Genomic DNA, 55,732 nt, shown 5'->3' with positions numbered 1-55,732 from the left:
CTGGTCGCGGGGGCGCTCGGTCCGGTCTCGGCGTTGCTGATCGCCGCGGGGCTGCTCGCCTGTAGTGCGCTGAGCAGCGTCTGGTTGCCGATCCGGCACAATGCCGAGGAATTGGATCTGACGCCGTCGGCGTTCTGGCCGGAGCCGCAGGTGGTGGTGGAGCCGGATCCGGAAGACGGACCGATCCTGGTATTGCGCACCTACGAGGTGCCCGCCGAGACGGCCGAGGAATTCCTCGCCGCGATGGCCTTCGTCGGCCGGTCCCGCCAGCGCACCGGGGCGATGGAATGGCGGCTGTATCGCGATCTCGGCGCGCTGGATCGGTACGTGGAAGCGTTCGTCGTGCGCTCCTGGGCCGAGCATATGCACCAGCATCAGGTGCGGCTGACCGCGCAGGATCAGCTCAGGGAACGGGAGGTGCTGCGGTTCACGGTCGGCGAGGAGAAAACCACCCATCTGGTCGCCGTCGAGCCCTATCGGCCTCCGGGCCGGGGCCATTAGGCGCTGGGCAAACGCACCCCATAGACTGATCGGCATGCGGATGTTCCTGGATATCCTCCTGATCATCACCAGCGTGCTGCTGGTGCTGCTGGTGCTGCTGCACCGCGCCAAGGGCGGAGGCCTGTCCAGCCTGTTCGGTGGCGGTGTGCAGTCGAGCTTGTCGGGATCCACTGTCGTCGAGAAGAACCTCGACCGAATCACGATCTTCACCGGTCTGGTGTGGCTCATCGCCATCCTCGGCATCGGACTCGAGATCAAGTTCGCCTGATCCGGGCAACCGATCGGCCACCGAACCGGTCTCGCCCGTTACCTCATGATTCATTCCCGGTTATCCGTCGGCGTTACGGTGGCGAGGACGGGAAGGAGTCGGTATGGAGCTCCGGCATCTTGTTTCGTTCCTCGCGCTCGCCGAGGAGCTGCATTTCGGTCGTGCCGCGCAGCGGCTGCATCTGACCCAGCCGAGTCTGAGCGCGCAGCTGCGGAAGCTGGAACGTTCCCTCGATGTTCAGCTGGTGTCCCGCAATTCCCACGAGGTGCGGCTGACCCCGGCGGGACGGGAGTTCGAGGGGCAGGCCAAACTCATCGTCGCCCAATTGGATCGGGCCGCCGAGGTCGCCAAGGCCGTGGCCGCGGGACGGACCGGATCGCTCGATATCGGGTACAACCTACCCGCGAGCAGACATATCCTGCCGAACGCGCTGGCGAAGATGGCGTCGGATCATCCGGACGTCACGGTCTCGCTGTGGGAGAAACGCACGGGTCCGCAACTCGAGGGATTGCGTGAGGGCACCCTCGATATCGGCTTGATCTACGGACGTCCGACCACAGCGGAATTCCGCTACCGCCGACTATTGCGCCGCATACCGCTGGTCGCGGTGGTGGGGCGCACCCATCACTGGGCGGGACGGTCGGGGGTGCGGTTCGCGGAATTGGCCGACCAGCAATGTGTGCTGTTCGCCCGTGAGCAGTGCCCGGCCATGTACGACGCGATCTTCCGTGCCGCCGCCGATAATCGGATCGGTCTGGATGTGGTGCAGACCGCCGACGATCCCGGCGCCACCGCCCATGTGGTCTCGGTGCGGCCGTTCGTCGGGTTCGCGTCGCTGCCGAGGGCGCAGTCGATGCAGATGGGTGGACTGGAATCCGCCGCTGTCGCGGTGAAACTCCTCGATCCCGTACCCACCCTCGACCTCTTCGCCGTATGGCGAGCCGAGGAGACCAATCCCGCGGTCGGGCTGTTCCTCGACACCGTCGCGACGGTGGGCGAGGATACCGTCGCGGTGTGAGTCCCCGCCCCGGTGCGACGGCGTGACGGGGACAGCGCGGTGTGGCCGCTGCCGAGGTACGAGCTCACTTCAGACCTGAGCGCACGAACGCGTTGACGATGTGACGTTGCAGCAGCAGGTAGAGCATCAGGACCGGCAGGCAGGCCAGTCCGGCGAGGGCCATCATCGGACCCCAGTCCTCGCCCTCGGTGCCCATGAAACTGCGCAGCCCGAGTTGCAGAACTCCGTTGGAGTGGCGCAGAACCACGGCGGGCCAGAAATATTCGTTCCACGCGTTGATGAACAGCAGGATCGCGAGCGCGGCCAGTGCGGGCCGCAGATTCGGCACCACCACCGTCCACAGGATCGACCACGACGAGCGCCCGTCGATCTTCGCCGCCGCCACGAGTTCTTTGGGGAAGGCGGCCATATGCTGGCGCATCAGTAACACCGCCAGCGCCGAACACAGCGTCGGCAGGGCGACACCGACCAGCGTGTCGATCAATCCGAGTCGGTTGAGCAGCACATAGTTCGGCAGCATCGTGACCTGGAACGGCACCAGCCAGATGCCGACGAACGCGAGGTACAGCACCCGCTGTAAGGGGAAGGTGTACATGGCGAACGCGTAGGAGGCGAGCAGCGCGATGAGCAATTGCGCCGTCGCCGAGAGCAGTGCCACCGTGAAGGTGTTCGCGATCAGTCCCGCCACGTCGACCTTGCGGGCGGCATCGGTGTAATTGTCCACCGACAGCGGCCAGGGGATCGGCGACAGCGACATCACATCCGACGGCCTGCGCAGCGAGGTCGCGAACAACCAGTAGACCGGAAAGGCGCACAGCAGCGCGGTGCTCGCGAGCAGCAGGTGGCTCCCGAGACCGCGCAGTCGTTCAATCGTCATGGAAGGAAAGCCTTTCCGAGATCCACACGAGCAGCCCCGCGACCGCGCCGAAACCGAGGAAGAGCAGCACGCCCGCCGCGGCGCTGAGTCCGGCGTCGAAACTGTGGAAGGCGTAATCCCACAGCAGGTAGTAGATATTGGTGGTGGATTGGGACGGGCCGCCCTGGGTCATCGAATCGATGAGCGGGAAAGTCACCGTTGGCGTGAGCAATACGGTGGTCAGAATCAGGAACATCAGGGTCGGCGCGAGTAGCGGCATGGTGATCCAGCGCCGAATCTGACCGGGGGAGGCGCCGTCGACGCGGGCCGCTTCGTCGTAGTCGGGACTGATCCCGGCCAGACCCGCCCACACCACGAGCACCGCGAATCCCAGCAACTGCCAGCCGGCGATCGCGATGATCACGCCGTGGGCCGTATCGGTGTCGTAGACCCAGTTGCGATCCGAGCCGAGTACCCGGTCCACCGCGCCGCCGCCCGGATGGAGCAGCCAGCGCCATACCGCGGCGGCGGCGACGGGCGCGACCAGGAACGGGGTGAAGATGAACGCCTGGTAGATGGTCCTGGCGCGGGGCGCGACCCGGCGCCCGGCCAGGGCGAGCGCCGCGGGCAGCAGCACCGTGAACGGGAGCAGGCCGACGATCAGGACGACCGTCCGCCACAGCGAGTCACGGAAGGCCGGAAGTTCCAGTAGCCGTTCGTAGTTCCCGGTGCCAACGGGTTTCATGGGTGAGCTCGGGAGCAGATTCCAGGAATAGGTGGACAGTTCGACCGCCTGGATCAGCGGGCGATAGGTGAATATCACGAGCAGGACGAGTGCGGGAGCCAGGTACAGATAGGGGACGATCGAGCGCCCGCCGCGGCGCGCGAGCGCCCGCCACCGGCCGGGTCGGGGCGCACGCACCGCGCTCCCGACCGCGACCGATTCGACAGCGTCCGAGTACTTCTCGGCGTCGCGCTGTTCGTGACCTACGCCGCGTGCACGGTCCTGCGACGGCCCGACCGGCGCGAGCGAGGACTCGATGACGAACACCGGATCACCGCCGCTCGGCCAGTGCCGCGAGCTGGTCGAGTACCTCCTGCTCGGGGCGGTCGTAGACCATCGCCGCCGCAGTGGCCTCCACCGCGGTGGCTACCATTCCCGAACCCAGCACGTCGATGCGGGTGAATCCGAATCCGACGACGCCGCGGTGCCTGCCCTCGGGGGCGAAGGTATCGATCCGATAGGACAGCGCGGGCGCGATCCACACCGGTATCCCCGCCAGCGCGGCGGCTCCGCTCAGATGGTTGTGACCGCAGACGATCATGCCGACATCGGAGCCGGCCAGCACCGTCGCCAGGAGATCAGGATGTTCCAGTCGCAGGAAATCCGGCCCGGGAATGGGGGACGGCACCGGCGGGTGGTGCAGCGCGAGCAGTGTGCCGCGCGGTGCGGGAGTGCTCAACTCCGCGGTGAGCCAGGCCAGTTGGCTCTCGGAGAGCCGTCCGTGATGATGTCCGGGAATCGTGCTGTCCAGCGCGATGATGCGCAGGCCCGCGACCTCGACGACGCTGTCCTGTGGTTCGTCGGGATCGACCGCGCGCCCCAGCAATTCGGCGCCGAACGCGCCGCGCTCGTCGTGATTGCCCATGACGTAGACGATCTCGGCGCCCAGCTGCGCCGCCACCGGTTCCACCGCCGCGCGCAGTCGCCGGTAGGCCTGCGGCGCGCCGTTGTCGGCGAGATCGCCCGACAAGACGAAGGCGTCGACGGGGCGTCGCGCCACGACAAGCCGATCGAGCACCTCGAGCAGGTTGGCGTGGGTATCGATCGCGCCGTGCACCAGTTCACCCTCGACCCGCAGGTGGGTGTCGGTCAGCTGGATGACGGTGATCGGGTCGGTGTGCCCGAGATGTCCGGCCTGTCCGCCGTTGCGCGTACTCATGCGGCCGGAAGAAGTTTGCGGCCCTGATCCTGTGCGGTGGTCAGGGTGGACTTCGGATCCTTGCCTTGGAAGACGACCGCTTCGACCGCGTCCATCATGCCGTCGCGGATCTGCAGGTAATTGGTGCCAGGCATGGAGATCCACGGCTCCATATTCGCCAGCTGCGCGACATTGGGGGTCAGCAGCGGATTGCGGCGCGACCATTCCTGCAGGCCGTTCGGATCGGTCAGCAGTCCGGTGCGCAGCGGCAGATAGCCGATGCCCTGGGAGATCTTCACGTAGGCCTGTTCGCTGGTGAGGAATCGGATCAGTTCCCAGGAGGCGCGCTGTTTGGCCGGATCGTTGGACAGAATGTAGAGCGAGGCACCGGAATTCGTGGGGACCGTCGCCTTGTTCCCGAAACTCGGCATCGGCGCGGAACGCAGATCCCATTTGTCCTGCGCGCCCTTGACGAATTGTCCCTGGATCGCGCTGGTCTCCAGGATCATGCCCACCTCACCGCGCCCGAACGCCTCGTAGCCTTGTTTCTGATTGAGCGAGGGCATGCCACCGGTGCGCACCAGATCCTGGGCCATCCTGGTGACCTCGACCGAGGCGTCGTCGGCGTAGGTGAGGGTGCGGCGATCCTCGGAGATCACCCGGCCGCCGTTGGAGCGGACCATGGACTGGAAGCACCAGTCCTTGGCGGTTTTGGTGAGGCAGTCGATGTAGACGCCGCCCTTACCGGTTTTCGCGGTGATCGCGGCGGCTGCCTGCGCGACCTCCTGCCAGGTGCTCGGCGGCTTGGCCGGATCGAGTCCGGCCTCGGTGAACAGCGAGGCGTTGAAGTACAGCACCGGCGTCGAGAAGACGAACGGCACGCCGTAGGTGGCGCCGTTCCAGTCCGCCAGGGTGCGGGCTCGCGGCGCGAACGCGTGTGCGGCGCCGTCGAAATTGCGCTGCACCTCGGTCTTGCCGACCAGCGCGTCGAGGGATTTGGCCTGCAACTGGTTGACGGTGAAATCCAGATCGCTGAAACCGAGCTGCGCGACATCGGGCGGGGTGCCCGCCACCATCTGGTTCTGAATGCTGGAGATGGTGTCGGTGGCCGGATTCGGGCTGTTGCCCTGCGGCTTCTGCGCGGTCACCGTGATATTCGGATGCTTCGCGCGGAATTCGGTGAGCAGGGCGTCGAAGGTGTCGGTCCAGGCGCCCGCCAGACCGTAGTTGTAGGACTCGAAGACGATCGATACCTTCTGGTCGGCGCCGAGTTCGGGGATGGTGGCGGTCGGTCCGGCGGAATCGTTGGCGGTGCTGCCCAATCCGCCGCACGCGCTGAGCGCGAGGGCGGTGGTCAGCGCCAGACTGGCGATGGCCGAAATACGTTTCACGACGGTGCTCCTGAGAGTTGTTCGAGCGAGGGGGGTCACGCGACGGGAAGTTCGTCGCGCACGTCTGGTACCGGATCCTGTGCCGTGGCCTGCCATACCAGGCGAAGTCCGGAATCCGGGTGGAAGAGATGGATATCGTCCGGGTCGACGTCCAGCGCGATCTCCGCGCCGATGGACACACGCGCGGGACGGGGGACGCGGGCGCAGATCTCGTGCTCGCCGACGGCGATGTGCACGACCTCCTCGCTACCGAGGTTCTCGACCATCCGCACCCGGCCGCGCAGTGCGCCGGGCGCGGTCGTCACGCGCAGCCGTTCCGGACGGATACCCACGGTGACAGTGGTGTCACCGTGGGTATCCGCGATACCGAGCGCGGCGTCGAGTCCCTCCGCCATCACATGCAGTCGTCCGGCGCGCTCGGTGATTGTGGCGGGCAACAGGTTCATCGGTGGGGCGCCGAGGAATCCGGCGACGAAGGTGGAACGCGGGCGGTCGTACAGTTCGGTCGGCGCGCCGACCTGTTCCACCCGTCCGTCGTTGAGCAGCGCGATGCGCGAGGCCATGGTCATCGCCTCGACCTGATCGTGGGTCACGTACAGGAACGTCGACCCGAGTCTGCGGTGCAGCCCGATCAATTCGGCCCTGGTCGCGCTGCGCAGCCTGGCATCGAGATTCGACAGCGGCTCATCCATCAGGAAGGCGCCGGGATCGCGAACCATGGCGCGCGCCAGCGCGACTCGCTGTCGTTGCCCGCCCGACAGCGCCGCCGGTCTGCGATCGAGCAGCGGCGTCAACGCCAGCGTGGCGGCGACCTCGGCGACCCGTTCGGCGATCCGCGCCCGCGGAACTCGCCGCGATTTCAAGGGGAATCCGATATTGCGCGCCACGGTCAGATGCGGATACAGCGCGTAACTCTGGAACACCATGGCCAGATCTCGTTGCTGCGGCGCGAGTTCGGTGATGTCGCGGCCGTCGAGCAGGATCCGGCCCGCGCTCGGCAGTTCCAAACCGGCGATCATGCGCAGCAGCGTGGATTTGCCGCATCCGCTCGGGCCGAGCAGCACCATGAATTCGCCGTCGGCGATGTCGAGGCTCACCTCGCGCACCGCGTCGGTCGCACCGAATCGCTTCGACACCGCTTCGATCTGCAGCCGGGCCACTCGGATCCTCCTTCTCTCGGTCCGCCGTAGTGACCTGGACAGTTTCGGCTGGACGCGCGTGCGCGGGTGGGTGCGATAGGCAACGCCGATCGCGCGAATCGAGGGTTTCGCGTGCGAGCGCCGGGGATGCCGCGGTCGGTCAGGGTGTTGTCGCTGACACAGCCGGGTTCGCCCGAATTTCCAGAGATGAGGAACCAATTGATGAAGGTCAAGCTGACCGTCACGTCCGCATTACTGATCGCCGCACTCGGCGCCGCCGCGGGCAGCGCCGGTGCCGCGCCGGAGCCCGCCGCCGTGGGTTTCTCCGCTGTCGCCGAGAACAATTCGACCGTGATCACCACCGACGCCGGCTCCCTGGCCGCCGACAACGGTGTGTTCACCATCAAGGCCGCCGACGGCACCGTGGTCGCGGGAACCGAACTGGCTTTCCGGGTAGACGAATTCCTCTTCCCGATCGCGGCGGATATCAGCGGTCGCACCGCCACCCTCACCCCGCAGCTCGATATGGCCCACGCCACCTATAAGCCCGTCGCCCTGCCCTACGAGGACCAGGCGCCGTGGAAGACCGAATACGAGCGTGAGCAGGCGGCCTGGAGCCGCATGACCACCACCATCGCCATGGGCGCCACCATCGGCACCCTCGTCGGCGGCCTCGGCGGCGCCGCCGTCGGCTGCGTCCTCGGCGGCGTTCTCGGCGCGGGCGTGGCCTCGGCCACCATCGCGGGTCTGTTCGGTCCGTTCATCCCCGCCGCCGCCCTCGGCTGCGTCGGCGGCATCGCCACCATCGGTTTCCTCGGCACCGTGGTCGGCCAGATCCTGGTCACCGCACCGGTCGCCATCGGCGCCGCCGCGCAGTATTTCGCCACCATCAACCAGCCCGCTCCGAAGCCGGCCAAGTAGTTTTCGCACGAAAAGCCGCGTCTCCCAGGGGGCGCGGCTTTTTCGTCTGTGCGGCATCTATCGGCCGAGGGCGATCGCGTCGCCAGCTCGGCCGAGGGCGATCGCGTCGCCCGTGACGGGCACTGGTCGTGAGCGGCCTGCCGCACGCTCGCCGGAACCCGCACACAATTCGGGGGTTTCCCTGATGTGCGGGTTCGTGGTCGGCTGGTTGGGTTGGTCTATGTCTGCGGATGCGATGCCAGGTGAGTTGGGCCGAGTGGAGCGGGTGTTCGATCGGCTCGCCGCTGGTTATGACCGGCAGATCGGTTGGTCGGAGCGGGCGTTGCTCGGCAATGCGCGACGGTGGGCGGTCGATCAGGCGCGAGGCGTGGTGGTGGAGATCGGGGTGGGCAGTGGTTTGAATCTGCCGTTGTACGGGCCGGCGGTGGAGCGGGTGGTCGGGGTCGATCTGTCGGAGCGGATGCTCGATCTGGCACGGATGCGGTTGCCCGCGGCGGTACCGGTCGAGCTGATACATGGCGATGTGCAGCGGCTGGATTTGCCCGACGCGTCGGCGGACACGGTCGTCTCGACCTATACGTTCTGCACGATCCCGGACCCACTGGCCGCGGCGCGGGCCGCGTGGCGGGTGTTGCGTCCCGGTGGGGTGTTCGTCGCGGTCGAGCACGGTCCGGCGCGGGCTCGGGCAGTGGCGAGGGTGATGCGGTGGGTGGAGCCGTTGGCGGTGCGGATGGCGGCGGACTATCTGACCCGTGAGCCGATCGGCTACCTCACCGACGCCGGGTACACGATCGAGTACTTCGATCGCACCGGCCGGGGCGGTGTCGTGTTCCGGGTGCTCGGCCGTAAACCTATCGAGGTGGTGCGGTAGCCCCGTCCGGCTGTGGTGTGGTGCGGCAATCGCAGTCGTGTTGGTCCCCACCGGCACCGTGCGCGCCGAGCGCGGCGGTGGGTGTGGAGCAGCAGGTGTCGCCTCTCCAGGCGTTGCGGCCCTCTTCGACCGCGAGTGCGGCGATGACCAAGGCCGCGACGGGATCGGCCCACCACCAGCCGAACAGGCTGTTGAGCAGCAGACCGACCAGCAGCACCGCCGAGAGGTAGGTACACAACAGGGTCTGTTTGGAATCGGCGACCGCCGAGGCCGACCCGAGCTCGCGCCCGGCGCGTCGTTGCGCGCCCGAGAGCAACGGCATGATCATCAGACTCGCGGCGGCCACACCGATCCCGACGGCGGTGTGTTCGGCCCGGTCGGCGCCGAACAGGGAGTGGACCGAGTCGACGCTCACGTAGGCCGCGAGGGCGAAGAAGGAGAACGCGATCACCCGCAGCGCGACCTTCTCGCGCGCGGCGGGGTCGCGTCCGGCGAACTGCCAAGCCACCGCGGCCGCGGAGGAGACCTCGATGACCGAGTCCAGACCGAATCCGATCAGCGCGGTCGAGGACACCCTGGCGCCCTCGGTGAGCGCGACGACGCCCTCGAGCACGTTGTAGGAGATCGTGGCGGCGACGAACCACCGAATCCGCCGCGCCAGCACCGCGCGACGATCCGGCGTCGGCGCCACAGCCGCCGACGGTATCCCGAGCGAGGCCATCAGCAGCACCCGTCGGTGTCGGCGGCCGGGCAGCACGCTGGGTCCACCGCCAGGACCAGCCCGAGCAGATCCTCCAGCGCTCGCCCGATCCTGGCGTCGGCGAGCTCGTAGCGGGAGCGGCGACCATCCGGGACCGCGACGACCAGACCGCATCCACGCAGGCACGCCAGATGGTTGGACAGGATCTGGCGCGATACCCCGATCTGCTCGGCCAGCTGCGAGGGATACCCTGGCGCGGCGCGCAGGCTCAACAGGATCTGGGTTCGGGTCGGATCCGACAGCGCGTGCCCGAACCGGGCCAGCGCGTCACGATGCATCACGACTTCCATACTCGTACAATACAGCTGAGTCTGTATTCAGAAAATACTGAACCAATCCGGTGTCGCGGTGTGCGTGACACGCTGTGTGGCCTTGATACGCATAACGCTTCGCTCGTCGAGGGCGCGGGCGGAGGTCCTGATCTCGGCGCCCAGCGGCGGCTCGCCGCGGCGAGCCCGCGAACTCGAGCAGCCGAACGGAATGTAGGTCGCCCGACGCTGAAAGCACCGGGGCGAGGGGATCAGGGTGCTCGGGGAAAGCTCCCCCGCCCCGGTGCGATTCCAGAGCTTCGGTGGTCGACCAGGTACGTCGACCACCGGTGGGTTCCGATCCTGGCGGAACGCATTCGAGTGTACGAAGGCGTCGGTTGATTTGCCTGAAGTTTGCCGGATAGTTAGCGAAGGGTGGCTCGATCGCTCGCGCCGCCCGGTGGCTGCGTCGCGAGGCAACTATCATCCCGGGGAAGTGGGTGAGTGCTCGTCTGTGCCGAGAGGTGGCACTGGTTCGCGGCGACCGTCCGCCCGCCCGATTTGTCCGATCCTGATAGTCGGCTGTGAAGGTGGTCGCGCGGACACTTCGATATGGGCGGACCCGTTGATTCGGTAGGACGGCCGGTTCGGCCGGCACATAAGGAGTTGGTCATGAGCCTCATCGGGACGGTGCTCGGTTACGCCCTGACGCTGTTTATCGTCGTGCTGATCGCACGGATGATCCTGGACTGGGTGGTTCTGCTCGGCAACACCAGGTCGCCGTGGGTGTTGCGCGCCCGCGACTTCGCCCAATCCGTGACCGAACCGGTGATCGCGCCGGTGCGCAAGGTGCTGCCGCCCGTGCGGGCGGGCGGACTGTCGATCGATCTGGCGTTCACGATCGTATTCATCGTGGCGCTGGTGCTGCGGGCGATCTTCTTCAGCCTGTAGTGCGCGGGGCGTGCTCGGCTATCGGGCGAGCACGCCCTTCGTCGCCAGCGGTTCGCCGACGAGGAGTTCCGCGCCGGCGATGAGATCGCCGAGCGCCGGGGTGGTCGCTGTCATCGCCGCGCTGTCGCGGTCGGCGGTGAAGGCGTCGTCGTCGGCATGCCCCATTCCCGGCCATCGAAATCAGTCGTTGCGGGGAATGCGCCCGTCGATGTCGGTGAATCCGTACTGTTCGGCGAGATCGGCGACGCGCCAGGCGGATCCGGTGCGTCCGCGCCGGGCCGTGTCGGTGGCGAGGGCGACCACGGCGCGACCGGTGAAGCGCGGTGACTCCGCGGCGTCCAGATCGAAGGCGCCTTCACCCGGCAGGGTGACGACCCTGCGGCCATCGGCGTCGCGGGGCGCCATCTGCAGCAGTTCGGTGTCCACGATGCCCGGCCACAGCGATACCGCCGTCACCTCGGTGTCGATCAGATTCTGCGCGAGATCGGCGGTGAGACGGTCCAGCGCGGCTTTCGCCACCCCGTAGACGGCGTTGTGCATATACCGTTCGGCGCCGGGCGAGGAGATATTGACGATAAGGCCGCTCGATTCGATCAGCAGCGGAGCCGCGAATACCGCTGCCACGTAATGGGATCGGACGCCGACGTCGAAGGTCTCGTCCCACGCCGCCGGGGGCACCTCCCAGAACGGCTTGCCCAGCCAGCGGGCCGCGGCAGGCGCGTTGTAGACGTTGTTCACCAGGATATCCAGGTGGCCGTATTCGTCGCGCACGCGCTGGAACAGTCGCTGCACCGCGTCGTCGTCGCGGTGGTCGCAGACGAAGGGGATGCCGACCCCGCCCAATTCGTCGATTTCGGCGGCCGTGCCGTGCACGGTGCCGGGTAGGTGTCCGGGCGTGGCCGATCTTCCGGTCACGAACACGGTGGCGCCCGCCGCGCCCAATTCCAGTGCGATGCCCTTTCCGATGCCGCGACTCGCGCCGGTGACGACGGCGACGCTGCCGCCGAGTTTCTGTGGTATTCCGCTCACGACTTCGGGACATTACCGTGAAATAGGAACACGTTCTAAGTTTTGGAGGCGGTAGTGGAGTTGTCGCATCGGTTCGTGACAATCGAGGGCGGGCGGATGCACGTCGCCGAACAGGGCCGGGGGCATCCGGTGATCTTCTGTCACGGCTTCCCGCACACCTGGTACATGTGGCATCGCCAGCTCCCCGCAGTGGCGGCGGCCGGTTACCATGCCATAGCCCCCGACCTGCGCGGATACGGCCGCACGGAGGTAAAGGCCGATATCGATTCCTATACCGATCGCGCCGTCATCGGCGATCTGCTCGCGCTGCTCGACGATATCGGCGCGGATAAGGCCGTATTCGTCGGCTTGGATTTCGGCGCGGCCCTCGTGTGGGAATTGACGCTGCGCGCTCCGGAGCGGGTCAGCGGTGTCATTGTCCTCAACAATCCTTTCGCGCCGCGCCCGCCCCGGCCGCCGTCGCAACTGTGGGCCAAGGCCGCCGCGCGACACTTCCTGCATCTCGACTACTTCCAGAAGCCGGGGGTCGCCGATGTCGAACTCGGCGCGAGCCCCCGTGAATTCCTCGCGCGGGTCTACTACTCGCTCAGCGCCGATTACCACTACCTCGACACGTGGCGCCATCCGGCCGAGGGCACCGGCTACCTCGATGTCCTGCCCAAGGCTCCGCCGCTGCCGTGGCGATGGCTCTCACAGGAGGATCTCGATATCCTCGCCAAGGATTTCGAGAACACCGGATTCACCGGCGGGCTCAATTGGTACCGGGCACTGGACCGCAACTGGGAACTCACGGCCGACTACGCGGACGCCGACGTCACCGTCCCCGCGTACTTCCTCTACGGCGACCGCGACACCGATATGGAGGGGTTCAGTGGCCGCGATCCGCTGGGCGTCATGCGCGCCCACGTTCCCGACCTGCGCGCCGTCACCGAAATCGCCGACGCGGGTCATCTCGTCCAGTTGGAACGGAGCGAGGAGGTCAACGCGCTGATCGTCGAGCATCTGCGCGACCTCGCCCCCTAGGCGCCGCTAGCGGTACTCCTCGGCCAGTTCCGGGTAGTCGGCCCAGCGCGGCAGCGGGCGGGATTCGAGGTGGGCGCCCAGGCGATCGAGCAGATACTGCCAACGGGGGCCGATGGCCTCGGCTTCGGTGGGACCCAGGTGGCGGCGGACCAGTTCGACGGTGGTGACCACGCCGACCTGGGTCAGGCGCAGTTCGAGCGCGCGGCCGTCGACACGGACGGCCAATTCACGCGGCGCGACGCAGCGCTCGACCCGGACGGCGAGGGGACCCGAGACCGGGCCGTCGAGGGGGAGGAGGGTGAGGTCGCCCTCCTCGCCGGAGACGGTGCCGAGCCAACGCCGCAATCGGTCGCGGGAGGTGCACGCGGTCCAGACGTCGATGACGGGCCGCGGGAACGAGCGCAGGAAGTGCAGCAGCACCCGGTCGCCGTCAGCGGGTCGATCGTGCTCGGGTCGAACCTCGCCGAGCGTGGACATCGTGGTCATGACCGCATCCTTCCGCTGCTGGTCGGGGGTTACTTATCCACTGTATTTCCACGCGGGGCGATTCGAATCGGATTCACCGCGATCGAGTCGGCGACCGGAACCTCCGCTTCAGCGTGACGCCGCGGCGATTCGCCGAGCCCAGGATCGTGTCGGCGGCGGCCTCTATCCGGGCCTCGTCCAGTAGGACGGTGTCGGCGGCGGGGCCGAGTGGCACGAAACTGTCCTCGCTGGTCACGCGCGCGATTCGACCGTCGAATCCCGCGTCGAGCAGTGCGGTGACGACCGATTCCGAAACACCACCGCTGCGGCGCGTTTCATCGGCGACGAGGACGCGGCCGGTGGCACGGGCGTGGTGGAGCAGGTCCTGCACCGGGAGCGGATTGAGCCAGCGCAGATCGAGTACGCGCACCCGGATACCGCGCTCGGCGAGGCGATGGGCGACGCGCAGACTCATCGGGACACCGTTGGCGAAGGTCACGATCGTGAGATCGGTTCCGTCGCCGTGGATTCGAGCGCGTCCGATATCGACCGTATCGGTGGGGGAGACGGGGGCAAGCCAACCGCGGTCGCCCGCACGGAGGTCGCGGGTGTGGTAGAGGGCGATCGGTTCGAGAAAGACGCAGACCCGGCCGTCGACGCGGGCGGCCGAGACGCAGGTGCGCAACATGGCCGCGGCATCGTCGGCTCGCGCCGGAACGGCGACGACCAGACCCGGTATATCGCGCAGTGCCGCCACCGAGTTGTCGTTGTGGAAGTGACCGCCGAAACCATTCTGGTACGCCAATCCGGCGATGCGGACCACCAGGGGGTTTCGGTAGCGGCCGTCCGAGAAGTACGACAGCGTGGCGGCCTCGCCGCGCAACTGGTCGAGAGCACTGTGGATGTAGGCCAGATACTGGATTTCCGGGATCGGCACGAATCCGGCGAGCCCGGCGCCGAGGGCGGTGCCGAGCACACTCTGCTCGTCGAGCAGGGTGTCGAAGACCCGTCGCGCGCCGAACCGTTTCCGCAAACCCTTGGTGACCCCGTAGACGCCGCCCTTGCGTCCGACGTCCTCGCCGAAGACCAGCACGTCCTGGTCGTGGGCGAGGAGTTCGGCGAGGGTGTGATTGATCGACTGCGCGAGCGTCATCGAGTCGGCCGAGGACGCCGAACCATTCGCCGACTCCGCCGGATCCGCCGGCGCGGTCGTCCGGAGCACATCGGCGCGCACGGCGTCCGGGTTGTCCGCGGCGATCGGGGCGGTCACGGCGGCGGCCGACTCCAATTTCGGTTTGCTCCACACCATTTGAGCTGTCACCGAGACCAGGTGCGTGATGATGTCGTAGCGGTCGAGGATCTCCTGCGGTGTCGCCGTTCCCGAGGTGACGAGCACTCGCGCGGTCGCCAGAACCGGATCCCGCTCCAGGTCGGCGGCGATATCGCCGGGGCTGCGGTAGGCCGATTCGACATCGGATCCGGCATGGCCGAGCAGTCGGACGGTGCGCAGGCGGAAGAAGGCGGGCGCGCGATGCGTGCGCACCCACTCGACGGCGGCCGCGGCGGTCGTCATGGCGTCGACCGGATCGCAGCCGTCCGCGTCGAAATAGCGCAGGCCGGGGCGGGACCCGTAGGCGGATTCGATCCAGTTCGGTGGTGTCGGGACGCTGATCCCGATGCCGTTGTCCTCGCACAGGAACAGCACGGGCACCGCGACGCCCTGGTGTGCGGTGTGGACGGCGGCATTGATCGCGCCGGTGGCGGTGGAGTGGTTGGCCGAGGCGTCACCGAAACTGCACAACACCACCGAATCCGCGGGCCATTCGCTCGAAACCCCCAGCCGCGCGGCGCGTTCGAGGGAGAACGCGAGTCCGACCGCGCGCGGCAGATGGGAGGCGATGGTCGAGGTCTGCGGGATCACATTGGCGGGCTTGCTGCCGAAAACCTTATGCCTGCCACCGGAGATGGGGTCGGCGGCGGCCGCGACGACGCCCAGGAGCACATCGCGGATCGGGTCGAGATCGGGCACACGGCGCGCGCGGTGGACGAAGAACGCGCCGGACCGGTAGTGCAGCAGCGCCGGATCGGTCGTTCGCAACGCCGCCGATACCGCCGCATTACCTTCGTGCCCGGACGAGCCGATGCTGTAGTAGCCGCGTCGCGCGTTGCCCAGTCGCCGGGCCGCCAGATCGAGTTGCCTGCTGGTGGCCTGTGCTTCGAACAGGTCCAGCAACGCCTGGCCCGTAATTCCGGGAGCGACCGGACGGTCCGAGGACGGTGCCGTCGGCACGGTCAGCGCGGAGATGCCGGCGCGCAACCGCTGCTCGAGATCTTCCTCGGGAGCGCTCACCGGATAGCCGCGCTCGACGCGGTCCGCGTCCGGCCGCGATATCCGGGGCCGGGGAGAATACGCCGACCACCGAACGCGCGGCGGTCGAGGATCGTCGAACACGCGCCGGACGGATCCATGGTGATCCGGTCCCCGCGATGAAGACCTTCATCGAAATTGCTGGTCGGCAACCCCGACCCCTCCTATCTGAAAGTTGCGCTAGCGCAGCGCCGCTGAGGCCTCGTCGTCCAGCAACCAGGTCGTCGATTCGGTACCGATGGCACCCGCGGAGGGGATGTCGACCGGATCGGCCCCGCCGATGGCCGCCGCGACCGCCTCGGCCTTCGCCGCGCCGCCCACCACGAGCACCACGTGCCGGGTGCGACGCACCGCGGGCAGGGTCAGTGTCACTCGGACGGGCGGCGGCTTCGGCGAATCCGTCACCGCGACAACGAGTTCGTGCTTCTCGCGCACCGCGTCGGTATGCGGGAACAGGGAGTTCACATGTCCTTCGCCGCCCATGCCGAGCAGGTGCAGATCGAAGGCGCCGTAGACGGCCAGATGCGCGTGCACCGTCGTAGAGTACTCGGCCGCGGCCTCGATCGGATCGGGGTACTCCCCGTCGGAGGTCGCGACCGGGTGAACGCGCGCCGGATCCACCGGCACGTGATCGAGCAGCGCCCGGCGCGCCTGCAATTCATTGCGCTCCGGATCGCCCGCGGGCACGAAACGTTCGTCGCCCCAGAAGATGTCGAGTTTCGACCAGTCGATGTCACCGGGACTCTTACGGACCAGTTCCAGCAGACCGATACCGGTGCCGCCGCCGGTCAGCACCACCGAGGCCGATCCGCGCTCGGCCTGGGCCGCGACGACGATCTCGACGAATCTGGCAGCCGCCGCGGCGACCAGCGCCCCGGTATCGGCGTGCACCTCCACGATATCGGCGGGAAACTCCCGGGCGATGTGCTTGCCCTGGTCGGCGTGCTCCTGCCCCGGTGTCTCACTCATAGCTCACCCTCTCGATTCCGGCGAGCGCCTCGGCGTAGATCTCGTCGGCGTCGAGGCGCCGCAGTTCCTCGGCAAGGCAGTCGCGGGTCTCCCTGCGCGCCAGCGCGATGCGCTGGTCCGGATCTCCGGTGCGGGTCAATGTGGCGGTGCGCCCGGTCTGCGGGCGTTCGATGGCGATCGACACGGTGGGCCGATGCAACCGGACCTCGAGCGCGCCGGTCCGGCGATGCACGGGACAATCGAGCCGGTTCGCGAGCCAGCCCGCCAGCATGTCCAGCGCGGGTTCGTTGCGCAGCCCCGACACCGTCACCGATTCGATCGGCTCGTAGGGCGGTTCGTCCATGGCGGCGGCCAGCAGTGCCCGCCAATAGGTGATCCGGCTCCACGCCAGATCGGTATCGCCCGGTGCGTAGGAATCGCGCCGTTTCTTGATCGTCACCTGCGGATCGGCGGCGAAGGTGGCATCGGTGATGCGCCGGGTTGCCAGGCGGCCCACCGAATCCTTGGACGGGAATTCCGGCGCACCGCGCGGCCACCAGGCCACCACGGGGGTGTCGGGCAGCAGGAACGGGATGACGACGCTGCTCTCGTGCACGATCAACTCGCCCTGCAGGCGCAGCACGATCACTTCCGCCGCACCCGCGTCGCCCCCGACTCGGATCTGGGCGTCCAGCTTGGTCTCGGCATCGCGATCTCCGCGCGCCAGAACCACGACGCGACACGGGTGTTCGCGGCTGGCGTCGTTGGCCGCGTCGATGGCGTCCTCGGCCTCGGAACTGTCCAGCGTGCACACCACCAGGGTGAGCACCCGGCCCATGGTGATGACGCCGTTGTTCTCGCGCAACCGGATCAGGCGTTTGGTGACCGCGCCCGTCGTCGTCGCGGGCATGTCGACGATCATGGGCGCCGCCATTCGCGGCCGGTGCGCTCGAGCATCTCATCGGCCGAGGGCGGACCCCACGTCCCCGCCTCGTACGACTCCGGCCTGCCCTCGGCCGACCAGTGTTCCAGCACCGGATCCAGGATGCTCCAGGACAATTCGACCTCCGCGTTCACCGGGAACAGCGACGGTTCCCCGAGGAGCATGTCGAGGATCAGACGTTCGTAGGCCTCGGGGGAGGATTCGGTGAACGCCTCGCCGTAGCTGAAGTCCATATTGACATCACGCACCTCCATGCTGGACCCGGGCACTTTGGACCCGAAGCGCGTGGTGATGCCCTCATCCGGCTGCACGCGGATGACCAGGGCGTTCTGACCGAGATCCTCGGTCATGGTCTGGTCGAACGGCAGATGCGGGGCCCGCTTGAAGATGACGGCGATCTCGGTCACCCTGCGGCCGAGCCGTTTTCCGGTCCGCAGATAGAACGGCACCCCGGCCCAGCGGCGCGTGTCGACCTCGAGGGTGATCGCGGCGTAGGTCTCGGTGCTGGACTGGGGGTCGAAACCCTCCTCGTCCAGCAGCCCGACCACGTGCTCGCCGCCCTGCCAGCCCTCGGCGTACTGTCCGCGCGCGGTGGTCTGGTCCAGCGGTTCCACCAGTTTCGTCGCCGAGAGCACCTTGATCTTCTCGGTCTGCAACTGTTTGGGCTGGAAGCTGATCGGCTCCTCCATCGCGGTGAGCGCCAGCAGTTGGAGCAGATGATTCTGGATCACGTCGCGGGCCGCGCCGATGCCGTCGTAATAGCCCGCGCGCCCGCCCAATCCGATGTCCTCGGCCATCGTGATCTGCACGTGGTCGACGTAGTTGGCGTTCCAGATCGGATCGTAGAGTTGGTTGGCGAAGCGCAGCGCCAGAATGTTCTGGACCGTCTCCTTGCCGAGGTAGTGGTCGATGCGAAATACCGTCTCCTCCGGGAACACCCGGTTGACAAGCGCGTTCAGCTCGACGGCGGTCTCTAGATCGTGCCCGAAGGGTTTCTCGATCACTACCCGGCGCCACGGCGTGCGCCCCGGTGCGTCGGTGGTGTCGGGCTGGGCCAGTTTGTGCTCGGAGAGCTGATCGAGTACCACCGGGAACATATTCGGCGGAATCGACAGGTAGAAGGCGTGATTGCCCCCGGTGCCGCGCTCCTTGTCCAGATCAGCCAGGGTGCTGGCGAGCCGGTCGAAAGCGTCGTGGTCGTCGAAAGTGCCCTGGACGAAGCGGATTCCCTCCGCCAGATGGTCCCAGACCTCCTGGCGGAAGGGAGTACGCGCGTGTGTGCGCACCGCGTCCAGCACGACCTTCGCGAAATCCTCGTCCGCGTAGTCACGCCTGGCGAAGCCGACCAGCGCGAAACCGGGGGGTAGCAGCCCCCGGTTCGCGAGGTCGTAGATGGCCGGCATCAGTTTCTTCCGGGAAAGATCCCCGGTGACACCGAAAATCACCATGCTGCACGGTCCGGCGATGCGCGGGACACGTTTGTCCCGCTCGTCGCGCAGCGGGTTCTTCCAGACCTCTGCTGTGCCGGCCACGTATCAGGCGCTTTCGCTCGCGGCTGCGCGCAACTCCTCTGTTGTCGCGGAAAGCAGTTCTTCCCACGACTTTTCGAATTTTTCGACGCCCTCGCGCTCCAGTACGGCGAATACGTCGTCGAGGTCGATGCCGACGGCGGTCAACGCGTCGAAGACCTCCTTGGATTCGGCGGCGGTCCCGCTGAGGGTGTCACCGCGAATCTCGCCGTGGTCGGCGACGGCTTCGAGGGTTTTCTCCGGCAGCGTGTTCACCGTATTCTTCGCCACCAGTTCGGTGACGTAGAGGGTGTCCGGGTAATCCGGGTTCTTCACACCGGTCGAGGCCCACAGCGGCCGCTGCCGATTCGCACCCGATGCCGCGAGATGCGCGAACGTCGAGGTGTGCGCGCCGCCGTCGAACACGTCCTGGTACTCGGCGTAGGCGAGGCGGGCATTGGCGACACCGGCCTTACCGCGCAGCGCCAGGGCCTCCGGGGTGCCGATGGCTTCGAGACGCTTGTCGATCTCCGTATCGACCCGCGAGACGAAGAACGAAGCGACCGAATGGATTCGGCCCGGATCGTGACCGGCGATCTTGGCCCGGCGCAGACCGTCGAGGTAAGCGCCCATCACCGAGCGGTAGCGGGCGACCGAGAAGATCAGCGTCACGTTCACGCTGATGCCCTCGCCGATCACCGCGGAGATGGCGGGCAGACCCGCCTCGGTCGCGGGAATCTTGATGAACAGATTCGGCCGGTCGACGATCTTCCACAGTTCGACCGCCTGCGCGGTGGTCTTGTCCGCGTCGAAGGCCAGGCGCGGGTCGACCTCGATGGAGACGCGGCCGTCCACCTCGTTGGTGGCTTCGAACACCGGCAGGAATACGTCGCACGCGGCGCGTACATCGTCGGTGGTGATGGTGCGGATGGCGGCGTCCGCGTCAGCGCCAAGGGCGGCAAGGTCTTTCACCTGCGCGTCGTAGGCGTGGCCCTGGCTCAGCGCACCCTGGAAGATCGTCGGATTGGTTGTCACGCCGACGACGCCGCGGGTGGCGATGAGTTCGGCGAGATTACCGGACTGGATCCGGTCCCTGGACAGATCATCGAGCCATACCGAGACGCCTGCCGCCGAGAGGGCGGCGACGTTTTCGTTCTGTGTCATGGGCGTTATCCCTTCACGTTTTCGAGCGTGCGCTGCGCGGCGGCGACAACGGCTTCCGCGGTGATACCGAACTCGCGGAACAGGGTCTTGAAATCGGCGGAGGCGCCGAAATGCTCGATCGACACGATCTCGCCCGCGTCACCGGCGAAGCGGTGCCACGGCATGGCGATACCGGCCTCGACGGTGACGCGCGCGCGGACCGTCGGGGGCAGCACCTCGTCCCGGTAAGCCTTGTCCTGCGCGTCGAACCACTCGACACACGGCATCGAGACCACGCGGGTTCCGATGCCCTGCGCCTCCAGCGTAGTGCGGGCGGCCACGGCGAGCTGGAGCTCGGAGCCGGTAGCGATCAGGATCACCTGCGGGACGCCGGTGGAGGCCTCGGCCAGGATGTAGCCGCCGCTCTTGACGCCCTCGTAGCTGGTGCCCTCCACGATCGGCAGATCCTGGCGGGTCAGCGCCAGCGCCGAAGGACCGTCCTGGTGCGGGGTATCGGACGGCACGAAATGCGACGTGCGCTCGCTGGAATCTCGCTCGAGGATGGTGCGCCAGGCGTAGGTGGTCTCGTTCGCGTCACCCGGGCGCACCACGTTGAGGCCGGGGATGGCGCGCAACGCGGCCAGATGCTCGATCGGCTGGTGGGTCGGGCCGTCCTCGCCGAGACCGATGGAATCGTGGGTCCACACGTAGATCGCGGGCACCCGCATCAGCGCCGCGAGGCGGACCGCGGGACGCATGTAATCGGAGAAGACCAGGAAGGTGCCGCCGTACGGGCGGGTCGGCCCGTGCAGCGCGATGCCGTTGAGGATCGAACCCATCGCGTGTTCGCGCACACCGAAGTGCAGGGTGCGCCCGTACGGGTCGGCCTTCCACATACCGGTGGAAATCGATTCGGGGCCGAAACTCGGCGTATCCGGCATGGTGGTGTTGTTGGATTCGGCGAGGTCGGCCGAACCGCCCCACAGCTCCGGCAGCACCGGGGCGAGCGCGGCGAGAACCTTGCCGGAGGCCTTGCGGGTCGCCATCCCCTTCGGATCCGCCTCGTAGGTGGGCAGTTTCGCGGCCCAGCCCTCGGGCAGGTCACGGTTGGCGAGCCGGTCGAACAGCGCCTTGCCCGCGGGATTGGCCTGCGCCCACGCGTCGAAGGCGTTCTGCCAGTCGCGGTGGGCCTGCTGTCCGCGCTCGATGGCCTTGCGGGTGTGCGCGATGACATCGGGGTCGACGTCGAAGGTCTTGTCCGGATCGAATCCGAGCACCTTCTTGGTCGCGGCCACCTCGTCGGCGCCCAGCGCCGCACCGTGGGCCGCGCCGGTGTTCATCTTGGTCGGGGCCGGGTAGCCGATGATGGTGCGCAGCACGATGATCGAGGGCTTGGAGGTCTCCGCCTTGGCCGCCGCGATCGCGTTCTCGATGGCGACGACATCCTCGCCGCCCTCCACGACCTCGACATGCCAGCCGTAGGCCGCGTAGCGCTCGGCGACATCCTCGGTGAAGGCGATGGTGGTGTCGTCCTCGATGGAGATCTTGTTGTCGTCGTAGATCAGCACGAGATTGCCGAGCTGCTGGGTGCCCGCCAGCGACGACGCCTCGGAGGTGACGCCCTCTTCCATGTCGCCGTCGGAGGCGATCACGTAGATGAAGTGGTCGAACGGGCTGGTGCCCGGCGCGGCCTCGGGATCGAACAGGCCACGCTCACGGCGGGCGGCCATCGCCATGCCGACGGCGGAGGCGAGACCCTGGCCGAGCGGGCCGGTGGTGATCTCCACGCCGTCGGTGTGCCGGTACTCGGGGTGTCCCGGCGTGAGTGAACCCCATTTGCGCAGGTTCTCCAGATCCTCGAGCTCGAGGCCGAAACCCGCCAGGTACAGCTGGATGTACTGGGTGACGCTGGAATGTCCGCAGGACAGCACGAAACGGTCCCTGCCGACCCAGTGCGGGTCGCTCGGGTCGTGACGCATCGTGCGCTGGTAGAGGGTGTACGCCAATGGCGCGAGGCTCATCGCCGTACCCGGATGGCCGTTTCCGGCGTTCTGCACCGCGTCGGCGGCCAGCACCCGAACTGTGTCGACGGCCTTGGTGTCCAGATCCGTCCAGTCGTCCGGGTGGTTCGGCTGAGTGAGGGCGCGGATGTCATCTGTCACTGACACGACCGAGGTTCTCCTGACATTGGTTTCGTCGACGGCGGTGTGGTTGGCGGCCCGAAATCGACCGCGAGACGCACGGCGGCTGCGCGATGCGTGCGGGGGTGTCACCACTACCCTAGATGTGCCCGCTGACCGGCATTGCGGGAACCCGGCCGAACGGGGCAGGTGTCGCGAATTCGCCGCGTCCGACGGTGTCGTGACGACCGGTTCGCAGGGGGTCGGCGAGCGGAATCGTCGGCGGCAGCGAGGGGCGAGGGGGTGAGCGTCGTCGGCGAGGGTCTACCATCCTGTGTAGTAGTAGCCGCGCCGCGCTGTGCTGTGCATCGGAACTTCCAGGGCCGAGCGCGCTGCTCGTTCCATTGCCGGATGTGATGCACAGCGTGCGAGGAGAGATAGTGCGGATTGGGCAACAGCCGGGTGGCAATGGTGCGCACGGCTCCTCCGCGACGGCGCTGACCGACCGGTTGCAGGGCGACGGATTCGTATCTCGGCTGCTACGTCGCCCGCTGGCTTACCTGGCGTTGACCAAACCCCGCGTCATCGAACTGCTGCTGGTCGCCACGATCCCGACCATGCTGCTCGCCGATCGCGGCACCGTGGATATCGGGCTCATCCTGGCCACGCTGTTCGGCGGCTGGATGGGCGCGGCGAGCGCGAATACGCTCAACTGCGTCGCCGACGCCGATATCGACAAGGTGATGAAACGGACCGCCAAGCGCCCGCTGGCCAGGGACGCGGTGCCGACCTCGCACGCCGCCGTCTTCGGCATCGTGCTGGGGCTGGCCTCGTTCGCCTGGCTGTGGTGGCAGGCGAATCTGTTGAGCGGCCTGCTCGTCGTCGTGACGATCCTGTTCTACGTCTTCGTCTACACCCTCGGGCTCAAGCGTCGTACCTCACAGAACGTGGTGTGGGGCGGCGCCGCGGGCTGTATGCCCGCGCTGGTGGGCTGGTCCGCGGTGACCGGCGACATCGGCTGGCCCGCGATCGCGCTGTTCGGCGTCATCTTCTTCTGGACGCCGCCGCACACCTGGGCGCTGGCCATGCGCTACAAGGAGGATTACCGCGCGGCGGGCGTGCCGATGCTGCCCGTGGTCGCCACCGAACAGGCGGTCACCAAGCAGATCGTCATCTACACCTGGCTCACCGTGCTCACCACCTTCGCGTTGGTGCCAGCCACCGGCATCGTCTACGCCGCCGTGGCGCTGGTGGCCGGAGCGTGGTTCCTGCTCATGGCTCATCAGCTGTACTCGGGCGTGCGACGCGGTGAGTCGGTGAAGCCGCTGCGCCTTTTCCTCCAATCGAACAACTACCTGGCCGTCGTGTTCTGCGGCCTCGCGGTCGATTCGGTGCTCGGCTGGGACACCGTCGGCAGCTTCTTCGGCTGACCCACCGGTCGAGGTGAGTTCAGGGCAGCAGCACGATGGATCCGGTCGTCCGGCGGCCTTCCAGATCCCGATGCGCCCGCTCGGCCTCGGCCAGGGGATAGGTCGCGCCGACCCGCACGTGCAGCGAACCATCGGCGACAGCGGCGAGGACATCGCCCGCGCGCCACACCAATTCGGCTCGGTCGCGGGTGTAGTGGGCCAGTGTCGGCCTGGTGACGAACAGTGATCCGGCCGGATTGAGTCGTTGCAGGTCGAAGGGCGGAACCGGCCCGCTGGCCGCCCCGAACAGCGCGAGCGTGCCGCGGATGCGCAGCGAGGCGAGACTCGCCTCGAAAGTCGAACGGCCGACCCCGTCGTAGACCGCCGCCACGCCGACACCGTCGGTGAGCGCGCGCACCTGTTCGGCGAGATCGTCGGAGTAGCGCAGCACCTCCGCGGCGCCCGCCGCGCGCGAGAGCGTCTCCTTCTCGTCGGAGGAGACCGTCGTGATGACCCGGAGCCCGCGCGCGCAAGCCATCTGGGTGAGGATCAGCCCGACCCCGCCCGCACCCGCGTGCACCAGGATCGATTCACCCGGACGCGGCTTGTGGACCGATTCGATCAGATAGTGCGCGGTCATGCCCTGGAGCAGCACCGAGGCGGCGACAGGCGCGGGCACCGCGGCCGGCACCTCGATCGCGACCGCCGCGTCGACGGCGACCCGCTCGGCATAGCTACCCGCCGCGGCGGCCCAGGCCACTCGGTCGCCGACCGCGAATTCGGTCACATTCGCGCCGACCTCGGTGATGACGCCGGAACCTTCCGCGCCGGGGATATACGGCACGGACTGGGGGTAGAGCCCGGTGCGGATATAGGTATCGATGAAGTTGATCCCGATGGCCTCGGTCTCGACGAGCAGCTGATCGGGTCCTATCCGCGGCTGCTCCACCTCGGTGTACTTCAGGACCTCGGGACCACCGTGTTCGGAAACCTGGATGGCACGCATGGATTCCGTTCTACACCCGCGAGTCGATGCCACGGCCTACCGGTCGGTAAACTCGGCGGAATGAGCGTTGAAGCTGCCCCGGCCGGTGCCAAGCTGTCGGCTGCCCTGGTGGACTCGGTCAAGGGTTTCGTGGCTGATCACGGCGGTTCGGCCACGGCCGTCCTGCAGCCCCTCGGCCGTATCGGCGTCCGTGTCACGCTGGTCGGCAGTGACGGCGTCATGGGCGATCGCGTCGTCGGCGATCCGGCCGCCGCCAAGGAACTCGTCGAAACCATCGACGGCCTCACCGAGGCCGACGAATGGGATCGCGCACTGACCTCCGTCGTCACTCCGCGCAAGGGGCACTGGGCACAGATGGCGGGCTGGGTAGCCCGTCAGACCCGATTCCCCAAGGCGCGCAACGAGAACTGATTTCTATACCCGGTCGTCGGCGGGATCGAGCAGCTCGCCGACACCCCAGTGCAGAATGCGCCCCGCCACGCCCAGATAGGCCACGACCGCCATCACGATCAGCGCCGTGCCGTAATCGTCGGCCCAGCCGGGAAACCGGTACGCTCCGGCCACCGCTACCAGCACCATGATCACGCCGAGCAGTACGGCCAGCGACGCCAGCGGCGCGGTATCGGGTCGGCGATTCGTCATCGGACGGCCTCTCTCTTCACGCAGCACCGCGCTCCGTCCGTCGCGGTCTCTTCTGTCCATCGCCGAACGTCACCGATTCGTTATCGGTACCGTCTTCTCTTCGTGACCTGTACTCCGGACATGGTCGGTGCGACCGATCGCGGGAACGGCAGCGACATCGCGCCGGCGGCCCGTCGCCCCTTCTCGGCGTACGAGAGCGGGACCGGCTCGCCGTCGGCGGATATTCGCTGGCGGTAACCCGTCTGGACGCGGGATCATTGCTCACCTGCATCGCTCGTTGATTCGAGACGAGAGGGGGAGCATGAATTCACGTGCAACGGCGATCAAGCTGGTGCTGCGTCTATACGGCCGGGAGATGGCCGCTCGCAAGGCCACGACGATTCCGGCGCTGCTGGCGCCGGCGCTCGGCAATATCTGCAACCTGTACATCGCACCGCTGATCGTCGCCATGGTGATCGGCCGGGTCGCGGTGACCGGGGATACGAGTTTCGGGGCCCTGGCTTCGTATATCCTCGCCTTCGGTGGCGCTCTACTACTCGCGGAACTGCTGTGGCGCATCGGGATTCACTGTCTGAACCGAGTCGACGCATACGGTATCGAGCATCTCTACGTGCTCGCCATGGACGAGTTGCTCGCCAAGGACGCGGCGTTCTTCCACAACAATTTCGCCGGTTCGCTGACGAAGCGCGCGCTCAGCTTCGCGTCTCGGTTCGAACAGTTCGTGGACACCCTCGCCTTCGAGATCCTGGCGGCAGTGGTGCCGCTGGTGTTCGCCTCGGTGGTGTTGTGGCGCTACAACCCCGTGCTTGTCGTCGTGCTGATGGGCATGATCGTGGTGACCGCGCTGGTCGTCATGCCCTTGATCCAGCGTCGCCAGAAGCTCGTCGACGATCGGGAGGCCGCCATCGCGCGGGTTTCCGGGCATGTGGCCGACAGTCTGGCGAATATGCAGGTGGTGCGCGCCTTCGCCGCCGAACCGCAGGAGGCGGCCGAGCATCGGCGGCGGGTCGCCTCGTCGCGGCGAAAGTCGTTGCGCTCCTGGGATTACGCGAACCTTCGAATAGATACCCTGGTGGCGCCGCTGTTGGTGCTCACCAATGTGATGGGCCTGCTGATCGCGCTGGGCCTCAGCGGCGCGAACGCGGGGGTGGAGGCCATTGTGGTGGCATTCACCTACTACTTCAACGCCACCGGGATCATGTTCCGGTTCAACCAGATCTACCGGCGGTTGGAGACCGTGCTCACCGAGGCGGCGCAGTTCACCGAACTGCTGCTCGACGAGCCGAAGGTGCTCGATGCCGAACATCCGGAACCATTGCGGCCCGACGGCTTCGACGTGCGGTTCGAGACAGTGCACTTCACGCACGGGGGTGCGCGGCAGCTGTTCCACGGATTGGAGCTGCATGTGCCCAGCGGCGCCAAGGTGGGCCTGGTCGGACGATCCGGTGGTGGCAAGACCACCATCACCCAACTGCTGCTGCGGTTGATGGATATCCAATCCGGCACGATACGTATCGGCGGGCAGGACATCGCCCGGCTGAGGCAGGCGGATCTGCGAAGTCTGATCGCCTACGTGCCACAGGAGCCGGCCATGTTCCACCGGACCTTGAGCGAGAACATCCGATTCGCGCGCCCGGACGCCACGGACGAGCAGATCCGGCGGGCCGCAGAGGCCGCGCACGTCACCGAGTTCGTGGACGCGCTGCCGCAGGGTATGGAAACGCTCATCGGCGAGCGCGGCGTGAAACTGTCCGGCGGCCAGCGTCAGCGGGTCGCGCTGGCCCGGGCCATCCTGCGGGACGCGCCCATCCTGCTCCTGGACGAGGCCACCAGCGCCCTCGACTCGGAAAGCGAATTGCTTGTGCAGCAAGCGCTCTGGGAGTCGATGGAAGGGCGGACGGCGCTGGTCGTCGCGCACAGGCTGAGCACTGTGGCCGGAATGGATCGGCTGGTGGTGCTCGACCACGGGCGAGTCGTCGAGGAAGGGACACACGAGCAGCTGCTGTGCGCGCAAGGAACATACGCGCAGCTGTGGCGGCACCAGTCGGGTGGATTCCTCGGTGAGGACGTGGTCGCGCGTTGATCGGAGTTCGTCGCCGCGGCAACTCGATCAGGGCGAGCGCTCGCTCCGTCGTGGCCCGCTCGTCACCGCGTGCCGCCTCCTGTTCCCAACATGCCGGCGATGGCGGACAGATACTGTCCGCCATCGGTGTCAGGCTGGCCCCATGGATACAGAACAACTCGACTGGAACCCGACATTGCGCGAGCAGTGGGAATTCCACTGGAATTACCAGCTCCGCGCCCGGCTCGACGGCCTCACCGACGACGAGTACTTCTGGTCACCGGTGCCGGACGCCTGGAACGTGCGGCCGCGCCACTCGGCTGCGCAGCACGGCACCGGGGCTTTCACGATCGACTACGCCTTCCCCGAGCCTGTGCCCACGCCCTTCACCACGATCGCCTGGCGACTCGGTCACGTCATCGTCGGCGTGCTCGCGACACGGAACGCGACGCATTTCGGTGGGCCCGCGGCGTCGTACGAGACCTGGGAATACGCGGGCAGCGCTGCCGCCGCGCTGGACCAGCTCCAAACGCAGCTCGACATCTGGCTCGCCGGGGTGTCCGGCCTCGGCGAGGCGGGGCTCCGCATCCCGCTCGGTGCGAAGGAGCCCTTCCCCGAGCTGCCCATGGCAGCTCTGGTGCTGCATATCCATCGTGAGCTGATCCACCACCTGTCCGAAGTCTGCCTCCTGCGCGACCTCTACCTGCACACCAAAGCCCGTACCGGCTCGTGACCATGAACGTCACGGTCGTTTCCACCGCGGGACACGCTCGCCCGGATGCGCTCGTCGAGATCGACGCGGTGGCGATCATTCCCGAATAGGACGGTCTACGGACCGACGCACTGCCGAAGCCGAGGCGTCGCGCCCCGGCTTCGGCGCATGCATGCCTTGCGGTGGGGGTGGTGCCCGCTGATCCGCCGGTATGGACCCGTTCTCGCACGTGATTGTCGACACTTCGGGGGACCGAAGCTTAATTGTTTAGCAAAAGCAATGATAATATAGTTGCGTTCTGCAAGTAAGCAATCTCGTGGTTGGGAGTGGCCATGGCTGTGTCAGCGGATACGGCGCAAAGCCTGATCAAGGAGCTCTATCTGATGGGGCGGGCGATGCGTGTCGTCCTGTTGCATCCGGAGGAGGGACACCTGCTGCCAGGCGGGGTCGGGGTACTCGGCAGCCTCGAGACCCGAGGTCAGTGCCGCCAGGGGGATCTGGCGGTGGATCTGTGTATCAGCCCGTCGGCGCTGAGCAGGCATGTCGCCGAATTGGTCGGGGCGGGCTACGTCAGCCGCCACGCCGACCCAGGTGACGGGCGCGCGACCCTCATCCAGATCACCCCCGATGGCCGCGAACTGTTGCGCAGCGTCCGTACCTCGCGTGCGCGGGGATTACAGACGGCGCTCGCCGACTGGAGCGAGGACGACGCCGCGCGGGCGTACCTGGCGGTACAGCAGCTCAGGAACGCGCTCACCACGCACGCGCACCGCACCGCACCGGGACAGCACCGCCCCGGTCCGACACAGAATCAGGAAGTAGATGTCTAGTTCAGTCGAGGCGGTGACACCGCGTGATCCCTTCGCGATGACCCACCGCGAAATCCTCGAAGCGATGACCGGACTGCTCGCGGCGCTGTTCACCGCGCTGTTGAGCACCACGATCGTCGCGACCGCCCTGCCCACCATCATCGGCGACCTGCAAGGGTCGCAGACCGCCTATGCCTGGGTCATCACCACGGCGCTGCTCGCCAACGCCGCCTCCACGCCTATCTGGGGCAAGTTCGCCGATCTGTTCAACAAGAAGGTGCTGGTCCAGTCGGCCATCGTTATCTTCGTCATCGGTTCGATCATCGCGGGCTTTGCCCATAACGTGCCAGTGCTGCTCGTCGCCCGCGTCGTTCAGGGCATCGGCATGGGCGGACTGACCGCACTCGTCGTCGCCATCATCGGCTCGATCGTCTCGCCGCGCGAACGCGGCAGGTACTCCGGCTACATGGGCGCGGTCATGGCGGTGTCCATGTCCGGCGGGCCTATTCTCGGCGGTGTCATCGTCGACAGCCCGCTCGGCTGGCGCTGGTGCTTCTTCGTCTGCGTGCCGCTGGCGGTCATCGCGCTCGTGCTGTTGCAGCGGACGCTGCGTCTGCCCACCGAACGCAAGGAAGGCGTCTCGATCGACTGGCTCGGCGCCGCACTGCTGACCGGCGGAGTGTCGGTACTGCTCATCTGGGTGTCCTTCGCGGGCAAGGCGGGCTACTACGACTGGATCTCCGGCGAGTCCGCGCTCTACGTCGGCGTCGGTGTGCTGCTGCTGCTCGCGATGGTGTGGGTGGAATCGCGCGCGAAGTCGCCCATCATTCCGCTGCCGATCGTCACCGAGCGCACCACGGGACTGGCGATCATCGCCTCTGTCGCCGTCGGCATGGGTATGTTCGGCGCGACCACCTTCCTCGGCCAGTATTTCCAGACGGCACGGGGATTCTCACCGACGATCGCCGGTGTGCTGACCATTCCGTTGGTCGCGGGCATGCTGGTCGGCTCGGTCGGATCGGGACAGCTGATCACCCGTTTCGGCAAGTGGAAGGGTTTCGTCGTCACCGGTGCCGCGCTGCTGGTGGTCGGATTCGCACTGCTCTCGACAATCGACCACGCCACGAGTCTGTGGCAGGTCGGGGTCTACATCGCCGTCGTCGGCTTCGGTGTCGGCATGATGATGCAGAACCTCGTGCTCGCGGTGCAGAACACGGTGAGCGTGCACAATATCGGCGCCGCTTCCAGCAGTGTCGCGTTCTTCCGCACCTTCGGCGGCGCGATCGGGGTCTCGGTGCTCGGTTCGGTGCTTGCCACCAGGGTGGGCGAACTGTCCGCGCAGGGATTCGACAGGATCGGTATGCGGTCCGGCTCCTCGGGCGGCAGCAACCTGGATATCGGCGCGCTGCCCGCCCCGATCGCCCAGATCGTGCGCGCCGCCTACGGTGACGCGACCGGCCGGATCTTCCTGATCGCGGCGGGCGCGACCATCGTCGCGCTGATCGCGGCGGCCCTGCTGCCGAACAACCCGTTGCGCCGGACCATCGATATCGACCCCGCGCTCGACCCCATGCGGGTGGACGCCGAGGACGATGCCGCGATGAACGACCAGCGGCAGAAGGTCGAAGTGAGCTCCGGCTCGGCGTAGTCAGTCCGGCAGTCGGCGTCGCGGAGCGGAAGAACCCGCCCGCGACGCCGGACCGACCCGAGAGCTACGCGGCCTGGGCGGCGGCGGACGGGAGCGGTGCGGTCACCGTCTCGCGCGTCCGCAGCGACGCCCACAGCGCGGCGGTGGCGGCGGTGCACGCGCCCGCGCCCGCGACGTGGAGGACGACCAGCACCGCGGGCACATCGGTGAAGTACTGCACGACTCCGATGAGAGCCTGGGCGCAGACGATCGCCAACAGGGTGAAGAGGCGGGCGCGGACGGTGGGGGTGACACCGACGGCGAAAAGGCCGAAGGCCAAACCGATCAGCAGCGCCAGATAGCCGACCAGCAACTGCGAATGCAGGTGGACCAGCGTGACGATCTCGACCTCGAGTCGCGCCACCGGACGATCGATACTCTTGTCGCCCGCGTGCGGCCCGGCGGCGGTGACCAGGGTGCCAGCCACCAGGACGGCGGCCAAGGCGACGCCGCTGAGGGCGGTGAGCCAGCGCAGCGGCGCGGGGGCGTGGACGGCTTCGATACCGTCGTCGGGCTCGCCGATCTTCGCGTACAGCACGGTCGCCAGCCACACCATCAGCATGGAGGCCAGCAGGTGGACCGCGACGGTCCACCACAGCAGTCCGGTGCGGACCGTGATGCCGCCGATGACGGCCTGCAGTACCGTTCCGCCCGGCATCAGCCACGCGTATACCAGCACCTCGTGGCGTCGTCGGGCTCTGATCACGGCGAGCACGATCAATCCGGCGAACAGACTGACCACGAAGGTCAGCAGGCGGTTGCCGAATTCCACCGCCTGGTGCACGACCGCCACCTCGGAGACACCGGTGGGGGTGAAGCTGCCGGGGAAGCATTGCGGCCATGTCGGGCAGCCGAGACCGGATGCGGTGACCCGGACGACGGATCCCGTGACGGCGATTCCCGCCTGGGTGAGGATCACCGCGAGGGCGGTCAGCCGCTGCACCCGCGGCGAGGGCAGGGGGAGTCGATCGACGAGTCCGACGAATGCGCGATACAGCACCCGACGATGGTAGCCGTCGCGTATCGCGCCTCCGCATCCGGTCTACTACAAGGCGTCGTTAGACACCGTGAACTCAGTGGAAGCGGAACAGGCGGGTGCCGAGGAACGCGCAGACCGCGCCCCACGCCGTGAGGACGATCAGGCCGAACCAATCGATCGCACCGCGCAACGCCTCTTCGAGCGTGACCGCCAGCGCACCGGAGGGAATCAGGCGGGCCAGCACATTCACCGCGGTCGGCAGATCGTCGGAGGCGAAGACGATGCTGGCGATGCCGAGCATGACGAACCACAGCACATTCGCCAGCGCGAGGACGACCTCCGCCTTCATGGTGCCGCCGAGCAGCAGGCCCATGGTCGCGAAGGTGAAAGTGCCGAGTGCGATCACCAGCGCGCCGAGCAGCAGACCGGTCGCCTCCGGGCGCCAGCCGAGCGCGACACCGATGAGACCGAGCACAATCGCCTGGAGCACCACCACGATCAGTACCGCCGCGCTCTTACCCGCGATGACACCCCAGCGTGGAAGCGCCGTGGCGCCCAACCGCTTCAGCGCCCCGTAACGGCGGTCGAAGCCGACCGCGATGGCCTGGCCGGTGAACGCCGTCGACATCACCGCCACCATCATGACGGCGGGCACGATCTTGTCCACCCGGTCGTCGCCGAGTCCGCCGAAGGGCAGCAGCGTCAACCCGACGAGCAGGGTGATCGGGATGAACATCGTCAGAAGCAGCTGTTCGCCGTTGCGCAGCAACAGGATCAGCTCGATCCGAGTCTGCGCGGTCAGCATCGCGGTGCGCGCGGCCGGGCGCGGCGCGGGGGCGAAGGTGCCCGGCTCGAAGCGGTTGGCTGCCTGGTCGGCGTGTGTCATCCGCGCAGATCCCGTCCGGTGAGTTCCAAGAAGACGTCCTCCAGGCGACGCTGATCGATGCGGATATCGGTGGCGAGCACATTGAGCCGGGCGCACCAGGCGGTTGTCGTCGCCAGCACCTGCGGGTCGATCTCGCCTTCGATCAGATAGGCTCCCGGCGCGGTCTCGCGCGGTGAGAACCCTTCCGGCAGAGCCGATTTCAGCAATTCGAGATCCAGTCTCGGCGGTGCGGTGAACCGCAGTTGCCCGGCCGCTCCGTGCGCGGTGACCTCGGCGGGTGTGCCCGCGGCGACGATCTGCCCGTGGTCGATGATGATCAGCTGATCGGCGAGTTGTTCGGCCTCGTCCATCAAGTGCGTGGTGAGCACGACGGTGACCCCGTCGCGGCGCAGCGCGTCGATCAGTTCCCACACGATCAGCCGCGCCTGGGCGTCGAGCCCGGCGGTCGGTTCATCGAGGAAGACGATCTCCGGACGCCCGACCAGCGCACAGGCCAGCGCGAGGCGCTGCTGCTGACCGCCGGACAGACGGCGGTAGGGAGTTCGTCTGGCGTCCTGCAGGCCGAGGGTGCTCAGTAACCACTCCGGATCCAGCGGATCGGCCGAATAGGCGGCGACCAGTTCGAGCATCTCACCGGCGCGAGCGCCGGGATAGGCGCCGCCGCCCTGCAACATGACACCGATCCGCGAACGCAGCCGTTCGGAGTCGGCGATCGGATCCGAGCCGAGCACCCGCACCGATCCGGCGTCGGGGGTGACGAAACCCTCGCACATCTCGACGGTGGTGGTTTTGCCCGCGCCGTTGGGGCCGAGCAGCGCGAGCACCTGCGCCCGTTCGACGTCGAAGGACAGGCCGTCTACCGCGGTGGTCTCGCCGAAACGTTTGACGACTCCATCGACGCGGACGGCGGGTCCAGAGGCAACGGTCACGATGTCACACCGTATGCCTCCGGCCGATGTGACCTGGAAGACACCCCCGCGCGCTCAGTCACCGGACCCGGCGGGCAGCACCGCGTCCACGCCGGATCGGTTCATCCGCCACGGCAGCGATTTGCGGGTCGCCAGAATCATCAGCAGACAGGTGACGATCGTGATGGCCGCGGCATAGATGAGGACGAACGGCGTGATGTCGCTGCCCGATGGCATCAGCAGCACGCTCACCGCCGCCGAGGCCACCGTCGCGGGCACGCGGAAGGCCGGTCGGTTGGCCCACGCGGCCAGCGGCACGATGCCCCACAGCAGATACCACGGTTGCACCACGGGGAACAGCAGCACGACCGCGCCGAACGCGACGCCGAGCGCGCCGACCGGATGCAGACGGCCGCTCCAGGTGGCGATCAGCAGTCGGACCACGACCAGCGCGGCGGCGGCCGCGGCGATGGGCCGGGTGATGCTCAGCAGGGCGGTGGTGTGATCGCCGAGACCGAGCAGTACTCCGCCGAATCCGGTGACCACGCCGAGCGCCGTCGGCAGCGACATCCAGCTGCGCACCGAATTGGCCGTGGTGAGGGTGTCTATCCAGCCGAATCCGAGTCCGCTGCCGAAACAGACGATGAGCATCACCGTCACGGTCACGCCGCCGAGTAGGAGCGCGGCGGTACAGATCGCGCGCCCACTGCCGCCCCAACGTCTGCCCAATGCCATCCAGACGAAGGCGAGCGCCAGCATCGAGGGAATTTTGACCGTGGCGGACAGGGCGATCAGCGTCGTGCCGGCCAGCAACAGGGTGAGGGTGTGCCCGCGGATCGGGCCGATGCGGCTCAGGGCCGCCAGGCACAGTTCCAGCCCGACCAGCATCAGGCCGATCATCATCGCTTCGTTGTGGACGCCGGAGACCAGGTGGAATATGACCAGTGGATTCGCGGCGCCGAGCCACAGCGCGGCGACGCCGGACACGCGGCACCGCTGCGCCAGGCGCGGCAGCGCCCAGACGATGCAGGCGATGCCGATCAGCGCGAGCAGTCGGTGCAACAGCACCCCGGCGAGGATGTTCTCGCCGGTGAGTTCGGCGATGCCCTTGCCGAACCAGATCGATAGCGGCCCGTACGGGGCGGGCGAGTTCTGCCAGATATTCGGGACGCTGCGCGTGAGCACATGATCCTGGCCGAGTCCCTGCACCGGGCCGACGTCGTACGGATCGAGTCCGCGTGCGGCGATTTCGCCTTGTGCCAGATAGGAATACACGTCCTGGCTGAACATCGGCGGCGCGACCGACAGCGGAATGATCCACAGCAGCAGGGTGCGATCCAATTGCGACCGGCTCAGCCTGCGGACCCGACCCGATTGCAGGCCGAGGGCGAACCGGCCGAGCAGCAGCCACGCCAGCATGACGATCACGGTGCCGAGCATCGTCACCGCCAGCCCGGAACTGTGGACCCGGGCGGGCAGGCCGAGGATGGCCTTGCCGTAGGTGGGGTTCTGCAACGTCGGCTGCGCGCCGAGACCGAGTGCGCCGATCGCCATCATCACCGAGCCGGTGGCGCCGAGCAGCCGGACCCGGCGCAATTGGGAGGTCTCGTTGGCGTTGAGGCCCGCGGCCTCGGATTCGTTGACGTGCAGCGCGTCGCTGACGGTGTGATCGGGCGGCACGTCGAGCCCGATCACGCGTCGGCCGAGGGCGATGGCGGAGGCGAACGGCTTGCTCGCGCGCAACCGGATCAGGGTGCCGGAGGTGTCCGATCGATCGTGCTCGACACCCTCTTCACCCGGTTGGCCTGACATCACCGGGTCAGCGTAGCGGATCGGGATGTCGGCTCCCGCGCTCCTGATTGCCTGTTCGGGCCGGGGATCCGGGAGGTGTCGCGCGGTGAGTCGGATCGCTGGCGAGGCGGCTGCGCGCGCGGAATTCCCCGCGCCGCCCGGGGCTCCGACGTATTTGCCGCATTATGTGTCGCACGTCACTCATTCGATGTCGGCCGTGGTCGCGCGCGCAGGCGTTTCGCGCGGTCACGCGCATCGATGTCCGATTTTTTCGCAGGTAGGGCGGCACTTGTACTCAGGGCACCCTTATTAGATTTCGGGAACGAATTCCGCCACACTGATGTTGTGAAAAGCGTGGGCTTGCGGAAAAGCGACGAAAGGCCCGGTCGTCCGGCTGGTGCCGCGTCGTCCGCTGCCACCGTGACGGTCGGCGCGGAAGGACATACTCGCGCCGCCATCGTTCAATTACTTCTCGAAGAGGGTCCGATCACCGCGACCGCCATCGGGACCAAGCTCGGACTGGCCCCCGCCGGCGTGCGACGCCACCTCGACGCCCTCATCTCTTCCGGTCAGGCCCGCGCGGGTCGTTCCGCGCCGTGGCAGCAGAAGGGACGCGGTCGCCCGGCCAAGCAGTACCAGCTCACCGCCGCGGGCCGGGGCACGCTCGGTCACGCCTACGACGATCTGGCCGGCGCCGCGATCCGGCAACTCGGTGAGATCGGCGGCGAGCAGGCCATCACCGAGTTCGCGCGGAAACGGGCACGCACTATCGTGGCCGGGATCGCCGCCGTCGGGGACCATACTCCCGAGATCACCGAGGCCAAGGCCACGGAGATCGCCGAGGCGTGCACGGACGCCGGTTTCGCCGCCACCACCCGCAAGGTGGGCGCCGGTGTGCAGATCTGCCAGCACCACTGCCCCGTCGCCCATGTCGCGGAGGAATTCCCGCAACTGTGCGAGGCGGAGCTCGAAGCGTTCCGCGAGGTGCTCGGTACCCATGTGCAGCGGCTCGCGACGATCGCCAACGGCGACTGCGCGTGCACCACGCACGTGCCGCTGCTGGTCATACCGGCAACGGAGACTTCTCCATCACCCGTCGCGCAGCCCGCGGCGGTACGTACGAACGACGACTCCGGAAGGAGTGCCGAATGACGACGACCTCCGCGGCGAGCCGCGAAACCGCGCCTGTGCAGGTACCGGCTTTGACCCAGGAAGAGACCATCGCTTCCCTGGGCAAATACGGTTACGGCTGGGCCGATTCGGATGTGGCCGGTGCCAGCGCGCAACGAGGCCTGTCCGAGGCTGTCGTCCGCGACATCTCGGCCAAGAAGAACGAGACCACGTGGATGCTCGAACAGCGTCTCAAGGCGCTGCGCATCTTCGATCGCAAGCCCATGCCGAACTGGGGTTCCAACCTCGACGGCATCGACTTCGACAACATCAAGTACTTCGTGCGCTCGAGTGAGAAGCAGGCCGAGAGCTGGGAAGACCTGCCCGAGGACATCAAGAACACCTACGACAAGCTCGGCATCCCGGAAGCGGAGAAGCAGCGTCTGGTCGCCGGTGTCGCCGCGCAGTACGAGTCCGAGGTCGTGTACCACTCGATTCGCGAAGACCTGGAGAAGCAGGGTGTCATCTTCATGGACACCGATACCGGTCTGCGTGAGCATCCGGAGATCTTCGAGCAGTATTTCGGCTCGGTGATTCCGGCGGGCGACAACAAGTTCTCCGCGCTGAACACCGCGGTGTGGTCGGGCGGCTCGTTCATCTACGTGCCGCCCGGCGTGCAGGTCGACATCCCGTTGCAGGCCTATTTCCGGATCAACACCGAGAACATGGGCCAGTTCGAGCGGACCCTGATCATCGTCGACGAGGGCGCCTACGTGCACTACGTCGAGGGCTGCACCGCGCCGATCTACAAGTCGGATTCGCTGCATTCGGCGGTGGTCGAGATCATCGTGAAGAAGGGCGGCCGCTGCCGCTACACCACCATCCAGAACTGGTCGAACAACGTCTACAACCTGGTCACGAAGCGGGCCAAGGCCGAGGCGGGCGCGACCATGGAGTGGATCGACGGCAATATCGGTTCCAAGGTCACCATGAAGTACCCGGCGGTCTGGATGACCGGCGAGTACGCCAAGGGCGAGGTGCTCTCGGTGGCGTTCGCCGGTGAGGGCCAGCACCAGGACACCGGTGCGAAGATGCTGCACCTGGCGCCGCACACCTCCTCGACCATCGTGTCGAAGTCGGTGGCGCGCGGCGGCGGTCGCGCGTCCTACCGGGGTCTGGTCCAGATCAACAAGGGTGCGTACGGCTCCAAGTCGACGGTGAAATGCGACGCGCTGCTGGTCGACACCATCAGCCGCTCCGATACCTACCCCTACGTCGACATCCGCGAGGACGACGTGACCATGGGCCACGAGGCGACCGTCTCGAAGGTGTCGGCGGATCAGCTGTTCTACCTGATGAGTCGCGGGATGACCGAGGACGAGGCGATGGCGATGGTGGTGCGCGGCTTCGTAGAGCCCATCGCCAAGGAATTGCCGATGGAATACGCGTTGGAACTGAACCGGCTCATCGAGCTGCAGATGGAAGGGGCCGTCGGCTGATGGCGACTGGCGTTGTTGGCGCGATCGAGGGCGAGAACCCGACGGTCAAGCCGATCCAGAACCCGGGTGCCGGAGCGGCGACCAACAAGGGCGAGGTTTTCACCTCGTTCGACGTGAACGCGTTCGAGGTGCCCTCCGGCCGCGACGAGGAGTGGCGGTTCACCCCGCTGCGCCGACTGCGCGGCCTGCACAACGGCACCGCCGTCCGCGACGGCGCGGCCACGGTCGAGGTCGGCGCGGTCGACGGTGTGACGGTGCAGGTCGTCGGGCGCGATGACGCCCGCCTCGGCCGGGCCGGTGTGCCCGCCGATCGGGTTGCCGCCCAGGCGTATTCGGGTTTCGAAACGGCCACCGTCGTCTCGGTGCCCTCGGAGACCGAGGTCGCCGAGGCGATCGTCGTCACGGTCACCGGTCCGGGTGAGGGTAAGACCGCCTACGGCCACCTGCTGATCCAACTCGGCAATTTCGCGGTCGCCACCGTGGTCATCGACCAGCGGGGGAGCGGCACCTACGCCGAGAATGTCGAATTCGTCCTCGGTGACAGCGCCAAGCTGACCGTCGTCGCGGTGCAGGACTGGGCCGACGACGCGGTCAACGCGACCGCGCACCACGCGAAGCTGGGTCGCGACGCGACGCTGCGCCATATCGCCGTCACCCTCGGCGGGGATCTGGTGCGACTGACCGGCACCGTGAAATACGACGGACCCGGCGGCGACGCCGAACTGCTCGGCCTGTATTTCGCCGACGCGGGCCAGCATTTCGAACAGCGCCTGCTCGTCGATCACTCGCAGCCCAACTGCAAATCCAATGTGCTGTACAAGGGTGCGTTGCAGGGCGATCCCCATTCGCCCAAGGGCGATGCCCGCACGGTGTGGGTCGGCGATGTGCTGATCCGCGCCGCTGCCGAGGGCACCGACACATTCGAAGTGAATCGCAATCTGGTGCTCACCGACGGCGCCCGCGCCGATTCGGTGCCGAACCTGGAAATCGAGACCGGTGAGATCGCCGGCGCCGGACATGCCAGCGCCACCGGCCGTTTCGATGACGAGCAGCTGTTCTACCTGCGCGCGCGCGGCATCCCGGAGGATGTGGCGCGTCGCCTGGTCGTGCGTGGCTTCTTCCACGAGATCATCCAGAAGATCGCGGTCCCCGAGATCAGGCAGCGGCTGGAGACGGCCATCGAGGCCGAACTCGCCGCCATCGGCGTCTGATCCGCAACCCATACTCCCGCAAAGGAATTCGAATTCGATGACCACCTTGGAAATCAAGGACCTGCACGTCGAGGTCGCCAACCCGGACGAGTCCGGCGCGCCCATCACAATCCTCAATGGCGTCGACCTCACCGTGAGATCCGGTGAGACCCACGCCATCATGGGCCCGAACGGCTCCGGTAAGTCGACGCTGTCGTACGCGATCGCCGGGCATCCCAAGTACACGGTGACCAAGGGCTCGATCACCCTCGACGGCGAGAACGTCCTCGAGATGTCGGTCGACGAGCGCGCGCGGGCCGGGCTCTTCCTCGCCATGCAGTATCCGGTCGAGGTGCCCGGCGTCTCGATGTCGAACTTCCTTCGCACCGCCGCCACCGCGGTCCGCGGCGAGGCCCCCAAGCTGCGCACCTGGATCAAGGAGGTGAAGGAGGCGATGAACGAACTCGAGATCGACGCCGCCTTCGGCGAGCGCAGCGTGAACGAGGGTTTCTCCGGCGGCGAGAAGAAGCGTCACGAGATCCTGCAGCTCGGCCTGCTCAAGCCGAAGATCGCCATCCTGGACGAAACCGACTCCGGTCTCGACGTGGACGCGCTGCGCATCGTCTCCGAGGGTGTCAACCGCTACCGCGAGCGCGAGGACGGCGGCGTGCTGCTGATCACCCACTACACCCGTATCCTGCGCTACATCCAGCCGCAGTTCGTGCACGTCTTCGTCGGCGGGCGCATCGTCGCCCAGGGCGGCCCCGAACTCGCCGAGGAACTCGACGCCAACGGCTACGTGCGTTTCACGCAGAACTCGTCCACCCCGTCTGCGTCGCCGACTGCCGTCCCCCAGACCGCGACCGCTGGAGCCTGATATGACCGCAGCGTCTGTGACGGGCCGTACCGTCGACGTGGCCCGCGTCAGGGCCGATTTCCCGATCCTGAGCCGAACGGTCAGGGACGGGAAGCCGTTGGTGTACCTGGACTCCGGCGCGACGTCTCAGCGGCCCACCCAGGTGCTCGATGCCGAACGCGACTTCCTGATCACCAGCAACTCCGCGGTCCATCGCGGAGCGCATCAGCTGGCCGAGGAGGCGACCGACGCCTACGAGGGCGCGCGGGTCGATATCGGCCGGTTCGTCGGAGTCGACCCCGGCGAGATCGTGTTCACCAAGAACGCGACCGAATCGCTGAATCTGGTCACCTACTCCTTCGCCGACGAGCGGTTCCCGTACCACGTCGGCCCCGGCGACGAGATCGTCATCACCGAGTTGGAACACCACGCGAATCTCGTTCCGTGGCAAGAACTCGCGCGCCGTACCGGGGCGACTCTCAAGTGGTACGGCGTCACGGGGGCGGGTTCGGTGGGCGACAGCTCAGCGGGGCGGATCGATCTCGATTCGCTCGAATTGTCGCCCGCCACCAAGGTCGTCGCGTTCACCCACCAGTCGAATGTCACCGGGGCGATCGCACCCGTCGCCGAATTGGTGCGCCGCGCCAAGGCGGTCGGCGCGCTCGTCGTACTCGACGCCTGCCAGTCGGTGCCGCATATGCCGGTGGATTTCCGTGAACTCGGCGTCGACTTCGCCGCGTTCTCGGGCCACAAGATGCTCGGTCCGTCCGGTGTCGGCGTGCTCTACGGCCGACGCGCGCTGCTCGAGGAGACGCCGCCGTTCATCACCGGCGGTTCCATGATCGAGACCGTGTTCATGGATCACAGCACCTACGCCCCGCCCCCGCAGCGCTTCGAGGCCGGCGTGCCGATGACCTCCCAGGTGGTCGGATTGGGCGCGGCCGTGCGGTATCTCGAAGCGATCGGCATGGACGCCGTCGCGGCGCACGAACACGCGCTCGTCGGCGCCGCGCTGGACGGCCTCGGCGCGATCCCCGGCGTCCGAATCGTCGGCCCGACCGAGAATGTGAACCGCGGTGGCGCCGTGGCGTTCGTAGTGGACGGCATCCACGCGCACGACGTCGGCCAGATCCTCGACGATCAGGGCGTGGCGATCCGGGTCGGACACCACTGCGCGTGGCCGCTGCACCGCCGTTTCGGCATCGCGGCGACGGCACGGGCCTCCTTCGCGGTCTACAACACGCACGACGAGGTGGACGCACTGGTCGCGGCCGTGCGGAAGGCTCAGAGTTTCTTCGGGGTTGGATAGCACATGCGCATGGAGCAGATGTACCAGGAAGTGATCCTGGACCACTACAAGCACCCCCATCATCGCGGTTTGCGGGAACCGTACGGCGCCGAGGTGCACCACGTGAACCCGACCTGCGGTGACGAGGTGACCCTGCGCGTCCGGCTCGGTGACGACGGTGATGTCGCCGACGTCTCCTACGACAGTCAGGGCTGTTCGATCAGCCAAGCCGCGACCTCGATCCTGGCCGACCAGGTGATCGGTCTCCCGGTGCAGCAGGCGCTGAAGGTGGTCGACTCGTACAACGAGATGATCTCCAGCCGCGGCACCGTCGAGGGTGACGAAGACGTGATCGGCGACGGCATCGCGCTGGCGGGGGTGTCGAAGTACCCGGCCCGCGTGAAATGCGCGCTGCTGGGCTGGATGGCGTTCAAGGACGCGGTGGTCCGGATAACCTCGGCCGAGGAGGCCGAGCGGACAATGGGCACGAATGGGGCTACATCATGAGCGAGACACCGGTAACCGAGTCGGCGGAGCAGATCGAACAGGTCGAGCTGTCGGCGGAGGAGATCAAACACCTCGAGGATATCGAGGAGGCGATGCGTGACGTCGTCGATCCCGAGCTCGGCATCAATGTGGTCGATCTGGGTCTGGTCTACGGCATCGCGGTCGAGAACGAGATCGCGAAACTGGATATGACCCTGACCTCGGCGGCCTGCCCGCTCACCGATGTCATCGAGGACCAGACCCGCAACGCGCTGGTGCGCAGCGGGTTGGTCGAGGATCTCGAGATCAATTGGGTCTGGATGCCCCCGTGGGGCCCGGACAAGATCACCGAGGACGGTAGGGAGCAATTGCGCGCCCTCGGCTTCACGGTCTAGATCCGCCGTCGCGGTGGCCGCCCCGAACGGGGCGGCCTTTTTTCATACCGTGACCGGGTACGTTTGCGATAGCCGTTGGCTCCCAATGGAATTGCTGGACAATTCGGCTCGGCTGAAGCAAGATCGCCCCGTTGACGTTCTCGAATGGAGTCTTGTCGTGTCCGTGTTGCGCAAGTCGGCCCTCGCGGTCGCCGTCTCGTCGACCGCCGCTTTCGCCGTCATCGGCGCGGGTTCCGGTCCCGCCGACGCCGCGGGAAAGTATTACGGGACGCTCGCGGTGTCCCGGACCACCGGCAAAGTGGTCGCGGCGGTGGACCATCCGAGCCGGGTGAGCGCCGATGCCGAAGCCATCCGCGAATGCGCCGTCTACGACTGCGAATTGGTGCAGCGTTTCGTCGACGGCTGCGCCGCGATCGCCAGGGGAGCCGACGGCCGATACGGCTGGGCCGCCGCGGGTACCAGGACCGAGGCCGAGCAGTTCGCGATCGCCGCGCTCGGTGAATCCGCGCCGCCTTTCCCTGATCTCGGCAGCGCGCAGCCGCGTCCCGCGGATATCGCGGTCTCCGCGTGCACGAAGAACGCGAGCTGACCGATCTGATCCGATGACGAGTCGCGGGAACACCGCGATCCTTGATTCGAACCTCTCAGATCGAGAAACTCGAATCAGCTGACTATTTCCCGGGCCACCCGGCAGCTGTCTATTAATTCGCTGTCCCGCAGCTGATTTGGCAAATATCGTGCGATGCGTCAGTATTCGAACCGCAAATATAATTTTCACGTGGGGAGAAATCTGAATGTCTTTGTCGGGCAAGGCCGCCCTCGGCCTGATCGCATCGTCCGCGACAGCGATCATCGCTCTCGGGTCGGGTACGGCAACCGCCGCTGACGACTACTACGGTTCGCTGGCGCTCGGCGTCACGCCGAACGCGATCATCGTCGGTTCCGGCGTCAACTACCGGGATCAGGATGGCGCGGATGTCCGGGCGCTGCACGAATGCGGTGTCTCGAACTGCGAGATCATCGTGCAGTTCCGCAATGCCTGCGGTGCGGTCGCGGTGCGTGGCAACGAGGTCTCCTGGGCCGGTGGCTACACCCGTATCGAGGCCGAACAGGCCGCGCTGGCCGGTCTCGGCCCCGACCCGTCACCACTGCTGGTCAGCCTCGGCAGCGCCTCGCCCGCGCGGGCCCGAGTGATGACCTCGGAGTGCGCGGGCTGATCGACGCCGCGGAAAGGGGGTACGGACCGATCCGGATCCGTACCCCCTTTCTCGTATGCGGGCTCGGCGCCGATGCGCCGCGCGACTAGAACCCGATCTGTACGCCACCGAGAATCGTGTGCAGGTCGGTCCGGTACCGCGGTAGATCGCCGACTTTCACCTGGCTGCTCACCTGGATCGGGTGCACCGCCGTCCCGGCGCGGAACGCGAGTTCGAGATATTCGTAATGGATATCGATACCGGCGCTGGTGGCGGTACCCGTAATGCGACGACCTCGAACACCGCAGACGTCGACATTCTCCGAACTCGATTGGCGCCAGCCCGGCGCGGTGGCCCTGACTCGGGTGAGGTGCGCGAGCGCGGCCTCGACATCGGAGAGCGCGCTGAACGTGGCGATGGTGACCATCGCCGTGCCCATACTGCCGTTATCGGTCGGATGGTCGAAACGGTTCACGACGAATCCCGGAGACGAGCCGTTCACCCACGACATCGTCCACCCCGGTAACCGGGGAACGCGGATCGTGATCCAACCCGGCCGCGGTTCGCTGGTGAAGAACTCGTCCGTCGAATCGCCCGCGGTGCACACCGATTCGACGCTCGCCACCGGCCGGGCCTCCGGCTCGGCGGTAGGCAGTTCCGATGTGCCGCAGGCAATCACCAACGCCGTCGCGATCCCGGCGAGAATCACGTGCTGCCCGGTACGCCACATCCCTGTCATGAGCGCACAGCGTAACGGCATCGGTGATCTATTTGTCGACCGTTCAGCATGTGACCGACGAGTAGGTTACCGCCGGTTACGGGATCGCGACGGTGCGCAGGTGGCACCGCCTCCGACCGCCGATCATCAAAGTCGGACCGAAGGGGGCCTGCGCCGTGTGGGGGCAGGCCGGCGCGGCGCGGGTTCGCGCTACCGCGAAGCCGTTCCGGCCTGCGCTCGCGTCAGCGCGACGGCCTGCGGATCCACGTCGGGCCTGCCGGTGCCGGTGGTGATCAGCTCGCGCAGGCTCGTCTCGATGTAGAAGGTCCAGCCCTTGCGGCAGGCGTCGAAACATTCGAACCGTGGGACCAGACCGACGTGGGTGAAGCGGAGTTCGGTGCCGCCGTCGACCTCGGTGATATCGAATCGGATCTCGGTGTCGTTCCATTCGGTCTTGTCGTCGACGAATTCGATCCAGTTGTCCAGCACGCGCCATACCACGCTGCCGCCCGGGACGACCTCGGTAACCCTGATGGTGCTGCGGTGCACGCCGGGAACTTCATAGGTGAACACGTCACCGGGGTGCGCGGAATTCCCGACGAGGGTTTCCGACCACCATCGGCGGACGTCGAGCACGGCGTCGGTGACGGCTTCGGGGGTTCGGTTCGAGGTGATCGTCGTCGTGAAGCTCTGTTCGGACATGGCTTTCTCCATTCGGCGAGGAGGAGGGGAATCGGCCGCAATATTCAACCGATTGGTTGACAGTAGCGCCGGAATGCGGAATATTCAACCGTATGGTTGAGGATTCTCGGGAACGACTCGACGTGGTGTTCCACGCACTATCGGATTCCACGCGTCGTTCGATGCTGCGCAGTCTGGCTCGTCGCCAGTGCAGCGTCGGCGAGTTGGCTGCGCCGTTCGATATCTCGCTGGCGGCCGCGTCGAAGCACATCAAGGTGCTCGAGCGGGCCGGGCTGGTGCGGCGGAGCGTGCGAGGACGCACGCATATCTGCAGGCTCGACGCTCGTCCGCTCCAGGACGGCGTCGAATGGATGCGCTTCTACGAACGTTTCTGGAACGAGAGCCTCGACGCACTGGAGACCGCACTGCGACAGGAGGATCAAGGTGAGTGAATACGGTGAGGTCGTCGAGGCGGCCACCATCCGCGTAGAACGGCTGCTGCCTGGACCGATCGAACGGGTCTGGGCGTACCTGACCGATGTCGACAAACGCGCCACCTGGCTGGCGGGCGGCCTGCTCGAGCAGCGCGCGGGCGGTCGCGTCGAACATATCTTCCGGATCCACGAACTCACCGGGGAGGGCGACCCGGACGATATCGCCGACCGCCGTCACGGCGAGGTGCTCGAATGCGTTCCGCCGCGCCTGCTGCGCCACACCTGGAGTACCGGCGGCGAACTCGCCGATTCGGTCGTGACGTTCGCGCTCGCGCCGGTGGGCGACAAGGTGCGCCTGGTCGTCACGCACAGCGAGTTGCCGACGCGGGACGAGATGGTCGACGTCGCCTCCGGGTGGCATACGCATCTGGATATCCTGCGGGATCGCCTCGAACAACGATCGCCCGAGACGTTCTGGCCGAAACTCGGCAAGCTGCGGGGCGAATACGAGGCGATGCTGCCCTGACCATCGCGGCGCGACCACACCGATTCGGACCAGGAGGCGTGACAGGGACGCCGGGAAGATCGGAAAAGAGTGCGGAGCCGGGCCGTAGCGGAGATGATGCGGTGGTGGACGACACGACCTATCGGATGACGCGTGCGTCGTTGCACGGGGTGGCGGAACTGCTGATCGCGGGTCCGCAGTACCGGATATTCGAGACCATCCGGCTGCGGGCGGCGCTCGGTGGATTCGGTGGCGTGAGACTGGCGGTGTCCGCGGTGGGAACCGAGCTGGTCGGCCCTGGCGGGCGCGTACCGCTGGAAGGGACCTATGGCGCGATCGCGTCGGCGCTGGACCTCGTGCCGGGTCCACCCGAGGGCGTGTACGCCGATGGCAGCGGTGCGCGGCTCACCGATGAGGTACGCGTCGACCGGGACGCCGCCTCGCTGATCGGCGACTGGTTCGGGGTGGGCGACGCGGCGCTACGGCGTCTCGCGCCCGATACCACCCCGGTGCTGTGGCCGGAGCATTTCGATCTGTCGGCCACCGTCGACGACGTGAATTACGGTGTGTCGCCCGGTGATGGACAACATCCGGGCCCGTACGCCTACGTGGGACCGTGGACCGCGCGCACCGGCGCGTTCTGGAACGCTTCCTTCGGCGCGCTGCGCCCACGCGAGGAGGTGGCGACCGTCGCGTCGTTGCTGTCGTTTTTCGAAGAAGGCCGGCGCAACGCCGCAGCCGGATAGCGTGACCGTCACCACTGGATTCCCTTCGCGCGACGTGGTAGCCGCGTAACCGGGTGACGGATTCCCGTGCACCTTCGCGGTGACGGGTCGGTCAGCGCGATCGGGTTGCCCGATTATCGCCGGCAAGTCGTCCGCGACGGATGAGCGACCGTTTGGTACCGGGGGCGATCGGGGGCAGCGTCACCTCCGAATCCGGTTCGGGCTCCGCGGGATTCGGACGCACGAACAGTGTCACGGAGGCGGCGGCGGTGAATCCGCTGCGCCGCATGAGGGTGGCCGATGCGGTGTTGCGGCCTTCCACGTCGGTGACGATGCGGCGGGCGCCGCGCGCGAACAGCGCGTCCGAGCAGATCTCGACCAGTCGTCGGGCGATGCCCCGGCCCCGCATGTCGGGGGCGACGGCGATCCACTCCAGGTAGGCCCAGTCTTCGCGGAGTTCGAACTCCATCGAACCGAGCACGAAACCGACCACCCGATCCGAATCCAGCGCCACCCAGCACGCGCCGTCCGGACTGTCGAGGTGTTCGGCCACCGAGGTGAGCGACCACGAGGTATAGGGCTTGGCCGTGACGTCGAAAACCGCGTGCCCTAGATCGAGTACCTGACGTAGGTGGCCGAGGCCCATCGGGACGATCGCTGTGACGGAGTCCATACCATTCAGTTTGCCAGGAGTATGCCGAGGTCCGGCCAATGTTCGCGGGCCGACCTTCGGCAAGTCGGTTGCCGGATCGTGACCGTCGTGATGATCATTGTCAGGTGTGGCTAACCGATGATGTGATCTCGCTACGACCGATCACGGTGGCCGATGCGCGGGTGCATCTGGCCGGCGAAGACAGTGAACTGGTCCGCTGGGTGAGCGGCAGCGCGAGCACCCTGGACGAGGTGATCGCTCATTTCCAGCGGTGCGAGCAGGCATGGGCGCGGCAGGGACCGGCGCGCACCTTCGCCATCACCGAGCGTGCGGACGACATTCTGGTGGGAACCCTCGACGTGCGGACAGGGCTGGAATTCCTCGCGGCGGGCCAGGCGGATCTGGCCTACGGGCTCCATCCGGACCGGCGGGGCCGCGGTCTCGCGACGCGGGCGGTGGTGCTCGGCTGCCGTTTCCTGGCTCGTGCCGGTCTGGCCGAGGAAGCGGTGCTGCGCATCGATCCGGCGAACGCGGCGTCGGTCGCGGTCGCGCGCCGGGCCGGTTTCCACTACTTCCGCAGCACTGACGAACCGGGCCAGGGTCGACTCGACTGGTACTACCAGGCTGTCTGACCGGCGGTCAGGCCCCTTTTCGCGCCGCCGTCTTCCTGGCGGACTTCGCCGCGGGCTTGTCCGCCGCCTTCTTGTCCGCCGCCTTCTTGGCGGCGCCCTTTTTGGCCGGAGCCTTTTTGGCGGCGACCTTTTTGGCGGCGACCTTTTTGGCGGCGGCCTTCTTCGCCGGCGCGGCTTTCGCCGGCGAACCGTTGTCCTCGGCTGCCCTGCGGCCACTGGCCTCGAGGCTGCGCTGCAGTGCGGCGACCAGATCGACGACCTCGGCGTCCATCGCGGCGGGCGCGGCTTCCTCGCGGCTGACGACTTTGCCGGTGCCGCTGGCGACGGCCTCGTCGAGCACCTTCTTCAGCTCGATCTGGTATTCGTCCTTGAACAGCGTCTGATCGAAATCGTCGGACATGGTCGCGACCAATGTCTCGGCCATATCGATCTCTTGGGAGCGTGGTTCGGACACTCCGTCCAGGGATTCGAATTCGACCGCGCGCACCTCGTCCGGCCACAGCAGGGTCTGCAGCACCAGGACACCGTCGCGCACCCGCATCGCCGCGAGCCTGGTCTTCTGCCTGAGGGTGAAATGCACCAGCGCGGTGCGGTCGATGCGCTCCAGCGTGGTGGCCAGCAGCACGTACGCCTTGGGCGTATTCGAGTCCGGTTCGAGGTAGTAACTCTTGTCGAACAGGATCGGATCGATCTGATCCGACGGCACGAATTGCAGCACCGGAATCTCGTGTTTCTCGGCCACGGGCAATTTCGAGAAATCCTCGTCGGTCAGGATGACCTTGTCGCCTTCGGGAGATTCGTAGGCTTTATCGATATCGGCGTACTGCACGGATTTCCCGCAGACCGTGCAGACCCGGTCGTATTTGATCCGGCCGCCGTCCTCGGCATGGACCTGGTGGAACCGGATGTCGTGATCCTCGGTGGCGGTGTAGACCTTGACAGGGACGTTGACCAGCCCGAATGCAATCGAGCCCTTCCAGATAGCTCGCATCTGTCCATGATGGCGGAACCTATTCGAATCTGCGAGCAATGCTGGCCGCGCGCCGCTCCGGGGGCGCGGCGCGCGGTCGCGGAATATGTCCGCCCGGTCGGACCGCTCTTGCCGAGGAGCGTCCGGCGGGCTCGGTCAGCGTCGGTGGCCGGAGACGGTCGCGCGCACGAGCATGCGGCGCAGGTGTGCGGGGAGGGCGGCGAAAAGCGCGTTCATCGCGGCGACCGTGCCGGGCAGATCGGTCCGGCCGGACAGGTACGCGCGTTGCAGCGCGGTCGGCAGGGTGAAGAAGGTGTCGAAGAATTCCGGAACGTCCTCGGGTGGCATGGCAAGCAGCGCGCGCAGGCCGGCCGCGCGCAATGCGGCGACGGCGCGCGTCCGTACCGGCCGTACCGGGGCGTCGGCCGCCACCGCGTCGGCCGCCGCGAGTGATGCCGCGACGCTGTAACCCGTCGCCGGATGGACGAATCCGCCCGCCGCACCGAACCGGGTGCGCCCCGGACGTCCGCCCTGCACCGGGAACCGCACCCGCTCGATCGTCTCGTCGCCGTCGAGTTCGATTCCACGCGAACGCAATCGGTGCACGAGACGATTTCGCAGAACGGTGGTGGTGAGCGCGGGTCGCCCCGCCAGGCAGGTCTCCTCGAGCAGCATCCTGCCGCCGCCGAGCGGTACCGCGTACAGAAAAGACGGCGGCGCAACGGATTCCGCGCCGTTATCGCCTCGCCAGTCCATGAAACTCGGCTCGATGCCATCGGCGCGTTCGGGTCCGACGACCACGCCGTAGGCCGTCTGTTCGGCCAGGTCGGGGGAGCGGCCGACACCGCGGGCATCGATCACCCGGTCGGCGGCCAGCACGGTCCCGGACGCGCATCGCACCGCATCGCGGCCCAGGTCGATCGCCCGATCCGCGAGCACCGTCGCGCCGGCGATATCGAGCGACTCACGCAGCCGCTCGGTATCGAAGACGACGTAGCGCCGATCCACCTCGTGGCGACGATGTCCCCACGCCACCGGACGGTCGACGGTCGCGGCGACGACATCCGAATCGAGCCATTCCGGAAGTTCGTCGGCCCAGGCCGCGTAGGTCGCGGTCCACCGCCGCCGGGGCACGGGATCGACCACCGTCACCGCGAGCCCGCGTGCCAGGCAGCGAGAGGCCACGGCTCGTCCCGCCGGGCCGAGCCCGCAGACGACGACCCGGTCGTTCACCGGGGTGTCCCGCCGGGCCGCGCGGTCACCGAGCGGACGTGCACCGGGTGCTCAGAGGCCGCCCGTCGACAGCAGTCCACCGTCGACGCGGACGGTCTCGCCGGTGATCCACGCCGCGTCGTCGGAGACGAGGAAGGCGATGAGGCGCGCGACGTCCTCCGGGGAGCCGAGACGTTTCATCGGATAGATCTCGGCGGCCTTCTCCTCGTCGGCGGAGTAGAGGGCGTCGGCGAATTTGGTCTTGACGACGCCGGGCGCGACCGCGTTGACCCGGATCTTCGGTCCGAGCTGCCAGGCGAGTTCGTCGGTGAGCCGGATGAGCGCGGCCTTGGACGCGCCGTAGGCGGCGATGACGCCGGTGGAACGGATACCGGCGACACTGGCGACATTGACCACCACGCCGCCGTTGTCACGCATCCACGCCTTGTACGCCTCCTGCACGTAGCCGAGGGCGGCGACGACGTTCACATCGAAGATCTTGCGTACCGCGTCCAGATCGGCGTCCATCAGCGACCCGAACACCGGGTTGATACCGGTGTTGTTGACCAGGATGTCGATCGAGCCGAATTCCGTGACGACGCGCCGCACCGCGGCGGCCCTGCTGTCGGCATCGCCCGAGTTGCCCGCCAGCGCCACGATCTGGCCCTTGTGGCCGAGTGCGCGCAGTTCGGCGGCGGCCTCCTCGAGCGGTTCCGGTTTGCGCGCGGTGATCAGCACGTTCGCGCCGCGGCGCGACAACTCGGCGGCGACCGCCTTGCCGATACCCCGGCTCGCGCCGCTGACCAGTGCGCTTCTGCCCAACAGATCGGTACTCATGGATCGGCACGTTACCGCAGCGATCGCCGCGTCAGGACGACGGTGCGGGCCGGCAATTCTCCGGTTTCCGCGGCTCTCGGCGGCCCCGAGACCGGCCGACGGAGAGTTATTGCGGTCACATGGGCATCGCGGGGTGCATGGTGTGGGTTCCGCGGCGGGTAAAATCGGTGGTTCTTGTGCATATCGCTTCGCACAATCGAGCAGAAACCGCCCAGCACCGCCTATTCGTGAGGAGCCCGTCTGTGATCACCGCGACCGACCTGGAGGTCCGGGCCGGAGTCCGCACCCTGTTGTCGGCCCCAGGGTCGGCACTGCGGGTTCAGGCGGGCGACCGGATCGGCCTGGTCGGACGCAACGGCGCGGGCAAGACGACGACGTTGCGGATTCTCGCGGGCGAGGCTGAACCATACGCGGGAAAAATCCTGCGCTCCACCGAAATCGGATACCTGCCGCAGGATCCGCGTGAGGGCGACCTGAATGTGCTTGCCCGCGACCGGGTGCTGTCGGCCCGTGGACTCGACGCCCTCATCAGGGATATGGAGAAGCAGCAGGCGCTCATGGCCGAGGTGGCCGACGAGGACGAGCGTGAGAAGGCGATCCGCAAGTACGGCAGGCTAGAGGAGCGTTTCTCCGCGCTCGGCGGATACGTCGCCGAGAGCGAAGCGGCCAGGATCTGCCACAGCCTCGGCTTGCCCGACCGGGTACTCGGTCAGGCGTTGCGCACCCTCTCGGGCGGTCAGCGTCGCCGAATCGAATTGGCGCGCATTCTCTTCTCGGCATCCGACGGCAGCGGTGGCCGCTCCGATCGCATCCTGCTGCTGGACGAGCCGACCAACCACCTCGACGCCGACTCCATCACCTGGCTGCGTGGTTTCCTGCAGAGCCACGACGGCGGCCTCATCGTCATCAGCCACGATGTGGAACTGCTGGAGGCGGTCGTCAACAAGGTGTGGTTCCTCGATGCCGTCCGCAGCGAGGCCGACATCTACAACATGGGCTGGAAGAAGTATCTGGACGCCCGTGCCACCGACGAACAGCGCCGGGTCCGGGAACGCGCCAACGCGGAGAAGAAGGCGAGCGCGCTCAAGGCCCAGGCCGCGAAACTCGGCGCGAAGGCGACGAAAGCCACTGCGGCACAGAATATGGCCAAACGCGCCGACCGGCTGCTTGCCGAACTCGATGATGTCCGCGTGGCCGACAGGGTGGCCAGGATCAAGTTCCCCGAACCCGCGCCCTGCGGCAAGACTCCGCTGATGGCCGAGAATCTGACCAAGCTGTACGGTTCGCTGGAAATCTTCACCGGCGTGAATCTGGCGATCGACCGGGGCAGCCGGGTGGTCATCCTCGGTCTCAACGGCGCGGGTAAAACGACGCTGCTGCGGCTGCTCGCCGGGGTGGAGACACCGACGGCGGGCGGTCTGGTGGCCGGGCACGGCTTGAAGGTCGGCTACTTCGCGCAAGAGCACGACACCCTCGACGACACCGCGACGGTGTGGGAGAACATCCGCCATGCCGCGCCGGACGCGGGGGAGCAGGAGTTGCGCGGTCTGCTCGGCGCGTTCATGTTCTCCGGTCCGCAGCTGGAACAACCCGCGGGCACCCTGTCCGGCGGTGAGAAAACGCGTTTGGCGTTGGCCGGTCTGGTCTCCTCGGCGGCGAATGTGCTGTTGCTCGACGAGCCGACCAATAACCTCGATCCGATCTCGCGCGAACAGGTGCTCGACGCGTTGCGCACCTACGCGGGTGCGGTGGTGTTGGTGACCCACGATCCGGGCGCGGCGGAGGCGTTGTCGCCGGAGCGGGTCATTCTACTGCCCGATGGCACCGAAGATCACTGGTCCGCCGAATACCTGGAATTGATTCAGCTCGCGTGATTCTCATCACAAGCACCCGTTGATCAGGGCCCGCCGAGTGCTTAGCCTGGAGTGACGCGCTGGCTCGGCGACTCGGAGGAAGCCATGAGCGACAGGCCCACACAAAGTAAGTCCCTTTTGGGTAAGGGCACCCGCGTCACGGGGAAATCACGTGACCGTCTACAGAATCAGTTGAAGAAGCAATACGAGGCGGGTGCAAGCATCCGCTCGCTGGCGCGCGCTACGGGACGCTCGTACGGTTTCATCCACAACGTACTGGTGGAGTCGCATGTGCAACTCCGCAGTCGCGGTGGTGCCAATCGCCGAAAGAGCCAATAGCCGCACCCCTCGAATCCGGTGCGGCGTTGTATTTTTCGCCGACACCGCGATGACACCTGCCGCGCGCCGGTCTGTCCGTGGACGCCGATCGGTCACGGAAGCAACGGAATCCGGCCTCGCGGGTACCGCGATGCGCGCGCGTCGGTGATCGGATCCACCCGTTGCCGTGGCAGCCCGTGCGGCGTCTCCGCGCGGATGATCCGCTCGCCCAGAGCTGTGCTCAGTAGCCGGGAACGGCGCCGTCGCCGTGCACGAGCAGATTGCTCAGGCTCCGGAACAGGGGCAGTCCGGTCTTTATTTCCAGATAGGCGAACTGGCCCTGCGGGTTGACCTCGAGGAAGTAGTACTCGCCGTCGAGGCCGAGTCGAAGGTCGAGCACGCCGAAACTCAGCCCGAGCGCACCCATCAGAGTGGCGAGGGATTTGCTCACCGACGCGGGCAACTGCTCGCGCGCGAATTCGACGGAGGTGTCCAGGCGGGAGTCGACTCGCCCGACACCTGCCTGCGAATCGATCCGCACCGTCCACTCGACGCCGTCCACCCACACCACGCGCAGGTCACAGGCGGCGTCGATGTAATCCTGGAAAGTGGTCGGGCAGGTGCGGATACTCGCGAGCCTGTCGAAGTCGGCGGGGCCGATGAGCCTGGTCTCGGCGAATTCGGCGCGCCCGGTGCCGATGCGTTTGTAAACCACTGGACCGGGCCGGGATTCGGCGAAGCCGCGGGCCTCGTCGGGATCATTGGTGATCAGTGTCTCCGGCACGGCGAATCCGGCCCGCAGCGCTGTCTCCAGTTGCACGATCTTGCGGCTCGCCGTGCGGTCGGCGCCCGGATCGTTGATCCACGCCGCGGGAATCGACCACAGCATGCCTTGGCTGAATCCGTCGCATTCGGCCTGGCGGTAGGCGTCGTCGGAGGCCCGGACGCCCGTGGGCACCGCGGACGGATGCGGTCTGCGCCACCAGACGGATCGGACGTCGTCGAGCCCGATGACGTGCGACATCGATCGCGTGGTGCCGAGGCGGTCGAGCCGGAAGCTGCCGAATTCGCGTGGGAAGTCACGCAGATCGAGTTGAATCGGGCTGAGCCCGTGATGTTCTCGCAACGTCGCCGCCATCGCGGTGCCGTGTAGATCATCGGATTCGGAGACGATGAGTACCGAACCCCGCGGGCCGCCTGCCACCATGCGCGGGACCGCTCAGTCGAGGCTGTCGCAGTTGATGCCGTCGTCGCTGCTCTCGAACGATTTCGTTTGGCAATAGGTGTAGCTCGCGCCGCTACCGGAGGGCAGGTCGGCGAGCCGCATCCGTTCCGCCCAGGAATTCGTGAGCTGTTGCAGCAGTTCGTCTCCCAGCGCGGGGGACGGCCGCGAGGCGATGGTCAGCGGCCGGTCGATCAGATCGATGCGCAGCCTGCGGGTGAAATCGGCGGTCGCGCCCGGCCGGATGTCCACCATGACCGGCCTCTCGTCCGCCGCGCCCCCCTCCTGTGCCGTGGAATCGAGCAGCCGGAGCACATCGTCGCGACGGAAGGTCCACGTTCCCTCGGCGACACGGACGGAGATTTCGCGTTCCGACTCGGCGACGAGTAGGCCGTGCAAGGCGGGAACGCGGTCACCCGTCGGCGCGGCCGACGCGCCGCCCGGGAGGTGGATTGCGTCGGTCATGATGTGAACTCCGATCTGCTCGCGATTAGCCAGGACCCCCGAGCGTGAACAGGATCATAACGCGCGGCGAGGCTCGATCGACCCGGTTCGGAAGATTTAAACCCCGGTGGCAAACCAGTTCGCGGGTGTCGGATGGGCTTGCACCGGAAGATTTTCGGCGGGTGCGGAACCGCCTTATCGCAAACGTGCAGCTATTTTGTTGCGGGATTTGTCGTTCCGTGTAGCAGGAGGGTGGCGGCGGCGTCGGGCCCTGGCCGGATCAGAGTCCGATCAGGTCGGGACGCTCGGCGATGGCGCGCAGGCGCGCACCCGGCTCGGCCACGAGTTTACGAGCGGTGAGATCGAGCAGTCCGCCGATCGCCGCGATCTCGGCGGCGACGGTGCCGTCGATCTTGCGGATCTCCTGGCGGATCCGGAAGGTCTTGCCGCCAGCCCATTCGAATGCGCAGTCGATCGTGACCTCATCGCCGCCGCGAAGTTCACGCTTGTACTTGATGGTCGTCTCGAGTGTCACGGGGCTGATGCCATCGGCGATCAACTTCTCCTGCGCGACCCCGGCCGCGCGCAGCAGCGCCCATCGGGCGTGCTCCCCGTATTGCAGGTATACGGCCTGATTCAGGTGGCCCTGGGTGTCGAGTTCGTATCCGCGCACCATTACCGAGACAGAGAAGGTCATGGCCGAGGCAACCCCGGCGGGGTCGCCGGATGTTCCCGAATCGCGCGATGCCTTCGTCACAACCGGATTCCCCGTCGGATGCGCGCGCATAGGAGTATGCGCGGCTCGGCGCGGTGAATTCAGCCCCGCTGCGCCGAGCGCTCGGCCCACCAGGCAGGCGCGTCGACGAAGTGATTGTCGAATTCGTCCTGGGTGGCGGCCAGATCGGCGAGGGTCGCCTCGCCCTTGGCGATGCGGTCGAGCAGTCGGAAGTAGTCGAAACGTTCCACGCCTGGCATCAGTGCGATCAGGATGCGGGCGCCGCTGTCGGGCGTCGCGCCGAAAGCGTGAGGCATCAGTTTCGGCACGACGACGGAACCGCCCGCCGCGACGGTGACGATTCGATCGCCTGCCAGCAGTTGCAGTTCGCCGTCCGCGATGTAGAACAGCTCGTCGGACAACGTGTGGTAGTGCGGCGCCGCACCGTCCGCACCCTGCGCCAGGGTGACCTCGACGGTGCTGACGGAACCGCCCGTTTCGTTCGCGTCG

Annotated in this window: 60 protein-coding genes (2 of these 60 only partly in view); 28 read left to right on the top strand and 32 right to left on the bottom strand. The window is 67.1% G+C overall.

The features are described from left to right. From ABZS43_RS09590 to ABZS43_RS09580, 3 genes are all read left to right on the top strand, one after another. On the top strand, positions 1–501 hold the end of the coding sequence (locus ABZS43_RS09590; protein WP_355035392.1) for an MFS transporter. The gene continues 1,119 nt to the left of window position 1, outside the view; 501 of the gene's 1,620 nt are visible here — the last part of the coding sequence; its start codon lies off the left edge, out of view; it ends in the stop codon at positions 499–501. 34 nt (positions 502–535) lie between these two features. Next, a complete protein-coding gene (secG, locus tag ABZS43_RS09585; protein WP_355035391.1) occupies positions 536–769 on the top strand; it encodes a preprotein translocase subunit SecG in 234 nt (77 codons plus the stop codon). Between the two features lie 103 nt (positions 770–872). After that, positions 873–1,787: a LysR substrate-binding domain-containing protein gene (locus ABZS43_RS09580; RefSeq protein WP_355035390.1), complete on the top strand. Its 915-nt coding sequence runs from the start codon at positions 873–875 to the stop codon at positions 1,785–1,787. Between the two features lie 64 nt (positions 1,788–1,851). Here ABZS43_RS09580 and ABZS43_RS09575 read toward each other — a convergent pair whose 3' ends face one another. From ABZS43_RS09575 to ABZS43_RS09555, 5 genes are all read right to left on the bottom strand, one after another. Further along, the gene (locus ABZS43_RS09575; RefSeq protein ID WP_355035389.1) at positions 1,852–2,664 is read right to left on the bottom strand and encodes a carbohydrate ABC transporter permease; all 813 of its coding nucleotides are present in this window, start codon (positions 2,662–2,664) and stop codon (positions 1,852–1,854) included. Next, positions 2,654–3,508 carry a sugar ABC transporter permease gene (locus ABZS43_RS09570; RefSeq protein ID WP_355035510.1) on the bottom strand — a complete coding sequence of 285 codons (855 nt, stop codon included), beginning with the start codon at positions 3,506–3,508 and terminating at the stop codon, positions 2,654–2,656. The genes ABZS43_RS09575 and ABZS43_RS09570 overlap by 11 nt, the downstream gene beginning before the upstream one ends. 190 nt (positions 3,509–3,698) lie before the next feature. Continuing rightward, a complete protein-coding gene (locus tag ABZS43_RS09565; RefSeq protein WP_355035388.1) occupies positions 3,699–4,586 on the bottom strand; it encodes a metallophosphoesterase in 888 nt (295 codons plus the stop codon). After that, positions 4,583–5,956 carry an ABC transporter substrate-binding protein gene (locus ABZS43_RS09560; protein ID WP_355035387.1) on the bottom strand — a complete coding sequence of 458 codons (1,374 nt, stop codon included), beginning with the start codon at positions 5,954–5,956 and terminating at the stop codon, positions 4,583–4,585. The genes ABZS43_RS09565 and ABZS43_RS09560 overlap by 4 nt, the downstream gene beginning before the upstream one ends. Positions 5,957–5,991: 35 nt before the next feature. After that, positions 5,992–7,116, bottom strand: a complete 1,125-nt coding sequence (locus tag ABZS43_RS09555) for an ABC transporter ATP-binding protein (protein WP_355035386.1) — start codon at positions 7,114–7,116, stop codon at positions 5,992–5,994. A gap of 201 nt (positions 7,117–7,317) precedes the next feature. On the opposite strand from ABZS43_RS09555, the gene ABZS43_RS09550 reads away from it, so the two are divergent. Continuing rightward, a complete protein-coding gene (locus ABZS43_RS09550) occupies positions 7,318–8,016 on the top strand; it encodes a hypothetical protein (protein ID WP_355035385.1) in 699 nt (232 codons plus the stop codon). 220 nt (positions 8,017–8,236) lie between these two features. After that, the gene (locus ABZS43_RS09545) at positions 8,237–8,887 is read left to right on the top strand and encodes a methyltransferase domain-containing protein (protein ID WP_355035384.1); all 651 of its coding nucleotides are present in this window, start codon (positions 8,237–8,239) and stop codon (positions 8,885–8,887) included. Here the strand turns inward: ABZS43_RS09545 and ABZS43_RS09540 are convergent. Both ABZS43_RS09540 and ABZS43_RS09535 read right to left on the bottom strand, forming a co-directional pair. Continuing rightward, the gene (locus ABZS43_RS09540; RefSeq protein ID WP_355035383.1) at positions 8,868–9,608 is read right to left on the bottom strand and encodes a cation transporter; all 741 of its coding nucleotides are present in this window, start codon (positions 9,606–9,608) and stop codon (positions 8,868–8,870) included. The two genes, ABZS43_RS09545 and ABZS43_RS09540, sit on opposite strands and share 20 nt — an antisense overlap. Beyond that, positions 9,608–9,937, bottom strand: coding sequence for a metalloregulator ArsR/SmtB family transcription factor (locus ABZS43_RS09535; protein WP_355035382.1), 330 nt, complete (start codon positions 9,935–9,937; stop codon positions 9,608–9,610). Before ABZS43_RS09535 ends, ABZS43_RS09540 begins: the two co-directional genes overlap by 1 nt. Before the next feature lie 630 nt (positions 9,938–10,567). Between ABZS43_RS09535 and ABZS43_RS09530 the strand changes: the two genes are divergently transcribed. After that, positions 10,568–10,846 (top strand): YggT family protein, encoded by a 279-nt coding sequence (locus tag ABZS43_RS09530; RefSeq protein ID WP_355035381.1) that lies wholly within the window; start codon positions 10,568–10,570, stop codon positions 10,844–10,846. Between the two features lie 18 nt (positions 10,847–10,864). On the opposite strand, the gene ABZS43_RS09525 is transcribed toward ABZS43_RS09530, so the two are convergent. Further along, positions 10,865–11,011, bottom strand: coding sequence for a hypothetical protein (locus ABZS43_RS09525; protein WP_355035380.1), 147 nt, complete (start codon positions 11,009–11,011; stop codon positions 10,865–10,867). A gap of 15 nt (positions 11,012–11,026) precedes the next feature. Next, entirely contained in the window at positions 11,027–11,875 is an 849-nt protein-coding gene (locus ABZS43_RS09520) for an SDR family NAD(P)-dependent oxidoreductase (protein WP_355035379.1), read from the bottom strand. 96 nt (positions 11,876–11,971) lie between these two features. On the opposite strand from ABZS43_RS09520, the gene ABZS43_RS09515 reads away from it, so the two are divergent. Then, complete coding sequence (locus ABZS43_RS09515; RefSeq protein WP_355035509.1) at positions 11,972–12,898, top strand: alpha/beta hydrolase; 927 nt, start codon at positions 11,972–11,974, stop codon at positions 12,896–12,898. Between the two features lie 6 nt (positions 12,899–12,904). On the opposite strand, the gene ABZS43_RS09510 is transcribed toward ABZS43_RS09515, so the two are convergent. The 7 genes from ABZS43_RS09510 to tkt form a co-directional block, all read right to left on the bottom strand. Continuing rightward, positions 12,905–13,384 carry a hypothetical protein gene (locus ABZS43_RS09510; protein ID WP_355035378.1) on the bottom strand — a complete coding sequence of 160 codons (480 nt, stop codon included), beginning with the start codon at positions 13,382–13,384 and terminating at the stop codon, positions 12,905–12,907. Between the two features lie 73 nt (positions 13,385–13,457). Continuing rightward, the gene (locus ABZS43_RS09505) at positions 13,458–15,653 is read right to left on the bottom strand and encodes a transketolase C-terminal domain-containing protein (protein ID WP_355035508.1); all 2,196 of its coding nucleotides are present in this window, start codon (positions 15,651–15,653) and stop codon (positions 13,458–13,460) included. A 258-nt stretch (positions 15,654–15,911) separates the two neighbouring features. Then, positions 15,912–16,700, bottom strand: coding sequence for a 6-phosphogluconolactonase (pgl, locus tag ABZS43_RS09500; RefSeq protein ID WP_355035377.1), 789 nt, complete (start codon positions 16,698–16,700; stop codon positions 15,912–15,914). After that, positions 16,693–17,601, bottom strand: a complete 909-nt coding sequence (gene opcA / locus ABZS43_RS09495) for a glucose-6-phosphate dehydrogenase assembly protein OpcA (RefSeq protein WP_355035376.1) — start codon at positions 17,599–17,601, stop codon at positions 16,693–16,695. The genes pgl and opcA overlap by 8 nt, the downstream gene beginning before the upstream one ends. Beyond that, the gene (gene zwf, locus ABZS43_RS09490; protein ID WP_355035375.1) at positions 17,598–19,154 is read right to left on the bottom strand and encodes a glucose-6-phosphate dehydrogenase; all 1,557 of its coding nucleotides are present in this window, start codon (positions 19,152–19,154) and stop codon (positions 17,598–17,600) included. The genes opcA and zwf overlap by 4 nt, the downstream gene beginning before the upstream one ends. A gap of 3 nt (positions 19,155–19,157) precedes the next feature. Next, positions 19,158–20,294: a transaldolase gene (gene tal / locus ABZS43_RS09485; protein WP_355035374.1), complete on the bottom strand. Its 1,137-nt coding sequence runs from the start codon at positions 20,292–20,294 to the stop codon at positions 19,158–19,160. Positions 20,295–20,299: 5 nt separating this feature from the next. Continuing rightward, a complete protein-coding gene (gene tkt, locus ABZS43_RS09480) occupies positions 20,300–22,441 on the bottom strand; it encodes a transketolase (RefSeq protein ID WP_355035373.1) in 2,142 nt (713 codons plus the stop codon). Between the two features lie 392 nt (positions 22,442–22,833). Between tkt and ABZS43_RS09475 the strand changes: the two genes are divergently transcribed. After that, the gene (locus tag ABZS43_RS09475) at positions 22,834–23,823 is read left to right on the top strand and encodes a heme o synthase (RefSeq protein ID WP_355035372.1); all 990 of its coding nucleotides are present in this window, start codon (positions 22,834–22,836) and stop codon (positions 23,821–23,823) included. Between the two features lie 19 nt (positions 23,824–23,842). Here the strand turns inward: ABZS43_RS09475 and ABZS43_RS09470 are convergent, their stop codons facing one another. After that, positions 23,843–24,808 (bottom strand): quinone oxidoreductase, encoded by a 966-nt coding sequence (locus ABZS43_RS09470; protein WP_355035371.1) that lies wholly within the window; start codon positions 24,806–24,808, stop codon positions 23,843–23,845. A gap of 60 nt (positions 24,809–24,868) precedes the next feature. Here ABZS43_RS09470 and ABZS43_RS09465 point away from each other — a divergent pair, with 60 nt between their 5' ends. Beyond that, positions 24,869–25,219, top strand: a complete 351-nt coding sequence (locus tag ABZS43_RS09465) for a hypothetical protein (protein ID WP_355035370.1) — start codon at positions 24,869–24,871, stop codon at positions 25,217–25,219. A gap of 3 nt (positions 25,220–25,222) precedes the next feature. Here the strand turns inward: ABZS43_RS09465 and ABZS43_RS09460 are convergent, their stop codons facing one another. Further along, entirely contained in the window at positions 25,223–25,450 is a 228-nt protein-coding gene (locus ABZS43_RS09460; RefSeq protein WP_355035369.1) for a hypothetical protein, read from the bottom strand. A 301-nt stretch (positions 25,451–25,751) separates the two neighbouring features. On the opposite strand from ABZS43_RS09460, the gene ABZS43_RS09455 reads away from it, so the two are divergent. From ABZS43_RS09455 to ABZS43_RS09440, 4 genes are all read left to right on the top strand, one after another. Beyond that, the gene (locus ABZS43_RS09455) at positions 25,752–27,533 is read left to right on the top strand and encodes an ABC transporter ATP-binding protein (protein WP_355035368.1); all 1,782 of its coding nucleotides are present in this window, start codon (positions 25,752–25,754) and stop codon (positions 27,531–27,533) included. A gap of 142 nt (positions 27,534–27,675) precedes the next feature. After that, positions 27,676–28,245 carry a DinB family protein gene (locus ABZS43_RS09450; protein WP_355035367.1) on the top strand — a complete coding sequence of 190 codons (570 nt, stop codon included), beginning with the start codon at positions 27,676–27,678 and terminating at the stop codon, positions 28,243–28,245. Positions 28,246–28,556: 311 nt separating this feature from the next. After that, positions 28,557–29,054 (top strand): MarR family transcriptional regulator, encoded by a 498-nt coding sequence (locus ABZS43_RS09445; RefSeq protein WP_355035366.1) that lies wholly within the window; start codon positions 28,557–28,559, stop codon positions 29,052–29,054. Continuing rightward, positions 29,047–30,681 carry an MDR family MFS transporter gene (locus ABZS43_RS09440; RefSeq protein ID WP_355035365.1) on the top strand — a complete coding sequence of 545 codons (1,635 nt, stop codon included), beginning with the start codon at positions 29,047–29,049 and terminating at the stop codon, positions 30,679–30,681. Before ABZS43_RS09445 ends, ABZS43_RS09440 begins: the two co-directional genes overlap by 8 nt. A 64-nt stretch (positions 30,682–30,745) precedes the next feature. Here the strand turns inward: ABZS43_RS09440 and ABZS43_RS09435 are convergent, their stop codons facing one another. The 4 genes from ABZS43_RS09435 to mptB all read right to left on the bottom strand — a co-directional run bounded on the left by ABZS43_RS09435 (position 30,746) and on the right by mptB (position 35,206). Then, on the bottom strand, positions 30,746–31,720 hold the full coding sequence (locus ABZS43_RS09435) for a heme A synthase (RefSeq protein ID WP_355035364.1): 975 nt from the start codon (positions 31,718–31,720) through the stop codon (positions 30,746–30,748). Between the two features lie 73 nt (positions 31,721–31,793). Continuing rightward, positions 31,794–32,585 carry an ABC transporter permease gene (locus ABZS43_RS09430; RefSeq protein WP_355035363.1) on the bottom strand — a complete coding sequence of 264 codons (792 nt, stop codon included), beginning with the start codon at positions 32,583–32,585 and terminating at the stop codon, positions 31,794–31,796. Next, positions 32,582–33,514: an ABC transporter ATP-binding protein gene (locus tag ABZS43_RS09425; RefSeq protein ID WP_355035362.1), complete on the bottom strand. Its 933-nt coding sequence runs from the start codon at positions 33,512–33,514 to the stop codon at positions 32,582–32,584. Before ABZS43_RS09425 ends, ABZS43_RS09430 begins: the two co-directional genes overlap by 4 nt. 54 nt (positions 33,515–33,568) lie before the next feature. Continuing rightward, on the bottom strand, positions 33,569–35,206 hold the full coding sequence (mptB, locus tag ABZS43_RS09420) for a polyprenol phosphomannose-dependent alpha 1,6 mannosyltransferase MptB (RefSeq protein WP_355035507.1): 1,638 nt from the start codon (positions 35,204–35,206) through the stop codon (positions 33,569–33,571). A gap of 336 nt (positions 35,207–35,542) precedes the next feature. Between mptB and ABZS43_RS09415 the strand changes: the two genes are divergently transcribed. From ABZS43_RS09415 to ABZS43_RS09375, 9 genes are all read left to right on the top strand, one after another. Further along, complete coding sequence (locus ABZS43_RS09415) at positions 35,543–36,436, top strand: metalloregulator ArsR/SmtB family transcription factor (protein WP_355035361.1); 894 nt, start codon at positions 35,543–35,545, stop codon at positions 36,434–36,436. Beyond that, a complete protein-coding gene (sufB, locus tag ABZS43_RS09410; RefSeq protein WP_355035360.1) occupies positions 36,433–37,893 on the top strand; it encodes a Fe-S cluster assembly protein SufB in 1,461 nt (486 codons plus the stop codon). The genes ABZS43_RS09415 and sufB overlap by 4 nt, the downstream gene beginning before the upstream one ends. Beyond that, positions 37,893–39,104, top strand: coding sequence for a Fe-S cluster assembly protein SufD (gene sufD / locus ABZS43_RS09405; protein ID WP_355035359.1), 1,212 nt, complete (start codon positions 37,893–37,895; stop codon positions 39,102–39,104). The genes sufB and sufD overlap by 1 nt, the downstream gene beginning before the upstream one ends. A gap of 37 nt (positions 39,105–39,141) precedes the next feature. Then, on the top strand, positions 39,142–39,960 hold the full coding sequence (gene sufC, locus ABZS43_RS09400; protein WP_355035358.1) for a Fe-S cluster assembly ATPase SufC: 819 nt from the start codon (positions 39,142–39,144) through the stop codon (positions 39,958–39,960). A 1-nt stretch (position 39,961) separates the two neighbouring features. Next, positions 39,962–41,248, top strand: a complete 1,287-nt coding sequence (locus ABZS43_RS09395) for a cysteine desulfurase (protein WP_355035357.1) — start codon at positions 39,962–39,964, stop codon at positions 41,246–41,248. A gap of 3 nt (positions 41,249–41,251) precedes the next feature. Beyond that, positions 41,252–41,734, top strand: a complete 483-nt coding sequence (sufU, locus tag ABZS43_RS09390; RefSeq protein WP_355035356.1) for a Fe-S cluster assembly sulfur transfer protein SufU — start codon at positions 41,252–41,254, stop codon at positions 41,732–41,734. Then, positions 41,731–42,108: a metal-sulfur cluster assembly factor gene (locus tag ABZS43_RS09385; protein ID WP_355035355.1), complete on the top strand. Its 378-nt coding sequence runs from the start codon at positions 41,731–41,733 to the stop codon at positions 42,106–42,108. The genes sufU and ABZS43_RS09385 overlap by 4 nt, the downstream gene beginning before the upstream one ends. Positions 42,109–42,265: 157 nt before the next feature. Further along, on the top strand, positions 42,266–42,697 hold the full coding sequence (locus tag ABZS43_RS09380) for a DUF4189 domain-containing protein (protein WP_355035354.1): 432 nt from the start codon (positions 42,266–42,268) through the stop codon (positions 42,695–42,697). A gap of 205 nt (positions 42,698–42,902) precedes the next feature. After that, on the top strand, positions 42,903–43,325 hold the full coding sequence (locus ABZS43_RS09375) for a DUF4189 domain-containing protein (RefSeq protein ID WP_355035353.1): 423 nt from the start codon (positions 42,903–42,905) through the stop codon (positions 43,323–43,325). Positions 43,326–43,410: 85 nt separating this feature from the next. Here ABZS43_RS09375 and ABZS43_RS09370 read toward each other — a convergent pair whose 3' ends face one another. Continuing rightward, positions 43,411–44,043 (bottom strand): hypothetical protein, encoded by a 633-nt coding sequence (locus tag ABZS43_RS09370; RefSeq protein ID WP_355035352.1) that lies wholly within the window; start codon positions 44,041–44,043, stop codon positions 43,411–43,413. Positions 44,044–44,232: 189 nt separating this feature from the next. Next, the gene (locus tag ABZS43_RS09365; RefSeq protein ID WP_355035351.1) at positions 44,233–44,724 is read right to left on the bottom strand and encodes an SRPBCC domain-containing protein; all 492 of its coding nucleotides are present in this window, start codon (positions 44,722–44,724) and stop codon (positions 44,233–44,235) included. Positions 44,725–44,816: 92 nt separating this feature from the next. On the opposite strand from ABZS43_RS09365, the gene ABZS43_RS09360 reads away from it, so the two are divergent. The 3 genes from ABZS43_RS09360 (at position 44,817) to ABZS43_RS09350 (ending at position 46,388) form a co-directional block, all read left to right on the top strand. Then, positions 44,817–45,155, top strand: coding sequence for a metalloregulator ArsR/SmtB family transcription factor (locus ABZS43_RS09360; RefSeq protein ID WP_355035350.1), 339 nt, complete (start codon positions 44,817–44,819; stop codon positions 45,153–45,155). Further along, entirely contained in the window at positions 45,148–45,663 is a 516-nt protein-coding gene (locus ABZS43_RS09355; protein ID WP_355035349.1) for an SRPBCC family protein, read from the top strand. Before ABZS43_RS09360 ends, ABZS43_RS09355 begins: the two co-directional genes overlap by 8 nt. Before the next feature lie 104 nt (positions 45,664–45,767). Beyond that, positions 45,768–46,388, top strand: coding sequence for a hypothetical protein (locus ABZS43_RS09350; RefSeq protein ID WP_355035348.1), 621 nt, complete (start codon positions 45,768–45,770; stop codon positions 46,386–46,388). 91 nt (positions 46,389–46,479) lie between these two features. Here ABZS43_RS09350 and ABZS43_RS09345 read toward each other — a convergent pair whose 3' ends face one another. Continuing rightward, a complete protein-coding gene (locus ABZS43_RS09345; RefSeq protein WP_355035347.1) occupies positions 46,480–47,040 on the bottom strand; it encodes a GNAT family N-acetyltransferase in 561 nt (186 codons plus the stop codon). Positions 47,041–47,144: 104 nt separating this feature from the next. On the opposite strand from ABZS43_RS09345, the gene ABZS43_RS09340 reads away from it, so the two are divergent. Further along, positions 47,145–47,651 (top strand): GNAT family N-acetyltransferase, encoded by a 507-nt coding sequence (locus tag ABZS43_RS09340; protein WP_355035346.1) that lies wholly within the window; start codon positions 47,145–47,147, stop codon positions 47,649–47,651. Between the two features lie 7 nt (positions 47,652–47,658). On the opposite strand, the gene ABZS43_RS09335 is transcribed toward ABZS43_RS09340, so the two are convergent. The 3 genes from ABZS43_RS09335 to ABZS43_RS09325 form a co-directional block, all read right to left on the bottom strand. Next, positions 47,659–48,642 carry a Ku protein gene (locus ABZS43_RS09335; RefSeq protein ID WP_355035345.1) on the bottom strand — a complete coding sequence of 328 codons (984 nt, stop codon included), beginning with the start codon at positions 48,640–48,642 and terminating at the stop codon, positions 47,659–47,661. A 135-nt stretch (positions 48,643–48,777) separates the two neighbouring features. After that, complete coding sequence (locus ABZS43_RS09330; protein ID WP_355035344.1) at positions 48,778–49,854, bottom strand: lycopene cyclase family protein; 1,077 nt, start codon at positions 49,852–49,854, stop codon at positions 48,778–48,780. Between the two features lie 51 nt (positions 49,855–49,905). Next, the gene (locus ABZS43_RS09325; RefSeq protein ID WP_355035343.1) at positions 49,906–50,670 is read right to left on the bottom strand and encodes an SDR family oxidoreductase; all 765 of its coding nucleotides are present in this window, start codon (positions 50,668–50,670) and stop codon (positions 49,906–49,908) included. Positions 50,671–50,912: 242 nt separating this feature from the next. Here ABZS43_RS09325 and ABZS43_RS09320 point away from each other — a divergent pair, with 242 nt between their 5' ends. Together ABZS43_RS09320 and ABZS43_RS09315 are read left to right on the top strand one after the other, a co-directional pair. Further along, positions 50,913–52,544, top strand: coding sequence for an ABC-F family ATP-binding cassette domain-containing protein (locus ABZS43_RS09320; protein WP_355035342.1), 1,632 nt, complete (start codon positions 50,913–50,915; stop codon positions 52,542–52,544). 84 nt (positions 52,545–52,628) lie between these two features. Then, the gene (locus ABZS43_RS09315; protein ID WP_355035341.1) at positions 52,629–52,862 is read left to right on the top strand and encodes a helix-turn-helix domain-containing protein; all 234 of its coding nucleotides are present in this window, start codon (positions 52,629–52,631) and stop codon (positions 52,860–52,862) included. 220 nt (positions 52,863–53,082) lie between these two features. On the opposite strand, the gene ABZS43_RS09310 is transcribed toward ABZS43_RS09315, so the two are convergent. The 4 genes from ABZS43_RS09310 to ABZS43_RS09295 form a co-directional block, all read right to left on the bottom strand. Further along, positions 53,083–54,048, bottom strand: coding sequence for a hypothetical protein (locus ABZS43_RS09310; protein WP_355035340.1), 966 nt, complete (start codon positions 54,046–54,048; stop codon positions 53,083–53,085). 12 nt (positions 54,049–54,060) lie between these two features. Continuing rightward, entirely contained in the window at positions 54,061–54,528 is a 468-nt protein-coding gene (locus ABZS43_RS09305) for a hypothetical protein (protein WP_355035339.1), read from the bottom strand. A 259-nt stretch (positions 54,529–54,787) separates the two neighbouring features. Then, a complete protein-coding gene (locus ABZS43_RS09300) occupies positions 54,788–55,264 on the bottom strand; it encodes an acyl-CoA thioesterase (protein WP_355035338.1) in 477 nt (158 codons plus the stop codon). A gap of 59 nt (positions 55,265–55,323) precedes the next feature. Continuing rightward, positions 55,324–55,732, bottom strand: partial view of a cupin domain-containing protein gene (locus ABZS43_RS09295; protein WP_355035506.1) — the 3' portion only. It continues 5 nt past the right edge of the window; the window shows 409 of its 414 coding nt (coding positions 6–414); its start codon lies off the right edge, out of view; its stop codon occupies positions 55,324–55,326.

Source organism: Nocardia sp. NPDC005366, assembly GCF_040606855.1.
Lineage (GTDB): Bacteria > Actinomycetota > Actinomycetes > Mycobacteriales > Mycobacteriaceae > Nocardia.
This window is presented reverse-complemented; position numbering and strand designations above follow the sequence as displayed.

Excerpts from the sequence above, each read along its gene's own strand:
- sufC (WP_355035358.1), top strand. The coding sequence starts at position 39,142 with ATGACCACCTTGGAAATCAAGGACCTGCACGTCGAGGTCGCCAACCCG.
- ABZS43_RS09365 (WP_355035351.1), bottom strand. The coding sequence starts at position 44,724 with ATGTCCGAACAGAGCTTCACGACGACGATCACCTCGAACCGAACCCCC.
- ABZS43_RS09370 (WP_355035352.1), bottom strand. The coding sequence starts at position 44,043 with ATGACAGGGATGTGGCGTACCGGGCAGCACGTGATTCTCGCCGGGATC.
- secG (WP_355035391.1), top strand. The coding sequence starts at position 536 with ATGCGGATGTTCCTGGATATCCTCCTGATCATCACCAGCGTGCTGCTG.
- opcA (WP_355035376.1), bottom strand. The coding sequence starts at position 17,601 with ATGATCGTCGACATGCCCGCGACGACGACGGGCGCGGTCACCAAACGC.
- ABZS43_RS09375 (WP_355035353.1), top strand. The coding sequence starts at position 42,903 with ATGTCTTTGTCGGGCAAGGCCGCCCTCGGCCTGATCGCATCGTCCGCG.
- ABZS43_RS09545 (WP_355035384.1), top strand. The coding sequence starts at position 8,237 with ATGTCTGCGGATGCGATGCCAGGTGAGTTGGGCCGAGTGGAGCGGGTG.
- ABZS43_RS09540 (WP_355035383.1), bottom strand. The coding sequence starts at position 9,608 with ATGGCCTCGCTCGGGATACCGTCGGCGGCTGTGGCGCCGACGCCGGAT.
- ABZS43_RS09335 (WP_355035345.1), bottom strand. The coding sequence starts at position 48,642 with ATGCGAGCTATCTGGAAGGGCTCGATTGCATTCGGGCTGGTCAACGTC.
- ABZS43_RS09460 (WP_355035369.1), bottom strand. The coding sequence starts at position 25,450 with ATGACGAATCGCCGACCCGATACCGCGCCGCTGGCGTCGCTGGCCGTA.
- ABZS43_RS09510 (WP_355035378.1), bottom strand. The coding sequence starts at position 13,384 with ATGACCACGATGTCCACGCTCGGCGAGGTTCGACCCGAGCACGATCGA.
- ABZS43_RS09360 (WP_355035350.1), top strand. The coding sequence starts at position 44,817 with ATGGTTGAGGATTCTCGGGAACGACTCGACGTGGTGTTCCACGCACTA.
- sufD (WP_355035359.1), top strand. The coding sequence starts at position 37,893 with ATGGCGACTGGCGTTGTTGGCGCGATCGAGGGCGAGAACCCGACGGTC.
- ABZS43_RS09395 (WP_355035357.1), top strand. The coding sequence starts at position 39,962 with ATGACCGCAGCGTCTGTGACGGGCCGTACCGTCGACGTGGCCCGCGTC.
- tal (WP_355035374.1), bottom strand. The coding sequence starts at position 20,294 with ATGACACAGAACGAAAACGTCGCCGCCCTCTCGGCGGCAGGCGTCTCG.
- sufU (WP_355035356.1), top strand. The coding sequence starts at position 41,252 with ATGCGCATGGAGCAGATGTACCAGGAAGTGATCCTGGACCACTACAAG.
- ABZS43_RS09430 (WP_355035363.1), bottom strand. The coding sequence starts at position 32,585 with ATGACACACGCCGACCAGGCAGCCAACCGCTTCGAGCCGGGCACCTTC.
- ABZS43_RS09575 (WP_355035389.1), bottom strand. The coding sequence starts at position 2,664 with ATGACGATTGAACGACTGCGCGGTCTCGGGAGCCACCTGCTGCTCGCG.
- pgl (WP_355035377.1), bottom strand. The coding sequence starts at position 16,700 with ATGAGTGAGACACCGGGGCAGGAGCACGCCGACCAGGGCAAGCACATC.
- ABZS43_RS09580 (WP_355035390.1), top strand. The coding sequence starts at position 873 with ATGGAGCTCCGGCATCTTGTTTCGTTCCTCGCGCTCGCCGAGGAGCTG.
- ABZS43_RS09470 (WP_355035371.1), bottom strand. The coding sequence starts at position 24,808 with ATGCGTGCCATCCAGGTTTCCGAACACGGTGGTCCCGAGGTCCTGAAG.
- ABZS43_RS09315 (WP_355035341.1), top strand. The coding sequence starts at position 52,629 with ATGAGCGACAGGCCCACACAAAGTAAGTCCCTTTTGGGTAAGGGCACC.
- sufB (WP_355035360.1), top strand. The coding sequence starts at position 36,433 with ATGACGACGACCTCCGCGGCGAGCCGCGAAACCGCGCCTGTGCAGGTA.
- ABZS43_RS09385 (WP_355035355.1), top strand. The coding sequence starts at position 41,731 with ATGAGCGAGACACCGGTAACCGAGTCGGCGGAGCAGATCGAACAGGTC.
- ABZS43_RS09440 (WP_355035365.1), top strand. The coding sequence starts at position 29,047 with ATGTCTAGTTCAGTCGAGGCGGTGACACCGCGTGATCCCTTCGCGATG.
- ABZS43_RS09310 (WP_355035340.1), bottom strand. The coding sequence starts at position 54,048 with ATGGTGGCAGGCGGCCCGCGGGGTTCGGTACTCATCGTCTCCGAATCC.
- ABZS43_RS09415 (WP_355035361.1), top strand. The coding sequence starts at position 35,543 with ATGTCCGATTTTTTCGCAGGTAGGGCGGCACTTGTACTCAGGGCACCC.
- ABZS43_RS09450 (WP_355035367.1), top strand. The coding sequence starts at position 27,676 with ATGGATACAGAACAACTCGACTGGAACCCGACATTGCGCGAGCAGTGG.
- ABZS43_RS09565 (WP_355035388.1), bottom strand. The coding sequence starts at position 4,586 with ATGAGTACGCGCAACGGCGGACAGGCCGGACATCTCGGGCACACCGAC.
- ABZS43_RS09445 (WP_355035366.1), top strand. The coding sequence starts at position 28,557 with ATGGCTGTGTCAGCGGATACGGCGCAAAGCCTGATCAAGGAGCTCTAT.
- ABZS43_RS09465 (WP_355035370.1), top strand. The coding sequence starts at position 24,869 with ATGAGCGTTGAAGCTGCCCCGGCCGGTGCCAAGCTGTCGGCTGCCCTG.
- ABZS43_RS09345 (WP_355035347.1), bottom strand. The coding sequence starts at position 47,040 with ATGGACTCCGTCACAGCGATCGTCCCGATGGGCCTCGGCCACCTACGT.
- ABZS43_RS09305 (WP_355035339.1), bottom strand. The coding sequence starts at position 54,528 with ATGACCGACGCAATCCACCTCCCGGGCGGCGCGTCGGCCGCGCCGACG.
- ABZS43_RS09325 (WP_355035343.1), bottom strand. The coding sequence starts at position 50,670 with ATGAGTACCGATCTGTTGGGCAGAAGCGCACTGGTCAGCGGCGCGAGC.
- ABZS43_RS09525 (WP_355035380.1), bottom strand. The coding sequence starts at position 11,011 with ATGGGGCATGCCGACGACGACGCCTTCACCGCCGACCGCGACAGCGCG.
- ABZS43_RS09535 (WP_355035382.1), bottom strand. The coding sequence starts at position 9,937 with ATGGAAGTCGTGATGCATCGTGACGCGCTGGCCCGGTTCGGGCACGCG.
- ABZS43_RS09530 (WP_355035381.1), top strand. The coding sequence starts at position 10,568 with ATGAGCCTCATCGGGACGGTGCTCGGTTACGCCCTGACGCTGTTTATC.
- ABZS43_RS09455 (WP_355035368.1), top strand. The coding sequence starts at position 25,752 with ATGAATTCACGTGCAACGGCGATCAAGCTGGTGCTGCGTCTATACGGC.
- ABZS43_RS09550 (WP_355035385.1), top strand. The coding sequence starts at position 7,318 with ATGAAGGTCAAGCTGACCGTCACGTCCGCATTACTGATCGCCGCACTC.
- ABZS43_RS09515 (WP_355035509.1), top strand. The coding sequence starts at position 11,972 with ATGCACGTCGCCGAACAGGGCCGGGGGCATCCGGTGATCTTCTGTCAC.